The sequence below is a fragment of the Limosilactobacillus walteri genome (assembly GCF_014830205.1).
In the GTDB taxonomy this organism is placed as follows: Bacteria; Bacillota; Bacilli; order Lactobacillales; family Lactobacillaceae; genus Limosilactobacillus; species Limosilactobacillus walteri.
In genome coordinates, this window is sequence record NZ_QORN01000019.1 from 54,860 (window position 1) to 112,530 (window position 57,671).

Sequence of the window (57,671 nt, forward strand, 5' to 3'; positions counted from 1 at the left end):
TTTGCCAAAATGCACGCACCAGTTGGTAATAATGAAGTTGAAAATATAACTAATTATTTCCATATTTTACAATCTGTAGAGCAACAAAAAGGACTGGATGAGGTAGGGCCAAATACCTATGAGTATACTATCTATTCGGATGGTTCTAACTTATCTAAAGGGATTTTTTATTATCGAACTTATGATAATAACCAAATTAATGCTGTTGATATGCATAAAGAAAACCTCGCATCGACAACACTGATTACTTATCCGATTAACGATCAACAAAAGATTGAATATCAAAACTAAAACCAGCACCGCTTATATACATATTTTATGCATATAAGCGGTGTTTTATACGTTATTTAAATAAAATTTGAAAAAATATGCTAAAACTATTGATTTTTATTCATAAAGATCGTATATTTATAAACAATCAATTATACGAATTTTATGGAGGACGAGATTATGACAAAAGAAAAAATTGTTTTAGCTTATTCCGGTGGACTTGATACATCAGTGGCAATCGCTTGGCTTAAAAATAAAGGTTATGATGTAATTGCTTGTTGTATTGATGTTGGTGAAGGTAAAGACCTAGAAGCGATTAAAGAAAAAGGCCTGCAAGTTGGTGCATGGAAATCTGTTGTGATTGATGCTAAACGTGACTTTGCAGAACAATTCGTTTTGCCTGCACTTCAAGCACATGCAATGTATGAACAAAAGTACCCATTAGTATCCGCGCTTTCTCGTCCATTAATTGTCCAAAAATTAGTTGCAGTTGCTAATCAATATGGAGCTACTGCTATTGCTCATGGTTGTACTGGTAAGGGAAATGATCAGGTCCGGTTTGAAGCTGGAATCCATGCATTGGCACCGGATATGAAGATTGAAGATCCAATCCGGGATTGGCACTGGTCACGGGAAGAAGAAATTCAATATGCCAAGGATAATGGGATCCCAGTTCCGATTACTAAAGCTAGTCCTTATTCAATTGATGAAAACTTATGGGGCCGGGCAAATGAATGTGGGATTCTTGAAGATCCATGGGCTGCTGCACCAGCTGATGCATATGACCGGACAGTAGCGATTGAAGATGCACCAGATACACCAACAACAATCGAAATTACCTTTAATGAAGGGGTGCCAACAGCTATTGATGGTGAAGAAATGCCACTAGATCAATTAATTATGAAGCTTGATAAATTAGCAGGCAGTCATGGAATTGGGCGGATTGATCATGTGGAAAACCGGCTTGTTGGAATTAAATCGCGGGAAATTTATGAATGTCCTGCCGCTACCGTTTTGCTTGCTGCTCATAAGGATCTCGAAGACTTAACTCAAGAACGGGAAGTGGCACACTTTAAACCGTTAATTGAACAGAAAATGAGTGAAATTATTTATAACGGTCTTTGGTACTCACCTTTAATGAAGTCATTAGTAGCATTTATTGACGAAGCTCAACAGGTTGTAAATGGTGTAGTTAGGGTTAAGCTCTTTAAGGGGAATGTGATTTGTGAAGGACGGAAGTCACCAAACTCACTATATGACAAGAACCTAGCAACCTATACCTCAGCAGATGAATTTGATCAAGAAGCAGCTACCGGCTTTATCAAATTATGGGAATTACCAGACAAGGTCTATGCTCAAGTACAAAATAAAAAGACAAAGGAGGAAACAAGTAATGCCCATTAAGAGAATGTGGGGTGGTCGGTTTGAAGCAGCTGGTGACCAATTAGTTAACCAGTTTAATGCCTCCATCGGTTTTGATCAGGAGATGGCACAAGAAGATATTGAAGGATCATTAGCGCATGTAAAAATGTTAAAGCAAACTAAAATTTTATCGGCAGCAGATGCAGATAAAATTATTGCTGGATTAAAAAAATTACAGGAACAGTTAACTAATGCGGGTCTTCCATTTTCGATTGAAAACGAAGATATTCATATGAATATTGAAGCGTTATTGACTGACGAAATTGGCCCCGTGGCTGGAAAGCTTCATACAGGTCGGAGCAGAAATGATCAAGTTGCTACTGATCTTCATTTATACGTGAAAAAACGGTTGCCAATTATAATTAAGGAATTACAGGAACTTCAACAAGAATTAGTCAATAAGGCTGAAGAAAACGTTGAAACAATTATGCCTGGTTATACCCATATGCAACATGCCCAGCCGATTTCTTATGCCCACTATTTAATGGCATACTTTCAGATGTTTCAACGTGATGTTGAGCGTTTTGCATTTAACCAGCAACATACTAATTTGTCGCCATTAGGAGCTGCTGCATTAGCAGGGACGACTTTTCCTATTGACCGGCAATTAAGTGCTGAATATTTAGGATTTGATGAGCCGTACCATAATTCGCTGGATGCAGTATCAGATCGTGATTTTGTACTTGAATTTTTGAGCAATGCTAGTATTTTAATGATGCACTTGTCGCGTTTATGTGAAGAGTTAATTTATTGGTGTAGCTATGAGTTTGGATATATCGAATTAGCTGACTCATATTCAACGGGAAGTTCGATTATGCCGCAAAAAAAGAACCCTGATATGGCTGAACTGATTCGGGGGAAAACTGGTCGTGTTTACGGTGATTTAATCGGTTTGCTTACTACGATGAAGGGGCTTCCGTTGGCTTATAATAAAGATATGCAAGAGGATAAGGAAGGCCTTTTTGACGCAGTAAAGACAATTTTGCCTAGCATAAAGATTATGAACGGAATGATTGCAACGCTACAGGTCAAAAAAGATAAAATGGAACATGCTACCCACCATGACTTTTCAAATGCAACTGAACTTGCTGACTATCTTGCAACGAAGGGAATTCCATTTAGAAAAGCCCATGAAATTGTCGGTGAACTAGTGTTAAAGGGGCTAAAAACGGGGACGAACCTTGCTGATATTCCATTAGAAGAGTATCAGCGTATTTCTCCTAAAATTGAAGAAGACGTGTATACCTGCCTTCAGCCGAAAGTTGCTGTTCAACGGCGAAATTCATATGGCGGAACTGGTTTTAAACAAGTACGCCAACAAATTGCTTACGCCAAGAAATTATTAGCTAATTAATAGAAGAGATTAAAGTGTGAAAAGAAAATCATCACATTTTAATTTCTTTTTTGTTTGTCATCATTTGACTTAATGTCATCAAATAATAAGCTATGATATAATTATCGTAAATAAAAATCTGCTAAATTAAAGGAGATTGTTTAGTTGGGAGAACAAAAAAAGACGATTGAACAAACCTTTCAAATTGAAAGTCCAGAAATTGAAGTAGGGTTACTGGGCACCCAAGATAAATTTGTGAGTTTAATTGAGCAAGGGATGAATGTAGAAATTCGTCCCTTTGGCGAGAATTTAAAAGTAACTGGCCAAGAAGAAGATGTTAAATTAACGGTTGATGTTTTTAGAGCGTTGATTGACTTGTTGAATCAAGGAATTCGCATTCATAGTACCGATATTGTTAGTGCGATGAAAATGGCTCATCGCGGTACCCTCGAATACTTTGCGGATCTATATAGTGAGACGATTATTAAAGACCGTCGCGGCCGAGCTATTCGTGTGAAAAATTTTGGTCAGCGACAATATGTTAATGCGATAAAGCATAATGATATTACATTTGGCATTGGTCCAGCCGGTACAGGGAAAACATACTTGGCCGTTGCGATGGCAGTGGCAGCTTTAAAACGTGGCGAAGTAGAACGAATTATTTTAACCCGTCCCGCTGTTGAAGCGGGTGAAAGTCTTGGCTTTTTGCCAGGGGACTTACGGGAAAAAGTTGACCCGTATCTTCGACCAATTTATGATGCCCTTAATGATATTTTTGGTGCTGACCATACGCAGCGTTTAATTGATCGTGGAATTATTGAAATTGCGCCTCTTGCATATATGCGCGGGCGAACGCTTGACGGGGCATTTGTTATTTTAGATGAAGCACAAAATACAACAAATGCGCAAATGAAAATGTTTCTTACCCGGTTAGGATTTGGATCTAAAATGGTGGTAAATGGGGATATTTCACAAATTGATTTACCTCATGGTACTCGTAGCGGTCTTGTTAATGCTGAACGAATTTTGAAAGATATTAAATCTATTAAGTTTGTTCAATTTACTGCAGAAGACGTTGTTCGACATCCTGTTGTTGCCCGTATCATTACGGCATATGAAGACCAAACTGCAAAGCAATTAGCTAAAAAAAGATAAGAAAAAAGAGGAAGAGTAATGGAACTTGAACTTTTTGATCATACAGAAGGCCAAATAACAAGTGCCCAACAAGAATTAGTTAGTAACCTGTTGCAATTTGCTGCCCAAAAGCTTGCTTTAGCCGAAAATACGGAAATGTCGCTAACATTTGTTAATAATCCCGAAATAAAAAAATTAAATGCACAGTATCGAAACATTGATCGGGCAACTGATGTTTTGAGTTTTGCGGCTGAAGAATCAGGGGATGAGTCGCCTATTATTATGGAGCCAGAATTAGCAGCAGAAATCCCGGTTAGCCTAGGCGACCTTTTTATTTCTATTGATAAAGTCAGCGAACAAGCAAAATTTTTAGGCCATTCAGTTGATCGCGAACTAGGATTTTTGGCTGTTCATGGTTTTTTGCATCTGAATGGTTATGATCATGAGGATCCGAATGATGAAAAAAAGATGTTTAGTTTACAGCGGGAGATATTAGATGACTATGGGCTCACGCGATAAGCAACAAACAAGTAAAAACCACCATTTAATTCAAGCAATGGGTCATGCAATTGATGGAATTATTGAAGTCTTAAAAGAAGAGCGAAATATGCGCTACCATGTCTTAGCGGCTATTTTAGCGATTTTGGTGGCATTTTTCTTGCACATTTCTTCAATGGAATGGTTATGGATCTTATTGGCCATTTTTGTTGTGTTTACGGCAGAATTTCTTAACACAGTTACTGAGGCGGTCACAGACTTAATTGTTGATCATCATTTTGAATTGAATGTAAAAAAAGCTAAGGATGTTGCTGCTGGTGGTGTTTTGATTTCAGCGATTTTTGCCGTTATCGTAGGATTGGTTATTTTTGTCCCGCATTTTTTAGCTATTATATAGAATAGGAAGTTTTAATATGGATAATCCAAATTATAAGTCAGGGTTTGTCGCTATTATTGGTCGTCCCAATGTTGGTAAATCAACTCTTTTAAATTATGTGGTTGGTCAAAAAGTTGCGATTATGAGCAATGTTGCTCAAACAACGAGAAATAAAATTCAGGGTATTTATACAAGTCCTGAAGCTCAGATTGTGTTTATTGATACGCCGGGAATCCATAAGCCAGCAACAAAACTTGGTGATTTTATGGAAAAATCAGCACTGTCTGCACTAGATGAGGTAGATGCAGTTTTATTTGTTGTCAGCGCTACTGAGAAGCGTGGTCCTGGAGATAATTTTATTATTGAGCGTTTAAAGAAGGTTAACCAACCAATTTTCCTAGTAGTAAATAAAATTGACCAGGTAAATCCCAATGATCTTCCGCAAATTGTTGACCAGTACAAAGATGCTTTGCCATTTAAGAAGGTTGTTCCAATTTCGGCATTGCAAGGAAATAACGTCAATAATTTAATCAATGACTTAATTAAGATTTTACCTAATGGTCCACAGTATTATCCTGCAGACCAAGTTAGCGATCATCCTGAACGTTTTGTTATTGCCGAAATGATTAGGGAAAAGGTCTTTTTACTTACTCGTCAAGAAGTACCTCATTCAGTAGCTGTTGATGTTACATCGGTAAAACGTGAGGATGAAAATCATATTCATATATCAGCCAATATTATTGTAGAGCGTCCTGGTCAAAAGGGAATAATTATTGGAAAAGGCGGCAAGATGCTTAAAAAGATCGGAACAATGGCCCGTCAAGACATTGAACGTTTACTTGGTGATAAAGTATTCCTCCAATTATGGGTAAAAGTAGTCCCTGATTGGCGTGATAAATCAGCAATGTTAAAGGATTATGGTTACCGTAATAAAGACTATTAAAAGAGGATGGTGGTTACATGGCACGCGTAACCACGCAATTTACGGGGATTATTATGTACCGGCAAGATTATCGGGAACGTGATCTATTAATCAAAATGCTTACCGATAAAATTGGTCCTGCAATGTTTTTTGTTAAAAATGCCAAAAAACGTGGCTTTCGCATGACTGCAGATATTTTGCCCTTTAGTCATGGAACATATATTGGCTCTTTAGATGATAATGGATTAAGTTTTATTAATACTGCTAGTGATGTTACACAATATAAAAACGTGGCCAGTGATATTAATAAAAATGCCTATGTTACTTATATTTTGGCTCTAGTAGATAGTGCATTTAAGGATGGTAAAAGTATTGGGGCATGGTTTAATCAAGTAGCAGCGGCCCTTGATTTGATAGATAAGGGGCGTGATGAACAGGTCGTAACAAATATAATTGAGACTCAACTACTGGTTGCTTTTGGGGTTGCTCCATTATGGGACCAATGCGCGGTTTGCGGGCGGAACGATATTCCCCTTGACTTTTCGGAAAAGTATGGGGGAATGCTCTGTCAGAATCATTGGTATTTAGACGATCATCGAATGTATCTTGATCGTAAGACGGTTTATTATTTGCAACAATTTGCCCGCATTAACTTACAAAAACTTAATTCAATTCGGATCAATGGGCAGACAAAGCAACGTTTACAGTTAGTCCTTGACACGATTTATGATAATCAAGTGGGATTAAACTTGAAATCAAAGCGCTTTATCAAACAAATGCATAAGTGGGAACAAAATATTGGAAAGTTTTCATTGGGTGATTGACATTTAATGAATATTTTTCTATGATAATAGCGTATTTAATTGAATATCGGCAATGACGGAGATTATAAGATAATAGTTAGCAGCGATTGAGGGATAGTGAGAGCCTTAAAAATTTATCTTTCGGCACTCTACCAGCCAACGAAACTAAGCTGTTTTACAGAAATGTAAAAAAGTAGGGTGGAACCGCGAATCACTTCGTCCCTACAGTATCTATGACTATTTTTAGATACTGTAGGGATTTTTCTTTGAAAGGAGAAAGAAATATGACGAAAAAATTAACGGTGCAAGATATTATCTTTACACTGGAACAATATTGGGCTGACCAAGGCTGTATGTTAATGCAGGCATATGATAATGAAAAGGGTGCTGGAACGATGAGTCCTTATACCTTCTTACGGGCAATTGGACCAGAACCGTGGAATGTGGCATATGTTGAACCATCACGACGACCAGCAGATGGCCGTTATGGTGAAAACCCCAATCGTCTTTATCAACATCACCAATTCCAAGTATTGATGAAGCCATCACCAGATAATATCCAAGAATTATACCTTGGTAGCTTAAAAAAACTTGGTATTGATCCTTTAGAACACGATATTCGTTTTGTTGAAGATAACTGGGAAAATCCTTCAATGGGTTGTGCCGGTGTTGGTTGGGAAGTATGGCTTGATGGGATGGAAGTTACCCAGTTTACTTATTTCCAAGTTGTTGGTGAATTACCTATGAGTCCAGTTGCCGCGGAAGTTACCTATGGGTTGGAACGATTAGCTGAATATATCCAAAATGTCGATTCGGTCTATGAGCTTGAATGGGCCGATGGTGTTTTATATGGTGATATCTTCCAAGAACCAGAATATGAACACTCAAAATATGCCTTTGAAGAGAGTAACCAAGATATGCTTCTAGAAGATTTTAATGACTATGAAAAAGAAGCAAAACGGTTAATCAAGTTAGGATTAGTTCACCCAGCATATGATTATGTCCTAAAGTGTAGTCATACCTTTAATTTATTAGATGCACGAGGAGCAGTTTCTGTTACGGAACGGGCAGGCTACCTTCACCGAATTCGTATTATGGCAAAATCGATTGCAAAGGCATTTGTTGAAGAACGACGAAAACGTGGCTTTCCATTGATTCATGATGAAAAAGTCCGTCAAAAGACTGTCGATGAATATACAAAGAAAGCAGAAAAAGCAAAAGAACGAGCAGCTAAACAGGCTGCAAAGAAGGCACAAAAGGAGGACAAATAAGATGGCTAATTCATATTTACTCGAAGTCGGAGTAGAAGAGATGCCAGCCCATGTTGTAACGCCAAGCATTAAACAATTACACGAACGGGTTGCCAAGTACTTAGAAGAACAACGAATTACTTTTGATGAAATTCAAGAGTTTGCTACTCCACGTCGAATGGCACTATTGATTCATGGTTTAAGCGACAAACAGCCTGATATTGATGAATCTGTAAAGGGACCAGCTAAAAAAATTGCTCAAGATGCTGATGGAAATTGGACTAAAGCAGCGATTGGCTTTACCCGTGGGCAGGGTGCCACGGTTGATGATATTGAATTCAAGGATGTTAAGGGTGTTGAATATGTTTTTGTTGAAAAACATATCGCAGGTAAATCAGTAGCGGAGGTTCTTCAAGGGCTTCCAGCAATTATTACTGCAATGACTTTCCCAACCTTAATGAAGTGGGGCTACAATAACTTACAATTCATTCGTCCAATTCGTTGGTTAGTATCATTACTAAATGACGAAGTAGTACCATTTAAGATTCTTGATGTCGAAGCGGGCCGAACTACCCTAGGCCACCGCTTTTTAGGCCATCCAGTAGATATTGCTAGGGCTGATGATTATGAGGATGTTCTTCATGATGATTTTGTTATCGCTGATCAAGCCAAGCGTAAGGACTTAATTAAGGATCAAATTACAAAAATTGTTAATGAAAATGATTGGCAAGTAGACTGGGATGCTGATTTATTAGAAGAAGTTAATAATCTTGTTGAATGGCCAACTGCTTTTGCGGGTAATTTTGATCAAAAGTATTTAGCATTACCTGATCCTGTTTTGATTACTTCCATGAAAGATAATCAACGGTTCTTCTGTGTTCGCGATCAAAACGGCGAACTATTATCACATTTCATTTCAGTTCGGAACGGTAATACTGATTATCTTGATAATGTTATTAAAGGGAATGAACGGGTACTTGTGCCACGGTTAGAAGATGCCCAATTCTTCTATCAAGAAGACCAAAAATTAACCATTAATGAGTACGTTGAGCGTCTTAAGAAAGTTAGTTTCCATGACAAAATTAGTTCAATGTATGACAAGATGCAACGTGTAGCAGTTATTGCCCGTTTACTTGGCCAACAGCTTAATTTCTCAGATGAAGAATTAGCAGACTTAGACCGTGCTGCGCACATTTATAAATTTGATCTTACAACGCAAATGGTTGGAGAGTTTGCGGAGCTTCAAGGTATTATGGGTGAAATTTATGCTAAGTTATTTGGCGAAAAAGACGATGTAGCAACAGCTATTCGTGAGCACTATATGCCGATTTCAGCAGAAGGCGAATTGCCACAAACGAAAATTGGGGCGGCCTTAGCTATTGCTGATAAACTTGATAGTATCTTAAGCTTCTTTGCGGTTGATATGATTCCGAGCGGCTCTAATGACCCATATGCTTTACGGCGCCAAGCTTTTGGAATTGTGCGCATTATTGCAGATCGGGAATGGCATTTACCGTTGCTAAACATCCAATCAGCAGTTATCGCTGCATTAAGTGAGGCGGATGTTAAGGTTAACTTTGATTTGAATAAAAATAGCAACGATGTCCGCTCATTCTTCTTAGACCGGGTTAAACAACTATTCCATGGGCAAAAGATTCGTCATGATATTATTGAAGCAGCTACTGATACTCGTCAAGATGATATTGCTAATATTCTTGAATCAGTTGCGACGATTAATGAACGTAAGGACGATGAAGCCTTCAAGGAAGATATTGAAGCTCTTACGCGGGTATTGCGAATTGCCAAGAAAGCTAAGCAGACAACTGGTGAGATGTCAGTTAATCCATCATTATTTGTAAATCCGTCTGAAAGTAAGATGTATGCTGCTGTTTCTGAACTAGTAGATAAGGCGGCAGAACGTTCTATGCGTGAAAACTTTGCTGCCCTACGTGAATTAACCCCGGTTATTAGCGAATACTTTGATGAAAATATGATTATGGATAAAGATGAAAATATCCGTAACAACCGGTTGACCCAATTAAGTATTTTAGCAAATCAAGCTGCTTTAATCGGGAACTTAGATAACCTAATTGTAAAATAAGTTGTTTTGATTGTTTTACTAAAAACTTGTGGTATTATATATACTAGTGAATTATGGATATATGTAGTGGAGGTCGCATTCCGTTGGGTTGCGACCTTTCGTTGCTGTTCGCTTACCAAGTGAGTGGGGTGGTTCAATGGCGAGGATACCGCGTGACGTTATTGATGAGATACGAAATTCTGTTGATATTGGTGATGTAATTGGCCGCTATGTTCAACTACATCAAGCTGGGAAAAATTTAACGGGATTGTGTCCATTCCATGAAGAAAAGACACCATCATTTTCAGTAAATGAAGAAAAACAATTTTTTTATTGTTTTGGTTGTCACCGGAGTGGAAATGTATTCCAATTTTTAATGGAATTAAAACATATTGATTTTATTGAGGCTGTTAAAGAAGTCGCTGCTGATCGTAATATTGAGATTCCAGAACAGTATATCAATACTCAGCCTAAACAGCCTGTTAATAATGAAATTCGACAACTGCTAACGCTTCATGAAAAAGCCACAAAATTATATCATCATATCTTGTTAAATACACCAGCGGGGCAGCCGGCGCTTAACTATCTTAAAAAACGGGGAATGAGTGAGGAGCTGATTGACCAGTTTAATTTAGGCTATGCACCAGATCAGCGGATATTAAAACCGTTTTTTGAGCAAGAAAAAATAGACTATCAGTTAATGCGTAAAAGCGGCCTTTTTAGTGAAGATCAACAAGGGGCGTTAAACGACCGATTTGTTGACCGGGTTATTTATCCAATTAAAAACGGGCAAGGACAAGTAATTGCTTTCTCTGGGCGGTTATTGGATACTAGTAAGACTGATTTACCTAAATATTTAAATAGTCCTGAAACACCCATCTTTAATAAGCGGCGGACATTGTTTAACTTAGATGTTGCCAAAAAAAGTGCCCGTAAAACTGGCAAATTATATTTATTCGAAGGCTTTATGGATGTAATCTCAGCTTTCGGAGCTGGTGTGACTAATGGAATTGCTTCGATGGGGACGAGTTTTACCGAAGAACAAGTGTCAATTATTGGACGTGCCACCAATCAACTTGATATTTGCTATGATGGTGATGAACCAGGACAAAATGCAATTGATCGGGCCATTAGTTTAGTAAATGATCATCGACCATCGCAGCTTCAGGTAAAGGTTGTCCAGCTTCCAGCAGGTATTGACCCAGACGAATATGTGCAAAAATATGGGGCTGACCGATTTAATAATTACTTGACCAATCAAGAAGAAACTACTACTGATTTTTATTTGCGTTTTTTGAGGAATGGAAAAAATCTTAATAATCAAAATGAACTCATGACGTATTTAAATCAGGCCCTAAAAGTAGTCGCACATGTTCAGTCTCCCCTAGAAGCGGACATGTACCTCCAAAGATTATCAAGTGAGTTTGATTTAGACCGGCAAACCTTAAAAACACAGGTACGGCAGCTTCAACAACAGTTGGGAATTAGTAATCATCAACCGAGCTATCCATCACAAACTCAAAGCAAAGACTACAGCAGGTATCCTACGCCAATTGAAAAACGAAGCGTAGAAAAGATAACCCGAACGGAACTTGCTGAGCAAATTTTATTGCGGTATATGCTTTATGATCGTGAAGTATGGATGCATGTAACAGCTGATCATGCTTTTCACTTTGTTCACGAAAAATACCAAACATTATACTTGTTGGCGGCGAGTTACTTTTCTGAAAACGGCTCATACTCAACGGCGGATTTCTTAGATTACTTGGATAAAAGTGATTTGCAGGCTGCGTTAGGTCAAATTGAACAGCTAAACGTTGATCAACAAGTCGATATGCGCGCAATAGATGATTGCATCCACATTATTACGCAACAAACACCACTGGCTGATCAAATTGCTGACAAACAAGCGCAGCTAAAAGAAGCTAATTCATTACATAATACGGAATTAGCTACCCAACTGACTATAGAGTTGATAAAATTATTAAAACAGCAACAACAGCTCAAAACGGAGGAGACTAATTAATATGGCAAAGAGCAAGAAAAAAGATATTGTTATTTCTAACAGTGCCGACTTCGACCAACAAAAATACGATACCGCAGTTGGTAAGTTAATTCGTACTTACAAGAAGCAAAAGGAAATTGAGTATGATGAATTAACTACTAAGATTGCAAAACCATTTGAATTGAATGCTGATGGTATCGATAACTTACTTCAAAATATTGAAGATGCAGGGATTAGTGTTGTTGATGAAAATGGTGATCCTGATCCACGAGCATTAAAAGCAACTGAAAAATTATCGCAATCAGCAATGAAAGATACATCAGCCCCAACTGGCGTTAAAATTAATGACCCAGTGCGGATGTACTTAAAGGAAATCGGCCGGGTTAACTTGTTGACAGCAGATGAGGAAGTCCAGCTCGCCTTGCGGATTGAAAAAGGGGATGAGGTTGCTAAACAAGAATTAGCAGAAGCCAACCTCCGATTAGTCGTTTCAATCGCAAAGCGCTATGTTGGTCGGGGAATGCAATTCCTTGATTTGATCCAAGAAGGTAACATGGGGTTGATGAAGGCAGTTGAAAAATTTGATTACCGGCGTGGATTTAAATTTTCAACATATGCTACTTGGTGGATTCGGCAAGCCATTACGCGAGCGATTGCAGATCAAGCGCGAACTATTCGGATTCCGGTTCACATGGTTGAAACGATTAACAAACTAATTCGAATTCAGCGTCAGTTACTCCAAGATCTTGGCCGGGAACCGCTCCCAGAAGAAATTGGAGCGGAAATGGATATGCCAACGGAAAAGGTTCGTAATATTCTTAAGATCGCTCAAGAACCGGTTTCTCTTGAAACACCAATCGGCGAAGAAGATGATTCTCATTTGGGAGACTTTATTGAAGATCAAGACGCGACTAGTCCAGCAGATCACGCTGCTTATGAGATGATGAAAAAGCAACTTGAAAATGTTCTAGATACGTTAACAGACCGTGAAGAAAATGTTCTGCGCCTTCGTTTTGGTTTAGATGATGGACGGACACGGACATTGGAAGAAGTTGGAAAAGTATTTGGCGTTACACGTGAACGTATTCGGCAAATTGAAGCAAAAGCATTGCGTAAACTACGCCACCCATCACGCTCAAAGCAATTAAAAGATTTCTTAGAATAGCTCATTCATTAATATAGACGAAGAAATTGGCTTAGGATTAGATTTAATTATCTTAAGTCAATTTTTAATTTTCTTTAATCTAAATTAGAAAAAACTTAATTTTGTGTTGAATTGCACTGATTGTTCGGGTAAAATTTTTATAAAGCGTTTTTGGTAATTAGGAATTATATTAATTGAGGAGAGATCGAACAATGCCAGAATTATCTGCTGATTTATATGGAACTGTGAGTCATAAGTTAGATGCTTTAGCACCATCGGGAATCCGTGAATTCAATAAAGAAGTTTCAAAAATTCCTGGAATTATTAAATTAACATTAGGAGAACCAGATATGGCAACTCCGGAACATGTAAAACAGGCCGCAATCAAAAGCATCGAAGAAGATGACTCGCACTATGCCCCACAAATGGGTAAGCCAGAATTACTTAAGGCAATTAGTGATTATATTCAAAAAACACGGGATGTATATTATGACCCACAAAGCGAAATTATCGCTACAGTCGGCGCAACCGAAGCTTTGGACGCAACTTTGTTTTCTTTGCTGAATACAGGCGATAAGGTTGTTGTCCCAACACCAGTCTTTTCACTATACTTCCCGTTGATTGCAATGACGGGGGCGACTGTAATTCAAGTTGACACATCAGCAGATAATTTTGTCTTAACTCCAGAACGACTAGAAAAAGTTCTGGAAAAAGAAGGTAAAGGAGTAAAGGCAGTAATCCTTAACTATCCAAGTAATCCGACTGGTCGTGAATATCCCAAAGCAGTTTTAGAAGGATTAGCTAACGTAATTAAAGAACATCACCTATATGCAATCGCTGACGAAATTTATAGCGAGCTAGTATATGGAGTTGAACACTATTCAATTGCTACTATGATTCCTGAACGGACAATTTTTATTTCTGGGCTCTCAAAGTCCCATGCAATGACGGGATACCGGCTAGGATATGTTGCTGCGCCTGCAAAAATCATGACTAACATTTCTAAGATGCACGCATTTCTTGTCACAACAGTAACTAATAATGTTCAAGCAGCAGCCGCTGAAGCGTTGACTAATGGTTTGGATGATCCAGTGGAATTCCGTAAGATTTACCAACACCGCCGGGATTTACTTGTTGATGGATTAAAGGATCTTGGCTTTGAAATGTTAACTCCAGAAGGGGCATTTTATCTTTTTGCCAAAATTCCAGCACAGTTTGGTAAAGATGATGTTACTTTTGCCAAGCAGTTAGCAGTACAAGCAAAGGTTGGTGTAACACCAGGAAGTGCTTTCGGCAAGGGGGGCGATGGTTACGTTCGCCTATCATATGCATCATCTGACGAGAACTTAAAAGAAGCTCTAAAACGAATTGGTGAATTTTTAGAGGACTTATCATAATTTAAAAATTCGACTGAAGAAATTTAGTCCTTTACCCTAGGAGAAGATGAACTGGCATGCTAGTTCTGTCTTACTCCTATTTTTGTTATAATTAAGACATTTAGTGAAATAAAGGAATGATTTTTTGTGGATGAAAAACATTTATCAGCAAGATTAGCCAGTGTGGCTTCGTTAGTTCCGCTTAATGCACGGATTGCTGATATCGGTTCTGACCATGCATACTTACCAGCAGCGTTAGTTTTGGATGGTAAAATTAAGTTTGCAATTGCAGGAGAAGTAGTAAAGGGTCCGTTTGAAAACGCGGTTCATGAAATTCAAGCCCATCAGCTTGAGGAAAATATTATTCCACGATTAGCAGATGGATTGGCAGCAATTAAAGATAAAGATAATATTGATACTATTACGATCGCTGGGATGGGCGGAAGTTTAATTGCTTCCATTTTAGAACGGGGTAAGGATAAACTTGAAGGTGTAAAGCGGTTAATTCTCCAGCCTAATGTTGGTGAAAGTAGCTTGCGCGAATGGCTGATGAATAATCGTTATCAGATTACGACCGAGAAAATAATTGAAGAAGACGGACATATTTATGAAATTATTGTCGCTGAGCCATCAATTGTTCCCTTCCGCTATAGTCAATATGAACTCGATTTTGGTCCATTCTTATTAGAAAATAAGGGACCGATTTTTGTCAAAAAATGGCGTGAGTATCTTCAGCGAGAAGGTCAAGTCATTAATCAAATGAAGCAAGCCAAAAAAATCCCTGTTGACAAGATTGATCAATTACAAAGACGCTTAGAAATAGTTAAAGAGGCGATTAAAGATGACAACTGGAACGGAATTAATTAAACGATTTGAGAATTTTGCTGATCCCCGGTTAGCTGAAAAATGGGATCATGTTGGTTTACAGGTAGGTAATCCGAATCAGCCCATTAATCGATTAATGACAACTCTTGATGTTCGTCCTGAAACGGTGGATGAGGCAATTGCGAAGAAAGTTGATTTTATTTTTGCTCATCACCCGATCATGTTTCATCCTGCTAAAGACCTTGATACGAGAAATCCGCAAAATCAAATGTATGCAAAACTATTAGCCAATAATATTACGGTATATGCTGCCCACACTAATTTAGATACGGCTAATGGGGGAATGAACGATTGGCTAGCGGCTGCACTCCGCCTTAGGCAGACAATTCCATTGGTTCCGGCCGGTAAAGATCCGTTGAGTAATAAACCTGTTGGAATGGGGCGGGTCGGTGAACTTGCCGAAGAAATGGCAGTACAAGAGTTTGCTGATTACTGTATGAACATTTTTCAAATCAAAGGGTTACGACTAATAGTGAATCCACTGGATAAAAGCAAAAAAATTAAACGGGTAGCAATTCTCGGCGGATCTGGACAAGAATTTTACCAACAGGCGCTTGAAAATGGGGCCGACGCCTATATAACTGGTGATGTTAGTTATCATTTTGCTCACGATATGATTGCGAGCCATTTAGTAGTAATTGATCCAGGCCATCATATTGAGGTTATTGCAGCGCATGAACTTGCAAAGTTGATCTCACGGTGGCAAGATGAAAATAATTGGCAGTTTGCAGTAATGGAAAGCCAAGTCAATACAGAACCGTTTACTTTTGTAGTTAAATAAGGAGTGCTGATTTATGGTTGAAGAAAAATATGAAGGTTTACTACCACGATTTTTGAAATATGTAAAGACTGAGACAAGATCTAATCCTGATTCAGATACAATTCCATCTGATCCTAAAGAAACGGCTTTTTTGAATGAATTAAAAGATGAACTAATTGCTTTAGGATTAAGTGATGTTCATTTGAATGCGCAAAGCTCCTATTTGATGGCTACCATCCCTAGCAACATTGATAAAAAAGTACCAACAGTTGGGTTTATTGCGCACATTGATACGGCTGATTTTAATGCCCATAACGTTAATCCGCAAATTGTTGAAAATTATGATGGGACGTCTAATATTAAGCTTGATAATGATGGAAAGTATGTCTTGACAACTGCTGAATTCCCATCGTTAAAGAAATATCAAGGTAATACGTTAATTACTACCGATGGTTCAACACTCCTTGGGGCGGATGATAAATCTGGGGTTGCAGAAATTATTACGATGGCAGCCTATTTGATGAAACATCCAGAGATTAAACATGGTCCAATTAAAATTGGCTTAGGCCCTGATGAAGAAATTGGAACCGGTGCCGATCACTTTGATGTTGCTGATTTTGGAGCTGATTTTGCATATACGGTAGATGGCGGACCGCTTGGTGAACTGGAATATGAAACATTTAATGCGGCTCAGGCAGAAATTGAAATTCAAGGGAAAGATGTCCACACTGGGGTTGCTAAGGGAACAATGATTAATGCAATCCAAGTAGCAATTGACCTGCAAAATAGTTTGCCGGCACATGACCGTGCAGAAAGAACCGATGGGCGTCAAGGCTTTTATCATTTATATAAATTTGATGGAACAGTCGACCATGCTGCGATGACCTATTTAATTCGGGATCATGATAAGCAGATCTTTGAAGAACGAAAACACTTACTTGAGAGAATTGTTGCGGGCTTAAACGATGAACTTGGTGCAAATTTGATTACGATGAAGCTATATGATCAATATTATAATTTGAAAGACGCCTTAAAGGACCATATGGATGTTATCGAAATTGCAAAAGAGGCCATGGAAAACTTAAATATTAAGCCAGACATTTATCCCGTTCGTGGTGGTACAGATGGTTCAACTATTTCATATAAGGGCTTACCAACACCGAACTTATTTGCTGGAGGAGAAAATATGCATTCCCGTTTTGAGTATGTATCCTTGCAAACAATGGAACGGGCATTGGACACCCTACTTGAGATTGTGCGGCTGACGGCGGAAAAAGGTGAATAAAATAAAAAAGGATCGAGTTTTAAAAATAGAGAACTCAATCCTTTTTTAGATGTTAATCATGCTTTTCGCTGGGATTTGCATCTGCGGTAATCTTATCAACGCAATTAATGACGATCAATCCCATAATAACAGAACACCAGCCGACTGCAGTATAATCTGGTGACATTGATTCTAGTTGACTTGTAATGTAAGCTAGGACCTCACCTAGAATAAGTGCCCAAATACCGGCAACGATATTCTTTGATAGAAAATTCATATTGGTCATCCCCTTTGAAGTCATAACATATTCTAGCATATTTTTTAATGATTATAAAAGGGACAGATCAATTTATCTATTTGAAAAGTGGTTTGGTATAATGCTATAGAGAGGTGAATAGAAGTGGATTTTGCGCCATTAGATGTAAAGAGTAGTTACAGTTTATTAAAAAGCCCTACCCGTATTTCTGATCTTGTAACCGCCGCTAAAGCACGGGGATATAAGTCATTAGCCTTAACTGATGAGAATGTGCTATACGGAGCAGTTGAGTTTTATAATCTGGCTCGGCAAGCAGGAATAAAACCAATTATTGGCCTTCAAGCAGTAGTTTCCTTTAATAACCTTGATGGAACTAAGTTAAATTTAATTTTTTTAGCTAAAAACCAACGTGGCTATCAGCACCTAATGGATTTATCAACGCTTCACCAAACGAAAGCAAAAAGTAGCTTGCCGTTAACGTTATCAGAGATCAGTTCACTGCTTAACGACTTATTTATAATTATTCCGCCGCAAAGTGCTGTTTTTAGTATTATTGCGCAATCGCATGCGTTATTAACTGAATTACGTCAACTTGTTGATGAAGATAGCTTATTACTGGGAGTGAATCCCCAGCTTGACAAGGTTCAGCTTACAACGATTCAACAGTACGCACAGCAGTCTGGTCTGGCACTAGTTGCTGTTTCGCCAGTTGAATACATCGATGCGGAAGATCTCTTTGCCAGTCGGGTGATCCAAGCAATTGGCGCAGGGGCAGAGCTAAAAGATCCAATGATTGAAGCTAAACGGCTGGGAGAAAATTACCTAGATACAAAAGACCAGCTTATTCAAAAATACAAAGAAGCAGGGATCATGGAGGCAGCAGAAAAAACAGTTAAAATTGCTGCTGAATGTAATGTGCAACTCCAATTTAGACCACCAATGCTACCTCATTATCCAATTCCTAATAAATTATCAACGCAACAATATTTACGCTCCCTCTGTATAGCAGGGTTGAAAAAAAGACGGGTAGCACCAGGGAAGACGCTTCGGCAATATCAAGAGCGGCTTGCTATGGAGTTAAAAGTGATCCATGAAATGGGTTTTGATGATTACTTTTTAATTGTTTGGGATGTGATGAACTTTGCTCACAAGCAAAAGATTACAACAGATCCTGGACGGGGCTCAGCTGCTGGGTCGTTAGTTGCTTATGCATTGGCCATTACCGAAGTTGACCCGCTACAATATAATTTATTGTTTGAACGTTTTTTAAATCCTGAACGAGCTCAGATGCCGGATATCGATTTAGATATTCCTGATAACCGTCGTGATGAGGTGTTAAATTATGTCCATCAAAAGTATGGTCATGAACGGGTTGCACAGATTATTACTTTTGGAACATTGGCGGCTAAGCAGGTTGTACGTGATGTGAGTCGGGTATTTGCCTTACCACGTTACGATACCGAGCGATTAGTGGATGCCTTGCCACGGGGGCTTCATACAACCTTAAAACAGGCGCTTGTTGAATCGCAACGGTTAAAAAATTTACTGGATGACAATCCGAAGATGCGGCTGCTTATTAAGGTGGCTCAGCAATTAGAGGGGTTGCCACGTCACTATTCAATTCATGCTGCTGGAGTTGTCCTAGCTGAACAGCCGCTTCATCAACTAGTTCCGTTGCAAGAAGGAAGCGAGGGCTTATTAATGACCCAGTTTCCGAAAGATACGGTTGAAGCGCTAGGACTTTTAAAGATGGACTTTTTAGGACTTAAAAATTTGTCGATCATGGACAATGCGATGAAAATCGTGCGCCAAAAAGATCCCGATTTTGATTTGCAAAACATAAGCCTTAATGATCCCCTCACGCTTCAGTTGTTTCAGCAAGGGAAAACTGGGGGGATTTTTCAGTTTGAATCGAGTGGAATTAGGAATGTGCTGACAAGCTTGCAGCCAACCGATTTTGAAGACATTGTCGCGGTTAATGCCTTATATAGACCAGGACCGATGGAGAATATCCCTCACTTTATCGCTCGAAAAAAAGGCCAAGAACAAGTAACTATTCCTGATTCATCATTAAATAGTATTCTAGGGCCAACGTATGGAATCCTAGTATACCAAGAACAAGTAATGCAAGTTGCATCGGTAATGGCTGGTTTTTCTCTTGGCGAGGCTGATTTATTGCGGCGCGCAATGAGTAAGAAAAAGAAGCAAACAATGGAAGATATGCGAGCAAAGTTTTTGGCCGGCGCTGAAAAGCATGGCTATTCTTCCCAAGTTGCAACGCAAGTATTTGATTATATTGATCAATTTGCAAACTATGGATTTAATCGGTCTCATGCTGTCGCGTATTCAAAAATGGCTTTTGAAATGGCTTATTTAAAGGGCCACTATCCAACAGCATTCTTTACGGCATTGATGAATGCTGAAACAAATGTTGAAAAACTTAAACGACATGTTGCAGATGCTAAACAATTCGGAGTTAGCATAAGCGGACCGCGGATTAATGTAAGTACCAATGATTTTTTAATGTATAATGAAAAAATTTATTTTGGCTTTTCTGCAGTTAAGGGGTTGCGGCATGATTTTATCTCTGCAATTGTTGAGGAACGACAAAATAATGGCGATTATTCAAGTTTACGTAACTTTATTGCTCGGATTCCTGTACGGTGGCAGAAACCAGAGCTGATAGCGCCGTTAATTTATAGTGGAGCATTTGATAATCTAGGCTATAACCGCGCGGAAATGATTGATGCATTACCCAAACTTATTTCCGGGATTGAGTTATTTGGTAGTCTACCATCTTTTGAAGATGATCCAGCATTGCAAACTGCAATCCCTTCGCGTAATGAATTTTCATTATTGACACGACTAAACAAAGAAAACGAGTATTTAGGAGTTTACCTTTCAGGACATCCTGTTACCCAGTATTACCAACTAAGCCAGCAGTTAAAGGCTGCTAAAATTAGTAATTTATTTCCGCACGCAGAAGTAACATTAATTGTCTTAACAAATCATGTCAAAACTATCCATACAAAACGTGATCATCGTGAAATGGCTTTTGTTAACGCTACTGATGAAACAGGAGCAGTTGATATTACTGTTTTTCCCAAACAATACCAACGGTTTAGAGATTTAATAGCACCTAATAAGGTGTTAGTGATTCGGGGACAGGTAGAAAATCGCGAAGGCCGAGGGCTACAAGTAATTGCTAATCAGATTGAAGAAGCAAGAAAACTTAAGCAGCAACGCCAGCCACGTAAAAGATGGGTGTTGAGAATACCAGAAAAGCTAAATACAGCTTTAACACATCAGCAGTTATATCAAATATCCAATCAACATCATGGTAATATTCCTGTTATCTTGTTCTATCCCGCAACTGATAAAAAGATCATTCTTTCCCAACACCAATGGTTAAAAGATTCTCAGGAAACAAAGAAAATGTTAGGCAAGCTCTTAGGGCAAGAAAATGTTGTGTTACAGGACTTGAATAAAACTAATTGATAATTTTAAAATTAAATAACGATTAGAGAAAAAGATTAATTTTAAAATGATAGCGCTTTTTTGTGAACTTTTATGCAAAAAATAAAGACACGTAATTTGAAAAGTGCTATCATAACAGTGTGCAAATGAGGTATGCAATTGTAAATTACAATTGTTGCTATAGATGCAAAAGGAGAGATTCATTTATGAAGAAAACCAAGATTGTAAGTACACTTGGTCCTGCAAGTACTGATGTTGATACGATCGTTAAGTTGATCAATGCGGGAGCTAATATTTTCCGTTTCAACTTCTCACACGGTGACCATCCAGAACACTTGGGTCGGATGGAAAACGTACACAAGGCCGAAGAAATTACTGGTAAGCACGTTGGTATCATGCTTGATACTAAAGGTGCTGAAATTCGGACTACTGTTCAAAAAGAAGGTAAGATTAACTTCGAAATTGGCGACAAGGTTCGCATTTCAATGGATCCTTCAATCGAAGGTACCCATGACAAGATTGCTGTTACCTACCCAGGTTTATACGATGATACTCATGTTGGTGGCCACGTTCTTTTTGATGATGGTTTAATTGACATGGTTATCGATGAAAAAGATGACGCAAACAAAGAACTTGTTTGTCACGTCTTAAACCATGGTGTTCTTGGTTCTCGTAAGGGTGTTAACGCTCCTGGTGTGTCAATTAATTTACCAGGTATTACTGAAAAGGATAGCAGTGATATTCGTTTCGGTTTGGAAAACAAGATTAACTACATCTCAGCTTCATTCGTTCGGAAGGCTCAAGATGTTCTTGATATTCGTGAACTCCTTAAGGAAAAGAACATGGAAGACGTTCAAATTTTCCCTAAGATTGAATCTCAAGAAGGTATCGACAACTTTGAAGAAATCATCGAAGTATCTGATGGTTTAATGGTACCTCGTGGTGACATGGGTGTTGAAATTCCAGCAGAAAATGTGCCAATCGTTCAAAAGCACATGATCAAGCGTTGTAACGAATTAGGTAAGCCAGTTATTACTGCTACTCAAATGCTTGATTCAATGCAAGAAAACCCACGTCCAACTCGTGCTGAAGTATCAGACGTTGCTAACGCTGTTTTTGATGGTACCGATGCAACTATGCTTTCTGGTGAAAGTGCAAACGGTGATTACCCAGTAGAATCTGTTGCAATGATGAATGCAATCGACATCAAGGCTGAAAACCACCTTTGGGAATTCGGCACTGAAAAGTTTGATTGGGATAAGTCAGATGTAACTGAAACTATCGGCTCAGCAGTTGCTAATGCTGCAAAGGACTTAGATATTCACACAATTGTAGCTTACACTGCTTCAGGATACACTGCTAAGATGATTTCTAAGTACCGTCCTAACGCTGATATCGTTGCCCTTACTCCAAATGAACGTGTAGAACGCGGTCTTATGATTAACTGGGGTGTTCAACCATACGTTGTTGACGAAATGAAGAACACTGATAAGATGTTTGACTTAGCTGCTAAGAAGGCTGTTGAACTTGGCTTTGCTAAGAAGGGTGACAAGATTATCATTGTTGCAGGTGTTCCTTTGGGTGTACCAGGTGCAACTAACATGATGCGTGTTAAGACTATTGACTAGTATTTAACGTTTATATCCCCCTAAGATCGGCTTAAACGCCGGTCTTTTTTATTTCCCAGCTATAGTAAATAAAACAATCTTACTAGCAAAAAAAGATACCACCGTGTAAAATCGATATAGAATAAAAAAGATAAGTGGTGTAATAAAAATATGAATTCAGCATTAGGAAAAGTTGTCAACGCTGTTATGATCGATGAAAATGATAAAGACTACTTTGTTCAACCAGATCGTAACGGACAAACATACCGACTACCCAAGGAAGAAAGTCCTCAGGTCCTTCATATTGGTGGACAAGTCCGCGGATTTGTCTATGAAAATGAAGATCATCAATTACAAATGACGTGTGCGCATATTCCTACAGTACAGGTTGATCATTATGATTATGGAACCGTTGTTAATGTGCGCCGGGATCTGGGAGTTTTTGTTGATATTGGTCTCCCCAATAAAGATATTGTTGTCTCTTTAGATGATTTGCCAAGTTTGAAACATCTTTGGCCACAACCTGGTGACCGTCTATTGATGTCATTAAGAGTAGATGAAAAAGATCGGTTGTGGGGGAAATTAGCAGATGATCAGATTTATCAGACGATTTCAGCTGCTCCCAATAAGCGGCTTCTCAATCATGATACCTATGCAACGGTTTATCGTTTAAAAATGAGCGGAACCTTTGTAATTACTGATAATTATCAGCTTGGCTTTATCCATCCCAGTGAACGCGATCAAGAACCACGGTTAGGTCAAAGAGTAAAAGCCCGTGTTATTGGGATTTCGTCTCATGGGAGTCTGAACCTATCCCTTAAGCCGCGTGCTTATCAAGCAATTGGAGAAGATGCTCAAATGATTTTAACAATGCTTGAACACGATATTAATCATCGGTTACCTTATACCGATAAGACGGATCCAACAATTATTCGTGACGTTTTTGGAATTAGTAAGGGACAATTTAAACGGGCGATTGGTCATTTACTGAAAGAAAAATTAGTAAAGCAGCAGGATGGTCAATTAATTTTAGTAAAAGAGAATTAAGCGTAATGGAGAAAGAAGTTGCTGAATTTTTAAACTTTCTGGCAAATGACCGTCACCTTAGTGATAATACGATTATGAGTTATCGCCGAGACCTTAACCAAACGATGACGTACTTAACGAGCCAAGGGATATCTCGCTGGCAACAAGTGGACCAATATATGCTTTTGGGGGCATTAAATGCTTTTCGTCAACAACATAAGGCAAATTCGACAATCAACAGGGTAATTTCCAGCTTACGTCAATTCTATAAGTACATGGTTCGTCACCACTATTTAACAGCAAATCCGATGGACATGATTGACCATCAATATAACCTTAATCAGCCAACAACCCCGGTGATTCTATCAGAAGAAGAAATTGAACAATTACTACAGGTTCCTGATACGTCGACACCAATCGGTATTCGTGATCGGGCTTTATTAGAAATAATGGATGCAACGGGGATGAGGGTTAGTGAAGCGATTACCCTAGAACTTGCTTCCTTGCACCTGGACATAAAACTATTACGGCTTATAGGAAAAAACGGGCGTGAACGAATTATCCCATTAAGCCAGCCGGCAGTAACTTGGCTAGCGAAATACCTAAAAAACAGCCGACCACAATTAGTAAAAGATGATAAAATCATGACTGTGTTTGTGAATGCTCACGGTCGGCCGTTGACCAGACAAGGTATTTGGAAAAAGATGAAAGAATGGGTCGGTAAGGCAAAGATTACAAAAGAAGTAACGCCACAGACGATTCGTTATTCTTTTGCTGTCCACTTGATTGAAAATGGCGCAGACGTTCAGTTGCTTCAAGAGATTTTAGGCTATAATGCAATGAAAGCACTCCAGCCTTACTTGAAGGTAACCCCACAAGAGCTTACTGCCAGCTACTTGAAATACCATCCTCGTGCGTAGAAAGGAAAAATATCATGTTAGTGCGTTACCGTAAAGACTACCAAAAGATAGCATTAGGTTTGTTATCGTTAGTAGCAGACTTGCGTAGAAATAATCGTTTTATGGAAGAACTGGACTGGGCAACAGCTAATGATTGGCCAATCTTTTTATGGAAAGATATGGATGATAGTCATTTTATTGGGATTATAATTCTGGAGATTGGGGACTACTATGTTTTAATTCGCCGATTGTCCTTTACCCCCAGTGAACGGTCCGGACATAATATTTTTTCTCTACTAAACGCTGTTCACGACCAGTATTCCGGTAAACGATTATTAGGGACCCTAGCAACCCAACCAATAATAAGTATGTGGGAGAGAAACAATGAGTGAGCAGGTACAACCGCAAAAGCCATTTCAACCAACGATTAAGGTTCATGATTTTGAAGGACCGTTAGATTTGTTATTACATTTGATTAAGCAGTCTGAAATGGATATTTATGATATAGAAATCTCACAGATTACAAGTCAGTACTTGGATTATTTACACCAAATGCAAAGTCATCAATTAGAAGTGGCGGGAGAATATTTTGTAATGGCAGCCACCCTAATGAATATAAAAAGCCAGATGCTATTACCAACACCGCCAGTAATGGAAGACGAACCAGAAATTGCAGAGCTTGATCCGCGGCAAGAACTGGTTGACCAGTTACTTGAGTATCAACGTTATAAAAAAGCGGCTGACCACTTAAAAGTTAAAGAAAACTTACGGCAGCAGGAATACACGAGACCAGCGATGAGGGTTCCTGAAGAGCTAATAAAAACAAGCGTTGAGCCTGGAATCAGCTTAGAAGATTTACAGGCAGCATTTACTAACGTTTTACGCCGCCAACAACTGGCTGCACCAATAGTTGAAACCGTAGCAGCAGAAAAGGTGAGTGTTAGTCATCAAATGCAGCGGGTATTTACAACCATTCGGCAAGGACCAGCCCGTTTTGAGGACCTTTTTGCGGATTTGCATTCTCGTGATGGATTAGTCACAACTTTTTTAGCAATTCTTGAATTAGCAAAGCATCAAGCAATTTTTATTAACCAGAGCGGGTTATTTGATCCAATAATACTAGTGGAGGGACCGAAGAGTGACGAATACGAAGCTAACCAATCAGGCACAAATTGAAGGATTATTATTTATCAGTGGAGATGAAGGAATTACGCTTGGTGACCTAGCTAAAGTTTCAGGATTTATGAAACCGGCAATCTTATCAATCTTGCAAGATTTGAAGAATAAATATGAAAATGATCCTTCATCCGCATTTGTTCTTTTGGAAAGCGATCAGACATATCGTTTAGCAACTAAGCACCAGCTAGCAGGAGTAATTAAACACTATTTCGAAGTTCCGCTCACTGTTCCATTGACCAAAGCATTACTAGAAGTGTTAGCAATTGTTGCATATCGTCAACCGATTACTCGACTTGAGATTGATGATATTCGGGGAGTTCAAAGTTCTGGATCACTTCAGAAATTGATGGTTCGAGGGTTGGTTGATACTCACGGACGTCTAGATGCTCCTGGTCGCCCATTTTTATACGCAACAACCCCTGCATTTTTGGATTATTTTGGATTAAGTAATCTAAAGGAGCTACCTCCGTTGCCAGATCAAGATGAACTAGATCTTAGCGATATGAATGGAGATATATTCCTTGAGGCATTACAAACGCGTGAAGGACGAAAGGACGACGATTGATGGAACGTTTACAAAAAGCGATGGCAGAGGCAGGAGTTGCTTCTCGCCGTGCATCTGAAAAATTAATATTAGCGGGGAAAGTAGCCGTTAACGGAAAAAAAGTAACTGAATTAGGGACCAAAGTAGGGGTCCATGATGAGATTGTGGTAAATGGAGTACCGATTCAGCGTGAGCAGCATGTGTACTATTTATTGAATAAGCCCCGAGGGGTCATTTCAAGTGCTCATGACGAAAAAGGTCGGCGGACAGTTATTGACATTGTTCACGATGAAGATATCGATGAACGAGTTTATCCTGTTGGTCGCTTAGATTATGATACAACAGGAATTATCCTGTTAACTAATGATGGTGCTTTAGCTAATAAGTTAATGCATCCGAAATATGAAGTAGAAAAAACTTATATCGCGAAAGTTAATGGCATTATCAAAAATGATGAATTAAAGCAATTACGATTAGGAGTTGTGATTGACGGGCGCAAGACAAAATCTGCTAAAACTAAGCTAATTAATATCGACCGCAATAAAAAAACTAGCTTAGTCCAGTTAACGATTCATGAAGGACGGAATCATCAAGTAAAAAACATGTTTAAAGCCGTCGGTCATCCCGTTATTAAATTGCACCGTGAAACGTATGGACCGCTTAATTTATACGGCTTACAGCCAGGCGAGTTTCGGGCGTTAAAACCTGATGAAGTGCAGATGTTGAAAAAGTAATAGATTAAAGTTTGCAATAAAACGGTCACTATTTATTCACTAACTAATAGTAAATAGTTGTTCTGATGAAGAAATAGTGTTAAACTATACTTGTAAAAAATTAAATATTTATTAAACGTTTGTCTTCAAGGCGTGGTGAAATTCCCGACCGGCGGTGACAGCCCGCAACCTGCTGCTTTTATGCAGTGGCTGACCTAGTGTAATTCTAGGGCCGACAGTATAGTCTGGTATAAAGAAGATTTCTGTATTGAATAACTTTAAAAAGTTTATTGCGTTGCTGGCAAACTCATAATTGTCAGTAACGCTTTTTTAATACAGGATGCCAAATGGAGGCAATCTCAAATGGAGGTTGTTATTAATGACAGTGACGCATCAACGTATTCAACGCTTGGTTGGGATGGCATGTTTAAGTGCCTTAGCATTTATTTTAATGTTTTTTGAATTTCCAATTTTGCCAATGGCACCTTATCTAAAGTTGGACTTTTCTGACGTCCCAGTATTGCTTGGTGGGTATATTTATGGCCCTGTGGGAGGGATTATCATTGCATTGTTAAAATGCTTGATTCATGGAATGGTTCATGGATTTTCACCTGCAGAATTAATTGGTATTTTTAGTGATTTTCTATCGGCATTAGCGATGCTTTTACCGTTCTGCTGGGTATGGCAGCATCATGACTGGAGTAAAAAGAAACAGGCTGTTATGGGAATTATTTCTGGAACGATAACGCTGACAGTTGTGATGTCATTATTAAATTTGTGGGTTCTTACACCATTATATATGGCAGTTTGGAACTGGAAATCGACCTTGCCAGTATCCCAGCTCGTGGCGATTGGGGTGCTTCCATTTAATATAATTAAAGGACTAGTAGTTACCATAGTGTATGTAATTATTGCTAATCGATTACAAGCATGGTTAGATCATCATCGGACACTTTAAAATCAATCAATAGGACTGAGGGAAGACTTTTGCTTTTTCCTCAGTTTTTTCAGTTATAAAGTTATAATAAAGGCTAATCGTGAGAAATAACTGTCTTGGTGGGAAGATTACTTTAGAAAAAATTACAATCTGTGCTAGTATTTTTAAATAAAATACGTATATAGATATATAGGGGGGAAAGATGACAGAATTATTACGTTTTTTTAGCTATCATCAGCCACGACGAATTAGGGTGATTGAAAATACGCTTCGTAGCCGGCGAACAGTGGCAACGTTATTTTGGGCTCAGCAATATGGAATTTTGAAATGGCTAGGGGCGTATCGTTCGCTAACTAGGCCTGACTTTGACCATCTTATTAAGAAACTAGTTAGCCAAAAATTGTTGATATTGGACGAGCAGGCACAAGCAAGACTAACAGAAGAAGGGGCAGCTCTTTTGAAAAAAGAAGAAACAAGTCGCTATGACCCCGCTTTTTTTGACTGGTATTGGTTGGCAAATACTCATCGAGTAATGCAGCGGTTATTGTTGGCGGTTCAGGTTGCATCAGAATACTCTTATCATCAAAATAAATATGCTCCGCTTACTATCCCGTATGAAGAGATGTTGGCAGTCAAAAAGTGGTTTCGCAATAATTATCAGCATGATTTTACTAATCGGCTTTATTTAGATTTACAACGATTTGGCACAGCAATTGCGAGTGAAGATCTGCGACTAGCAAAAGATTTTTTTAACCTATTAATTGGCCATCAAAAGGCGGGGTGGACACCTAATCAAGCAGCAGTTGCTTTAAATTTGTCAGTAGAAGATATTTCTTTTTTAAGGCATGATGAAATGCTGGCGATAAGTGCTTATGCTCGCAATTTTCCTGGTCCCCTGCAACAATTGTTAACCCCGATTTTACGGACGAGTCCGTTAAACCAAAGTGCTGAAGTAACCTATAATTTTTATGCTCAAGGGCAGGAAATTCCAACGATTGCCCAAGAACGACACTTAAAAGAGAGTACCATCAAAGAACACTTGTTAGAGGCAGCCATCTTAATGCCCGATAAAATGGATTGGGATCGTTTTCTGCCAACGAATAAGAGAGCTGTTCTTGCAAAGGCTTATAATGGTTCACCAGTTACTTGGCAATTTAATGATGATATTTCAAGCTTCTATGAATATCGCCTATATCAAATATATCAGGGAGTAATAAATGAAAACTGAACAAGAACTTTTGCGGGTCTTAAAAAATCGTTTTGGTTTTGACAATTTTCGTCCGGGTCAAGAAAGAACAATTAAGACACTATTAACAGGTGAAGATGTACTGACGGTTTTGCCGACAGGAGCAGGAAAGTCGCTACTATACCAACTTCCTGCATATTTATTAACGGGAACAGTTATAATTGTTTCTCCCTTAATTTCTCTCATGCAAGATCAAGTTGACCGTTTGCGGCGTCAAGGTGAAAAGAGGGTAATAATGTTAAATGGTCAGCTCGTTGGGCACGAAAGAGCGACTGTGCTAAGGAACCTGCAATCATTTAAATTTGTTTTTACCTCTCCAGAAATGCTTGATAATAAAAATGTTTTAGCTGCTTTTAGTCAGGTTGATGTAGCTATGCTTGTGGTTGATGAAGCTCATTGTATTTCACAATGGGGGCCTGATTTTCGTCCAGAATATCTATTATTAAAAAATGTTCGTCAGCAATTAGGCAACCCGACTACACTAATGTTAACGGCAACTGCTACTCCGCAAATTCGCCAGGATATCCAAACAAAAATGGGAATAAAAAAAGCACAGCAGGTAGTTAAATCTGTTGATCGACCAAATATTTTTCTCACAGTGCAAAAGGAATACCAGCAACAGGAAAAAGACGAAGAATTATTACGTTTAGTGCAAAAGTTTAAGGGCCCGGGGATAGTATATTTTGCCAGCCGGAAAATTGCTTCACAAATGGCGGAATGGCTTACGCAACATACCGACTTGAATGTTGCTGCCTATCATGCGGGGATTGCACCAATCGAACGCTTTCAAATACAACGGCAATTCATGGAGAATGAGTTACAAGTTATTTGTGCAACAAGTGCATTTGGGATGGGAGTTGATAAAAACGATGTGCGCTTTGTTATCCATTACCATTTACCGCATAATTTAGAAAGCTATTTACAAGAAATTGGTCGGGCAGGACGAGACGGGAAGCAGAGCTTAGCTGTTTTATTATATGCAGACGGGGATGAAATGATTCAACGGCAATTAACGAGCATTGATGTTCCTTCAGTTGAATTATTAAAACAGATCGAAGAACATAATATACCATCGACAATTCTTGGCGAACAGGCTGAACTTTTTAATTTTTATTTAACTCACCATTCATCTCCTGAGCAGATTGTTAACACATTTAAGCACCGTCAATATCAAATGGAACACGAACTGCAGGAAATGCTTGGGTATATAAATAATGAAGGATGCCGTCGTGAGTATCTATTAGCTTATTTTGGCGAAAAACTATTAACAGCCAAGAGTAATTGTTGTGACCACGATAAAGAGAACTGGCAAGCAGAGATTAATCTTCCTGTTAGTAAAACGATGACACAACCAAAGAAAATGGATTGGCAGAGACAATTAAAGCAGTTGCTAAATATTGATGAAAATTAAAGTTTAATGTTGTTGCTAGACAATTGTTAAAAGTTTGCGATACAATCAGATTGTTAAATTCAAAAATAAGGAGGCATGATTACCTTGAGTGAAGGACGGAAAGAAAGTCGACGGGCAAATGATGAATTATGGGATAAAAAATTTACTGATAATGAAGATTTTGATAGTGATGGTCATCTTTCACGAACAGAACACCGAAAGCAACGGTCTCATAATTCAATGATTACAACTATTTTGATTGTCCTCATTATTGTTCTTGCCGCGGCTCCGCTTATTTACTGGATTAATAATAAGCAGTCATTTAATCATCCAGTAAGGACCGAACAAGTGGCGTCTGATTCTGACAATAGTAAAAAAAAAGTATCTCACAGCTCGAATACCTCTAGCAAAGAATCTAAGCATGAAAAAGATAGCAGCGAGTTAAGCAGCAGTTCTTCTTCAGCTGTCACGACTAGTTCAAGTCAGGTAAGTCAGAGCAGCACTTACTCTCAAAGTAGTAGCTATTATCGCTATAGTAGTAGTTACCGTTATAATAACGGCTATCAAAACCGCAATGCCAATCGCTATAGTAATAGTTACTATCAGCAAACTCCGCGTCGCTATAATAATAACCAGACCTATAATCACTACAGTAATACAGAAAATACCAATCGTTATAATTATCGTTAATTATTTAAACAATAATGGTTGGTTTTCTGGTAAAGTAGAATACTGGATAAAAAAGAGGAGTGAAGACTGATAATGAGCAAAGGTTTACAAGTTGCTATTGATGGACCAGCGTCAGCAGGTAAGAGTACAGTGGCGAAGTTAGTTGCTAAAAGATTTAATTATATTTATTGTGATACAGGAGCAATGTATCGAGCTGTAACTTTAGCCGTATTAAATCAAGGGATTGATCTTAACGATGATGCTAAAATAGCGGAGGTGGCTCGTCAAATAAAGATTAATTTTAAACCTGGCGAAACAGAACAACGAGTATTTTTAAATGGGCAGGAAGTAACCCACGATATTCGCCTGCCTAAGGTAGCAAGAAACGTATCTGCAATTGCAGCAATTCCTGCTGTTCGGGAAGAAATGACACAACAGCAACGAAAAATTGCGGCCGATGGTGGTATCGTGATGGACGGTCGTGATATCGGAACGACTGTTTTGCCGGATGCGCCAGTTAAAATCTTTATGGTAGCAAGTGCCCATGAACGAGCTCGTCGTCGCTATGTTGAAAATAAGGCAAAAGGGATTAATACTACTTCACTTGAAGAGCTACAACAGGCGATTGAACTACGAGATAAGAAGGATTCAACAAGAAAAATATCGCCACTTACTCAAGCACATGACGCAATAAAATTAGATACCACAAATTTGACGATTGATGAAGTAGTAGACGCGATTAGTAAAATAATAAAAAAACACGAGATGAATTAGTCTAAATACTGGAAATGTAAAACAATTTTTAGTAAAATATCATTTAGAGTTGATTGTTGCAAGGAGGATTTTTTTTAATGGCTGAAAACAACGAAAATAAAAACGATATGTTAGAAGCGCTTGATAGCATTGAACAAGTAAAGGTGGGCGATGTTGTCAAGGGTGAAGTTTTGGCAATCGATGACGATCGTCAAGCTATCGTTGGTATTAAAGATGCAGGGGTTGAAGGTGTCGTCCCTGCTAAGGAATTATCAACCAAGCCAGTTGAAGACATCAATGATGCTGTAAAAGTAGGTGACGAATTAGACTTAGTTGTCATTTCTAAGATTGGTAATGATAAGGAAAATGGTAGCTACTTACTTTCTCACCGTCGTCTTGAAGCCCGTAAGGTATGGGATGACATTCAAAAGAAATTTGATGAAGGTGAACATATCACCGCAAAAGTTACCCAAGCTGTTAAGGGTGGATTAGTCGTTGATGCTGGAGTTCGTGGCTTCGTCCCTGCTTCAATGATTACGGATCACTATGTTGAAGACTTGAACCAATTTAAGGGTCAAGAACTTGAATTTAAGATTGTTGAAATTGAACCAAGCGAAAACCGTTTGATTCTTTCTCACAAGGAAATTATTCAAGCTCAACACGAAAAGGCTGCTGAAAAGGTATTTGCTGAATTACAACCGGGTGATGTTGTCGAAGGTAAGGTTGCTCGTATGACAAACTTTGGAGCATTCATCGACCTTGGCGGTGTTGATGGTTTAGTTCACGTTTCCGAAATTTCATACGACCATGTTGATAAGCCTTCAGATGTTTTAAGTGCAGGTCAAGATGTTAAGGTTAAGGTCTTAAGTGTTGATCCTGAACGTGAACGGATTTCATTATCTATCAAGCAAACATTGCCTGGCCCATGGGATGACATCGAAGAAAAGGCCCCAGTTGATAGTGTATTGACTGGTACTGTAAAGCGTTTGACTAGCTTTGGTGCTTTTGTTGAAGTATTCCCTGGTGTTGAAGGTTTAGTTCACATTTCACAAATTTCACACAAGCACATTGCTACACCTGCTGATGTTCTTAAGCCTGGTCAAGAAGTTAAAGTTAAGGTTATTAATGTTGACCCTGAACACCAACGTCTTGGTTTATCAATGAAAGCTCTTGAAGAACGTCCAAAGGAAGATGAGAACAACAATAACAACGGTGAAAACTACCGTGGTCGTCGTCGTTCACGTCGAAACAATAACAATCGGAGCAACTTTATGAATAATGCTCCAGAAGAAGAAAGTGGCTTCTCAATGGGTGACTTAATTGGTGACAAGCTTAAGGACCTACGGAACTAGCTTCTTAAATTAATTATCTTTTAAGGGGGAAGTGACAATATTGTTGCTTCCTCTTTAATCATTTTTAAAATAAAACGAAAGAAGGTGGAAAGATTGGCTAATCCAATCGTCGCAGTAGTTGGTCGACCAAATGTTGGTAAATCAACACTCTTTAATCGTATTGCAGGAGAAAGAATTTCAATTGTTGAAAATACTCCTGGGGTTACTCGTGACCGAATTTATGCCCATGCGGAATGGTTAGGCAAACATTTTAGTATGATCGATACAGGGGGAATTGAGATCTCAGATCAACCCCTCTTAACTCAAATTCGTCAACAAGCAGAAATTGCAATTGATGAGGCTGACGTGATTATTTTTGTAGTAGACGTGGAAAATGGTGTTACTGATGCTGATGAACAGGTAGCACGTATCTTATATCGGTCAAATAAACCAGTAGTTCTTGCTGTTAATAAGGTTGATAATCCAGAAAGACGTAGTGATATTTATGATTATTATTCACTTGGATTAGGTGAGCCATATGCTGTTTCCAGTGTTCATGGAATCGGGATGGGTGACCTATTAGATGCTGTCATTAAACGTTTTCCAGATAATGCAGCAAATGAGGACGATAATAGTATTCACTTTAGTTTTATCGGTCGCCCCAATGTTGGAAAGTCATCGCTTGTAAATGCTATTTTGGGTGAAAATCGGGTCATTGTTTCTAATGTGGCCGGAACAACCCGTGATGCGATTAATACTAAATTTAAGACAAATGACGGTCAAGAATTTACAATGGTTGACACTGCTGGTATCCGCAAAAAAGGAAAGATATATGAAAATACTGAACGTTACTCATTAATGCGCTCAATGAGAGCTATTGATGACAGTGATGTAGTTTTGGTTGTCTTAAATGCAGAAGAGGGCATTCGTGAACTTGATAAGCATATTGCGGGATATGCGCATGAAGCTGGTTGTGGCGTTATCATCGTTGTTAATAAGTGGGATACACTTAAAGAAAAAGACCACCGTACAATGACTGACTTTACAAATTTAATTAGACAAGAATTCCAATATCTTAGTTATGCGCCGATAATTTTTGTTTCGGCTAAAACCAAGCAACGATTAAATCAATTACCAGCGTTAATTGAAGAAGTGTATGACCATCATCGTCAGCGGATTCAATCTTCAGTCTTAAATGATGTCTTAATGGATGCAATTGCGGCTAACCCAACGCCAACGCAAAATGGACGCCGGTTGCGTGTATATTACGGAACACAAGTAGCAACTGAACCACCAACATTTGTTATCTTTGTAAACGATCCTGAATTAATGCATTTTTCTTATGAGCGTTATTTAGAAAATCAGATTAGAAAGGCATTCGACTTTTCAGGAACGCCAATTCACTTGATTAAGCGTCAACGGCAATAAAATGTTAGAGAAATTCCAATAAAATGAAAAAACATTAAAAATGCGGGTAGAAGTTAAGAAAACCGCTTGCCAGCAGGCTTTCTCTATGCTAATCTTAACAATGAAATGATACGAACTTCTCGTAATTATTTCGTTAATTTTGGACCACTCAAAATTAACATTCACTGACGTGAGTTTGAGGCTCTCGTTAATTGTGGGAGGTGAAACAACATGGCAAACAAAGCAGAATTAGTAAGCAATGTTGCTACTGCAACTGGCTTAACCAAGAAGGATGCTACTGCAGCTGTAGATGCTGTTTTCAGTTCAATTCAAGCATCTTTAGCTAAGGGTGAAAAGGTTCAATTGATTGGCTTCGGTAACTTCGAAGTACGTCAACGTGCTGCACGTAAGGGCCGCAACCCACAAACTGGAGAAGAAATCAACATTCCTGCAAGCAAGGTACCAGCATTCAAGCCTGGTAAAGCTTTAAAGGATGCTGTTAAATAATTTAACAGTTAAATATAAAAAAGATCATAGTAAAGTTACTATGGTCTTTTTTCTTTTAAAACCAAGTTCAATGCTTAAACTAGAAGACTGTGATATATTTAAAATGACAATAAAAGGAGGGCAAAAAAATGACCTACTCAGAACAAATGATTGATCAATTAGAAGCAGGTAAATTAAAAGAAGCCCAAAATTCATTCAAGCTGGCACTAATAAATGATGATGATGATATGTTATTTAGTCTGGCGGAAGAGTTGTACGCATTGGGCTTTTTGCAACAAGCACGAACAATTTATTTGAAATTATTGGAGCGTTATCCTGATGAAGATGAGCTCAAGACTAATTTGGCAACAATTGCAATCGATGAGGGGCATAATGATGAAGCTTTGTCTTATTTAGCACAAATTAAGCCTAATTCGCCAGCATACGTGCAGGCGTTGCTTGTAGCAGCGGACTTGTACCAAACAGAAGAAGAATTTGAAGTTACTGAGGAAAAACTTAAAGAAGCATATGCATTAGCACCGGATGAGCCGGCAGTTGAATTTGCACTGGGAGAGTTCTATTTCATGGTTGGGCAATTTGCCGATGCAATTCAGTATTATTTCCAATTAATTAAAAACGGGTACACGGATTTTGCAAAAGTAGATATTGCTGGGCGCCTTGGTATTTGTTATGCCCAAAGTGGTCAGTTTAAAAAGGCACTCGGTTATTTCAAACAAGTAAAGCCTGAATATCAGACTAGTGACGTTCGCTTTCAAAAAGGGCTTACCTTATTACAGCTGGGTGAGACCGAGGAGGCAATTAAGACCTTAGAAGACCTAATAAATGATGATGACCAATATGCTTCTGCCTATCCTGAATTAGCGCGAGCGTACGAAAAAGAAAATAAATACCAGCAAGCGTTACGGGTGGTTCAAGAAGGATTAGGCGTTGATCAATATAATGAATATTTATATTCATTAGCTGCCGAAATTGTTAGTCATCTAGGAAACCATAAGTTAATGCATAAATACCTTACAAAAGCCCATGAATTAGCGCCGGAAAATATGACAATTACGCTTCAATATAGCAACTTTTTACTTCATCAACATGATGATAAGACTAATATTGAATTATTAAGCCCATTGGTAAAAGAAGACGAGATTGATCCACAGGTATATTGGAATCTGGCACAATCGTATCAACGAACTGATCAACTTGAGCTTGCCGGAAAGTACTATGAGGCTGCCTTACCAGCATATAGTGAAAATCCAACTTTCTTAAAGGATTTGATTAATTATTATCGTGAAACTGGCGAGACTGATAAACTCATGGATGAATTGGAACACTATTTGCGATTAGTACCAACTGATACGGAAATGCAAGACTTATATGATCAGTACGAAGATTATAAATAATTTATATCTTTAATTGGGACAGGAGAAATCAAAGGTTGATAAAAAATGTCATCTCTTTTGAGCTCACTGTCTCTTTTTAGTGTTAATTTTATTTGCTATAATCTATTTTGATTATCGAAATGGGGACCTGATTAAATGAAAATAAAACAATTACCAGCTATTTTTGAGCCAGCACGGCCAGTTTTACAAAAAATTGAAGCGGCTGGATATGAAGCATACTTTGTTGGCGGTTGTGTTCGTGACACTATCTTACATGATGATATTCATGACATTGACATTGCAACAAGTGCTTATCCAAGTGAGATTAAGGCAATCTTCAACCATACTGTTGATACAGGAATTGAACATGGCACAGTGATGATTTTAGACCATGGTACTGGCTATGAGACCACAACATTTAGGACCGAATCAGGCTATCAAGATTATCGACGCCCTGATAAGGTTACTTTTGTCCGCTCCCTTAGCGAAGATCTTAAACGACGGGATTTCACTATTAATGCGTTAGCGCTCCGTGAAGACGGAGAAGTTATCGATTTATTTAATGGATTGACTGACCTGCAAAAACACCTTATTCGTGCTGTTGGTGACCCTAATGAACGTTTTCATGAAGATGCATTACGAATGATGCGCGCTGTCCGTTTTGCAAGTAAACTCAATTTTGTTATTGACGGCCCTACCCTAACCGGAATTAAAGAAAATGCCCCGCTTTTAGCTAAAATTGCAGTTGAGCGAATTCGGGTTGAGTTTGAAAAGCTAATGTTAGGACAAAAACCAGTTGCCGGACTGCAAGACTTTATTTCGACTGGGCTGTATCAATATTGTCCTGGACTTGCTGATGCAAAAGATGTTCTTTCGGCACTATTGTTATTAAATCACTGGGAGTTAGAAAATGAAGCACAATTATGGGCGGTTATATGTATTCAGCTTCAACTAGATCAAGGCGAAATTAATAAGTTCTTGAAAAAGTGGAAGACAGCTAATGATTTAATATCACAAGTGAAGAAAATAGTTCCGGCAGTAACAGCGATTCGCCAAAGGAGTCTAATGCCAGTCACGATCTTTAAGACTGGGGCGGCAGCATTGCACGATGCTAATCAGGTTGCCAAATTATATGGGTGGGCAATTCCGGATAAAGATTTACAAGCAGCATATCAGCAATTGCCAATTAAGAATAGTAAAGAGCTAGCGGTTGACGGAAAGATGTTGATCACCAAAGCAGGAATAAAACCTGGCCCTTTGATGGGAAAAATTATCCAACAACTAACGACAACAGTTATAAATGGTAAGATTACCAATGATCCAGTAGCTTTATTAAATGAAGCACAAAAGATAATGAAAGAGGGATAGTATGCAGACGATGCGCGCTGAAGGCCTTACGAGTACGTATGGCGAAAAAACATTATTTGATAATATTTCGTTTATTATTAACGAGAATGACCGAATTGGGTTGATTGGGGTTAATGGGAGCGGCAAAACCAGTCTCTTAAATGTGATTAGTGGTGAAGTAAAGCCTGAGGGAGGCGGGCAGATCACGATGCCCAATGACTACACAATTGGTTATTTAAGACAGCAACCAGAACTTGATGAAGAAAAAACAATTATGGAAGCTGTTTTTGACGGTCGACAACCGGTTTTTGAGACGATTCGCCAGTATGAAGTAGCGTTAGATCGTTTTACAAAACATCCGGAAGACGCTCAGGCAATGGATTACTATACCAAAATGCAAGCGAAAATGGATCAAGAGGATGCGTGGGAGGCAGATAGTCGCGTAAAAACGATTTTAACCCAACTTAAAATTAATGATGTAAGTCAACATATTTCGGAGCTTTCTGGTGGTCAGAAAAAGCGGGTTGGCTTAGCGCAAGTCTTAATTCAGCACCCCGACTTATTATTGTTAGATGAGCCGACTAACCACCTTGATCTTGATTCGGTTGTGTGGCTCCAAGATTTCTTAAATAGCTATAAAGGAGCGGTGCTTGTTGTAACGCATGACCGTTATTTTCTCGACCAAATCACCAACCATATTTGGGAACTTTCTTTTGGTAACCTGTATCACTATGAGGGAAATTACCAAGCCTTTGTCGAAAAAAAGGCAGAACGAGTTGAATTAGCGAAGGACACTGAACGCAAAAACCAGCAGTTATATAAAAAAGAGTTGGCGTGGATGAGAACTGGTGCCAAAGCTCGCTCAACCAAGCAAAAGGGACGAATTAATCGTTTCCACGAACTTGAGAACAAAATCGGCAAGCTTAAAACTGATGAAGACATTGCAATTAACCTTGGCTCACAGCGGTTAGGGAAAGATGTTATTCAATTTAAGGATGCTAATTTAAGTTTTGGTAACCACCAAATTTTGCAGGACTTTAACTGGTTAGTACAAGCTGGTGACCGGATTGGAATTACGGGCGAAAATGGTGCTGGGAAAACTAGTTTATTAAACGTGATTGCACAACGAGTACCTTTAGATGATGGGGTTATTAAAATTGGCGAAACCGTTAAACTTGGTTACTATACCCAGCAAACTGAGGGAATTGATGATAGTAAGCGCATGATTAGTTTCTTGTCTGAAATCGCCGAAAACGTGACAGATAAAGATGGTAATAAGTTAAGTGTTACGCAACTTTTAGAACGCTTTTTATTCCCTCGTTTCATGCATGGAACTTTAATTCGTAAGCTTTCCGGTGGAGAAAAGCGGCGCCTATATCTTTTGAAGATTTTAATGCAGCAACCGAATGTGCTATTGTTAGACGAACCGACAAATGATTTAGATATTGGAACATTAACTGTTTTAGAGGATTATCTAGATAACTTTGCTGGGACGGTAATTACAGTTTCTCATGATCGATACTTTTTAGATAAGGTTGCTGATGACCTATTAATCTTCCGTGGGAATGGTGATATTCAGCGTTATACGGGACGGTTTACTGATTATTTAGCTACTGAAAAAGCACAAATTGAAAAGAAAAAAGAGAGCAGTAATAAAAATGTGGATATAAAGAAGCCGCAAAAAGAAACGCCGCCCAAAAAAGAAAAAACAAAGCTGACTTATGCTGAACAATTGGAATGGGATCACATTGATGAAGAATTAGATGAGCTTGATCAACAGCATCAACAATTAGAAAATCAGATGGCCGAGGCAGCAAGTGATTATAATAAATTAGCAAAATTACAAAAGCAGTTAAATGACGTTCAAGCAGAAATTGATAAAAAGACGGCACGGTGGGAGTATTTGAGTACGTATGTCGATGAATAATAATTAAGAGGAGAAAGTGGCATGACAGTAAATTTAAATGAAGAACAATATTTAAACCTTCTGCGCTATGTTTTAGCAAATGGCCATCAAAAGGATGACCGGACTGGGACGGGGACTAAATCGGTTTTTGGTTACCAGATGCGTTTTGACTTAAATAAAGGTTTTCCAATCTTGACAACCAAAAAAGTACCATTTGGGTTAATAAAAAGTGAATTACTATGGTTTTTACGTGGTGATACTAATATTCGCTTTCTTCTTCAACATAAAAACCATATTTGGGATGAATGGGCATTTAAAAAATGGGTTGAAAGTTCCGACTACCATGGCCCTGATATGACAGACTTTGGGCATCGTTGGCTAAAAGATCCTGAATTTAAAAAAGTTTATCTTCAAGAAAAAAAGGCCTTTTGTGATCGTGTTTTGACTGATGATGAATTTGCAAAGAAATATGGCGACCTAGGATTAGTTTATGGTAGTCAGTGGCGGAAATGGCAAACTAGCCAAGGTGAGACAATCGATCAAATTGCAAATGTAATCCAGCAAATTAAAACAACACCAGATTCTCGGCGAATGATTGTCTCTGCTTGGAATCCAGAAGATGTTCCTTCGATGGCTCTTCCACCATGCCATACGATGTTTCAATTTTATGTCAATGATGGGAAATTAAGCTGCCAATTGTATCAGCGTAGTGCAGATATTTTTCTTGGGGTTCCATTTAATATTGCTAGTTATGCCTTATTAACACATATGATTGCTCATCAATGCGGTTTGGGGGTTGGTGATTTTGTTCATACACTTGGTGATGCTCATATTTATTTAAATCATCTTGAGCAGGTAAAAGAACAGTTAGAGCGAACTCCTCATCCAGCTCCGCAGTTAATCCTTCCAGCGGAACCAAAGCCAATTGATCAGTACGAAATGGCTGACATTAAATTAGAAGGATATACTTCTGAACCAGCAATAAAGGCTCCGGTAGCTGTTTAGGAGGGCTGGCTATGAGTGAAGTAAGTTTAATATGGGCAGAAGACTTGGGAGGATGGATTGGCAAAGAAAATGCTATCCCATGGCATGTTTCCGCAGATATGAAGCATTTTCGCCGTCAAACTTTAGGACATCCAATTATTATGGGACGAAAGACCTTGGAATCCCTCGGCAATAAACCACTGCCTAAACGAGAAAATATTGTTTTAACTAACCGCCAACTTAATACTTCCGAACTAATCGTTATGCATTCTTTGTGTGATTTAACAAAGTATCTGCAAGAACATGATGCTGAATATTATGTAATTGGCGGAGCGACTATTTATAAACAATTGCTCCCGCTTGCAACAAAATTATATCGAACTGTTATCAATAGAAAGATTAATGGGGATACAAAAATGCCAACGATCGATTATGATCGTTGGCACCTAGTTAAACAAACAGATTATAATGAGGCTGGTCAGCTAGTTTGTCGCTTTGAGGAGTGGCAATTAAACGTATAGTAAAATCGAAAAGTACATTAAAATTGTTCCGATTAAAACAAAAATATGCCAAATGAAGTGTGTATATGGAGTTGGCCGACTATAAAAGAGGGCACCAATTGTAAACGCAAGGCCTCCAAGTAACAATAGACCAAAGCCGATTGGCCCTAATGCGCGCCATAATGGCATAAAAGCAACTAAACAAAGCCAACCCATTAGAATATAGATAATGGTAGAGTATTTGCTTTTATGCTTGAGCCAAATGCATTTATAAACTATTCCAATAACAGAAAGTCCCCAAATAACACCGAAAATAGTCCAACCGAGCCAGCCACCGATACTAACAAGACAATAGGGAGTGTAAGTGGCTGCTATCAGGACAAAGATCATTGAGTGATCTAAAATTTGAAATACTCGCTTGGCACGAGTAAAAATAAGCGCGTGGAACAAGGTTGATGAGAGGTAGAAAAGGATTAGCGCACTACCGTAAATGGTAAATGTTACTATTCTCATAGGGCTGCCGGTATGAACTGCTCGAATGATTAATAAAATCAAACCGGCAATTGATAGACTGGCGCCAATTCCATGCGTAACAGCATTACCTATTTCGATTAAAAGGGTATTGCGATTCCTAGTATTATTTTCTGTATTCATCAAAAGACCCCTTTCTAAAGACCAATGAATTCTCAAATTATTTTTGGTATACTATATGAATAGTAATTAGTCTTACAAAATTAGATAGAATTGAGTATAATAGTATTTGAAATTGATTATCTAGTTTTGATTACTAGATAATTATAGCACAAATTGTTCAGGAAGAGTGGTAAGTTTCATGGCAAAGATAAAAATTGTTTGTGACTCATCGGCTGGATTAACTGATGAAGAAATAAAAAAGTATGACATTACAATTATACCATTAAGTGTAATGATTGATGGGACGGTATATGTTGAACGTGAAACGATAACAAATGATCAGTTCCCTGCAATGATGCAAAATGCTAAGGCATTACCTAAGACATCTCAACCACCAATTGGTAAATTTGTTGATGCATTCGATAAATTAGGTGAAGATGGCAGCGAAGTATTATGTGTTACCATGATGGAATCAATTAGTGGAACAGTTCACGCAGCAGAACAAGCTGCGGGGATGACGAAGACAAAGGTTACTGTTTATGATTCTCAGACAACAGATCAAGGGATGGCTTTTCAAATTGTGGAAGCTGCTGAAGTGATTGAAAACGGGGGCAGTGTTGATGATGCTATTGCAAAGATGCGAGAAGTTCTTAATAAATCTAAACTCTATCTTGCAATTGATAACCTTGATAATTTAGTTGCTGGAGGACGAATTAGCAAGTTTGCTGGAGCTGTTTCAAATCTTCTTAACATTAAAGTTATGCTTCAAGTATATGGTGGTCAAATTCATATCGAGTCTAAGGGGCGCGGCTTAAAATCTATTCATAAAGAATGGGGCAAAATTCTTGATGAAATGGTGAGAGGGCCTAAAGTTAAGAAAATTGGTATATCCCATGTAGATGCTGGTAAAGAAGTAGAACGATTACTAGCAAACTTAAAAGAACTTTACCCTCATATTGACGTCATAGTTAGAGAAACAGTGCCAATTATTGCAACTCATACGGGAATGGGAGCTTGTTGTCTCCTATACTATACTGAATAATATAATAGCTAAGATAACTATCATAGTAGTTGTAGGACATAAGCTAGCTTATTGCGTTATTTCTAAATTAATCGTAAAACTAGCGAGGCTGAGAAAAAGCAGAGGTTTTTTCTCAGCCTTTATTTCTTAAAATAATGAGGTACAGTAGATGAAAAAGTGGAAACAATTATTATTGGTTGGATTGATCATGGTTGGGATTATTGGTGGAGGATGGTACGTCTATAATCATTCAACTAAGACGATGACTAATAACATTAAGTCGGTTGCACCAAAATATGTTGAGAAAAAAAACGTCAAGTTAGTTGCGCTTGGAGATTCTCTTACTCACGGCCAAGGAGATGAGGATAACAATGGTGGCTATGTTGGAATAATTAAGAATAAAATAGAACACCGTTATAAGCGGACCAACGTTACCACCGTCAACTATGGAGTGACTGGTGATCGGTCGGATCAGATTCTTGACCGGGTGAACCAGCAATCGCAATTACAAAAAGATTTGCAAACTGCTGACGTGATTACAATTACAGTTGGTGGAAATGACTTAATGCAAATCCTTGAGAAGAACGTTATGGACTCTGAAGCTCAGGTTACCGATAGTGTTCATAAGGGTGAAAAAACGTATCAGCAAAAGCTAACGAAATTATTTAATGCCGTTCGAAAAGAAAATCCCAATGCCCCGATTTTTGTAATGAGTATCTATAATCCTTTTTATACCTATTTTCCAGATGTAACGATAATTAATCAGTCTATTAGTGACTGGAATCAAGTAACTAAAGATACAATGGGGAATTATCGTCATATGTACTTCGTTGATATTAATAAGGTGATGTCTTATGGTCAATACCAGACAAAGAGTCAACGCCAGGAACTATTAAAGGAAGAAAAAAAGGCGAACCAAGGAAAAGTAAGTCAAAAGCGGGTAATCGAAATTATGAATCATAAGGATCAAAACTTGAATAGGTATATTTCAACTGAAGATAATTTTCATCCCAATCATGCTGGATACAATCAAATAGCCACTTATTTGTTTAAATCAATGGAAAAACACGACAGTTGGGAATTTACGAGGAGGTAAAGATGAATAAGACTGAAGTGAAAAATATTAATTGGTGGAAATGGGCTTTTTTCTGTCTAGTTGCAGTAATCCTTATTGGCTGTGGAATAGTGATAAATAAAGCTACAGCACCTTCTCCTAATATTACAGTTACTAAACCGGTTAAACCAAGCGATTCATCAGTTACGGTTGAATTAAATAAAAAACAGGTAAATGCATTAGCAGCAAACTACTTGAATGAATTTTTAAAGGGACAAAAAGTTCGTTATGATTTTATTGTTGGTGATAAATATGCTACTCTGACAGGGAATACCAAATTTTTAGGAGCTAATGTTCGTTTTGCAATTAACTTCATTCCAGAAAGATTGCGTGATGGGAATGTTTTATTACGAGCAAAAGGATTAACCGTTGGACGGTTAAATATTCCGATTAAATTTGTAATGGGCTATATTGCTAAGAACTATGACATTCCTAAATGGGTGACAATTAATCCATCGAAAAAAACAGTTTTATTAGACCTTAATCGGTATAGTAAACATCGTTCCTTAAAATATTCTGCTCAAGAGATAAATATGGCAGCAGGTCAATTTAAATTCCTCATTACGGTACCAACAAATAATCATTAGGATAGGGGGAACACCAAAGTGCGAATGAGTTTTTATCAATTTTTAATGACACAGAGAAATCCTAATAGTGCAGATGAAGTTCAACAATTTGCCAATAACGCATTTTTTGACTCAGCATTTCCCAAACAATCGACCGATTTTGAAGAAATATCTAAATATCTAGAAGAAAATGCAGATTATCTACCGTCGATGACAATTTTTGATGAGGCATGGCAACGTTATATTGATGCAATGAATTAAGGAGGAGAGAAAAATGGCAACAATCCAGTGGTTTCCTGGGCATATGGCAAAAGCATTGCGACAGATTCGCGAGCAGATGACACTGGTAGATATTTTATTTGAATTAGTTGATGCCCGAGTTCCATATTCGTCACAAAATCCAGAAGTGGCATTAGCAGCGGGAGATAAACCTAAACTATTAATTATGACAAAAACAGATCTTGCTGATCGTCAAAGACTAAATGAATGGCTGACTTATTTTAAAGATCAGGGGCAACCAGTTTTGGCCCTTGATTCACGGCAAAATAATGTTGCAAAAATTGTTACTGCTAAAAGTAAGGAAATTCTTCATGACAAGCTTGCCGATGAGCAAGCAAAAGGAATGAAGAAGAGACCAATAAGAGCCATGTGTGTAGGAGTCCCTAACGTCGGTAAATCAACGTTATTGAATCACCTTGTAAAGAAAAATGTTGCCGCTACTGGCAATCGGCCTGGAGTAACTACCGGCCAGCAATGGTTGCGATCGTCTGCTGAATTGGAGCTTTTAGATACTCCAGGAGTGTTATGGCATAAGTTTGCAACTCCTAAGCAGGGAATAATGTTAGCACTATCGGGGGCGATTAAAGATAGTTTGTATGCCAAAGATGATGTGGCTATATTTGCTCTTGAATACTTACGTCAACACCAGCTGGAAAAATTAAAAGAGCGTTATCGCTTAACTGATGCAGATTTAGACGAAAGTGTTACCAATCCTGATTTGTTATTAACCATTACAGCTAAGATGGGACTTCGTGATGATTATGATCGTGCGAGTGAGCGATTGATATTTGATTTGCGAAAAGGAAAATTGGGACCAATTACTCTTGAAGTTCCTGGTGATTTAAATGAGGATGGCCTAAATGAGTAAAGAAACGATCAGCCAGATAAAGGCGCACCTTCAGACAATAAAAAATCTTGATGATCCTTATCTCCAATTGCTAGTTAATGATTCGCGCAAAGGCGTTCAAACAGCAATTGACCAATTAAAACGACGCTTAGCCCGTCAGCAGGAAGCCTATGCAGCCTTTAAGAAAAGATTTAAATATGAAGAGTACTACTGGCAAAATGGTTGTCAATATGTTGCGGGGATGGATGAAGTTGGCCGAGGACCTTTAGCAGGACCAGTTGTTACATGCGCAGTCATTTTAAATGCAGATTTTGACTTAATAGGTGTAACTGATTCAAAGCAATTGAGCCGAAATGAACGTGAAAAACTCTATTTAAAGATTATTAACGAGGCTGTTGAAGTAAGTATTGCAGTGAATGATCGGGCAGCAATTGATAAATTGAATATTTATGCCGCAACACAGGATGCTATGATTCGCGCTGTTAACCAGCTTCACCATCGACCAGATCACCTGATTGTTGATGCTGTTCCTTTAGCACTTGATATTCCGCAAACTACTTTGATTAAAGGAGATCAAAAAAGTATTAGTGTCGCAGCTGCTAGTATTGTTGCTAAAGAATACCGGGATCATTTAATGCGCGATTACGATTACGTCTATCCTGGATATGGTTTTGCCCAAAATATGGGATATGGGACGAAGGAGCATTTAGCAGGCCTTGAAAAATTAGGTGCTTGTCCGATTCATCGTCATTCATTTAGTCCCGTTCAAAAATATTTAAATTAAAAAGTGCATTTTTAAAAAGTTTTCGTATATATATCTATGAGGATATGTTTATGGAGGCTTTTTTATGTTACAAGTAAATACTTTTTTATTACGCTTGAGTTTATGCCGTGGAATCAGCTTAGTATCAAAATACCGTTTATGGGAGTGTGCGCAGCGAACGCGCTGCTTTAATAATCTCAATTTTTTAATTGAGCATTCCAACATCAGTTTGCGAAGTGCAACCGCATTTAAAAATAACTGGACTAGTACGGCTTTAGATGAGGCGATGAAACTGAATGAACAGGAACAATTTATCACAATTGCTGACCCACTGTATCCACTAACCCTAAAAGAAACCTATTGTCCGCCATTAGTCCTTTTTTACCGCGGAAATTTGAGCTTGCTTCATCAATCGTCAATCGGTGTCGTTGGTACTCGTCAAATTACGGCCTATGGTCAGAGCGCGCTAAGAGGGTTGTTACCACCCCTGATAAAAAGACAGGTGGTTGTAGTTAGTGGTCTTGCACAAGGAGTTGATGGCTTTAGTCATGAGCTGACGTTAAAGTATGACGGACAAACGATTGGGGTAATTGGTTGCGGATTAGATCAGGCATATCCGCACAGCCATCAGCAGTTACAAGACAATGTGGCTAGTCGCGGATTATTGATTTCTGAATATGGACGAGGGGAACCGCCACTCGCTTATCATTTTCCCGAGCGAAATCGAATTATTGCAGGGTTAAGTGAAGTTGTTTTAGTAGTAGAAGCAAAAAAGCGTAGCGGGAGTTTGATTACGGCTAATATTGCGCTTGATGAAAATCGAACGGTTTGTGCTGTACCAGGACGAATAGATGCACCGCTGTCAGTTGGTTGCAATAGTCTGATTGCTGCTGGGGCTAAACCGATTTTGAAGGCGCAAGACCTTCTTGATGAATTTCGCTTAAATTAATAAGACTTGATTTATCGGCTGTTTTTGATTAAAATATTTTTTTCAGTTAGAGATTATATTTGACATATGATGGTCAAATGGATTAATAATATTATTGAATGAAATATTAATAAATGTTAGGAGCCTACCAAAATGGCAACCAAAGCAACCAAAACGGCGACTAAAAAGACAACGCGTCGCCGCTCAAAAATTAAAAAGAATTTGGTGATTGTGGAATCACCATCAAAAGCGAAGACAATTGGGAAATTCCTTGGCCGATCTTATAAGGTCGTTGCAAGTTTAGGGCATGTACGGGACTTGCCAAAGAGTCGGATGGGGGTCGATATCGAACATGACTATACACCAGACTATATCTCGATTCGTGGTAAGGGCGATGTAATTAAAGAATTACGAAAAGATGCTAAAAACGCTAAAGCAGTCTATTTAGCTTCTGATCCAGATCGGGAAGGGGAAGCGATTGCTTGGCATGTTTCCAATATTCTTAAGCTTGATGATGACCAAAAAAATCGGGTTACTTTTAATGAAATTACTAAAGATGCAGTTAAAGAAGCATTCAAAGAACCGCGGACAATCAATATGGATTTGGTAGATGCCCAGCAAGCACGACGGGTATTAGACCGATTAGTTGGTTATTCAATTAGTCCGATTCTTTGGAAAAAGGTGAAAAAAGGCTTGAGTGCTGGTCGTGTGCAGTCAGTTGCGCTTTATCTGATAATTCAGCGGGAAAATGAGATTAAGAATTTTAAGCCCGAGGAATATTGGACAATTGATGCCGATTTTAAGAAAGACAAAGATGAATTTAAGGCTAGTTTTTATGGTGAAAATGGTAAAAAAGTTGCCTTGAAAAATAATGATGATGTTCAAAAGGTCCTTGCTAAGATTGATAAGAAAAAAGATTTTGAAGTTACAAAAGTTACTAAACGGGAGCGGCGGCGGCAACCGCAACCGCCATATACCACGTCAACAATGCAGCAGGATGCTAACCGGCGCTTGAATTTCCGAACGCGAAAAACAATGATGGCCGCGCAAATGTTGTATGAGGGAATTGATATTAAAGAAGGAGCACCAGTGGGGTTAATCACCTATATGCGGACGGACTCTACCCGAATTGCATCAGTGGCAAAGCATGAAGCATCAAATTATATTCATGAAAATTATGGGAGCGAATATGCAGCTATTAAGCCGGTGAAGGGAAAATTACCTGAAGGAGCTCAAGATGCTCACGAAGCAATTCGACCAACTTCTGTGTATCGGACGCCGGCTAAAATGAAGCAGTACTTAACGAATGACCAATACAAACTGTATAGCTTAATTTGGTCGCGATTTGTTGCTAGCCAAATGACAGCAGAAGTAATTGATACTATGAGCGTAAATTTACAGCAGAATGGTGTTGACTTCCGTGCAAATGGGTCTAAGGTTAAATTTCCTGGTTTTACTAAAGTTTATAAGCGTGGTAACGAAAAAGATAACGTATTGCCAGAATTGACAGAAGGCGATCATGCACAGATGATTAAGGATGATCCGGCACAGCACTTCACACAACCACCTGCTCGGTATACAGAAGCGGCACTGATTAAAACCTTGGAAGAAAATGGTGTTGGACGACCGTCAACTTATGCTCCAACTCTGGATACGATTCAGCGGCGTTATTATGTCCGGTTAGTATCGCGACATTTTGAACCTACCGAACTTGGTGAAATTGTAAATACAATTATTGAAAAGCAGTTCCCAGATATTGTAAATGTTCAATTTACCGCAGACATTGAAGGTAAACTTGATGAGATTGAAGAAGGAAAGCAAAATTGGATTAAAGTAGTCGATAAGTTCTACCAACCATTTTCTAAAGAGGTCGATGCAGCTGAAGAAGAAGTTGACAAAATTGAGATGAAAGATGAATTGGCTGGTACTGACTGTGAAATTTGTGGCGCCCCCATGGTAATTAAAATGGGACGCTATGGTAAGTTTTACGCTTGTTCACGGTTCCCTAACTGTCGTAATACTAAGGCAATTGTAAAGGATATTGGAATTGCTTGTCCTAAATGTAAAGTAGGAACTGTTGTTGAGCGGAAGTCAAAGAAAAATCGAACTTTCTATGGTTGTTCCCGTTATCCTGATTGTGACTTTGTTTCATGGGATAAACCGATTGGCCGAAATTGTCCGAAAGATGGTCATTTTCTTGTTGAAAAAAAGGTCAAGGGAGGTAAGCAAGTTATTTGCCCTAACGGTGACTACGAAGAAGAAATTCAAAAGTAAAAATCTTTTGGCAATTTTACTTAATTTTACTAGTAAAAGCTATTGAAAGAGCTTCCAAAATCTGCTATTGTGCGTTTGGAAGCTTTTTTGTATACTTAATGTTAAACGCTTATCATTTGAAGGGATCGATAACATATGATTACTTTACAGAACCAACAATTAACTATTCAAATTAACGAATTAGGTGCCCAGTTACATAGTATTAAGCGTCTGGACAATCAGATTGAATACTTATGGCAGGGTGACCCCGCTTCATGGAAACGGCAAGCGCCCATCCTTTTTCCTTTTGTTGGGCGTCTAAAGAATGATCAATATAGCTATGCCGGAAAAACTTATCATCAGACTCAACACGGCTTTGCTCGAGATCGGCAATTCAATGTTATCGAACAAACGCCGACAATGGTAATAATGGAACAACATGATGATGATAAAACCTTGCAGGTATTTCCGTTTTCCTTTAACCTTCAAGTAAAGTATGAATTACAGAATAATAAGTTGGCGGTTAGCTATCGGGTAATAAATCCAAGTGCGGATAAAACTTTAATTTATGCAATTGGGGCCCATCCGGGATTCAATATGCCATTAACGAAGGCGGGAGTTTTTAACCGTACAAAGTTAAGCGTTTGGCCAGCGGAAGAGTATTCACGGGTACTTTTGGAGGGACCTTATAATGACTTAGAGCATCCGCAACTAATTGACATGAAAGAAGCACGAATGCTTGATCATGATGATTTTAATCACGATGCCATCATTTTTAAGACAGATGGCGGTCACTTTACAGCAAAATTGACGGACACGGTGGTTAATCATGGAGTAACTGTTGATACTTTTGATACTGAATATGTTGGCATTTGGTCCCAATATCCAGCGACGGCACCATTTGTGTGTGTTGAACCTTGGTGGGGAATTGCTGATAATATAAATGCTGATGGTACTTTATTGCATAAACAAGGAATGCACCGCTTAGCACCAGCAGAAGAAGATAATTATAAGTTTAGTATTGAACCATTTTAAAAATAAAAATGAGAGGCAACAAAAAATGCTGTCCTCTCATTTTTATTTTTGCTTTTTTTGCCGTAGATAATAACCTAAGCCAAACTTAACCATTGACTCTTTTCCTGACAAAATTCGATGAATATTTGATATGTGCCGATAGACGACAATTGCTGTTAATATTCCGGCGACAATTGCTAATATCCAATCGCGGGTAAAAAGGGCGATGATAAAAATTGCAGATATGCCGACCATACTTGCCATACTAACCATGCTGGTTAGGCAAAGAACGGCAATGAAGATTAAGCAGGCAATTAAGAAAAGAAGCGGGTTGTAAGCCAGCAAAATACCAGCGCTGGTTGCAACGGCTTTACCACCTTGAAAGTTATCGAAAATTGAGGCTGTGTGTCCCAAACTGGCAAACAAACCAATCAATAACGGATTGACTGTTCCAGAAACACCTAAAAAGTATGGTTGACTGGCAGCAAGGGTCCCCTTTAGCACGTCAATAATAAGGACGACAACACCAGCTTTGAAGCCAAGAGTTCGAAAGGTGTTGGTAGTCCCGATATTGCCGCTACCAAGTTTACGAATATCCTTATGGTAAATATATTTTCCAATCCATAGACCAGTGGGAATTGAGCCGAGTAAATAGGCGATGATAATCATCCCGAGAATTTTAAAAATCATTATAAATAGCTCCTTAATAATAGCTTCCACAGCTTTTAAGCATAGCATGAATAAAGACTTTTCACCACTGGTAACCTAAGATTTATAAAATGAATTTGCTAAAGCGCGAACTTTTGAGTATCATTCAATATGGATTGAATTTGTTTAGTTTTTATCTTTACAATCAATAAACGTAAATGGTACAATAATTTTTCGAACATACGTTTAGATATTAAATTGGCAATGGGAGGTCATTTTGTGGCCAAAAAAGAAGTAACATATGATGCCTCATCGATTCAAGTATTAAAGGGTCTTGAGGCAGTACGAAAACGTCCGGGAATGTATATTGGATCAACAGATTCACGAGGATTACATCACTTAGTATACGAAATTGTGGATAATGCCGTTGATGAAGCATTATCAGGGTATGGTGATGAGATTAATGTCACAATTGAAGCAGACAATTCAATAACGGTTCAAGACCATGGTCGGGGGATGCCAGTAGGTATGCATGCGTCAGGTAAACCAACACCTGAGGTTATTATGACCGTATTACATGCAGGTGGAAAATTTGGACAATCTGACGGTTATAAGACATCAGGGGGGCTTCACGGGGTAGGAGCTTCTGTAGTTAATGCTTTATCGACTCACTTAACCTTAACAATCGTTCGTGATCATGTACGCTATCAAGAAATTTTTAAGAATGGTGGTCAACCAGTAGGTAGCTTAAAGAAGCTTGGTAAAACCAAAGCTGGCAATGGTACTACAGTTTCTTTTAAACCAGATCCGAAAATTTTTTCAACAACTGTTTATGATTACAACACTTTGGCTAACCGACTACGTGAATCGGCATTCTTGCTTAAAGGGATAAAGATTACCCTTACTGATAAACGTGCAGGGCAAGAAAAACAAGAAGTATTTCAGTTTAATGATGGAATCCAAGAGTTCGTCTCCTATCTCAATGAAGGTAAAGATATTTTGGGCAAGACCCTTTATTTTGATGGTAAACAGGATGGTGTAGAAGTAGAAGTAGCGGCACAATATAACGATGGATATTCAGAGAGCCTCTTATCTTTTGTTAATAATGTTCGGACTCCCGATGGCGGAACTCATGAAGCGGGATTTCGCAGTGCCTGGACAAAGACGTTTAACGAATATGCTAAAAAAGTTGGCTTACTAAAGGCTACTGATAAAAATTTGGAAGGTAGCGATGTTCGCGAAGGTCTTACTGCAGTAATTTCGGTACGAATTCCAGAACGATTACTTCAATTTGAAGGGCAAACAAAGGATAAGCTTGGAACACCAGAAGCACGTAAAATTGTGGATGCCATTGTAAGTGAACAACTTGGCTATGCGTTAATGGAAAATGGCGACTTTGCACAAATGCTGATTCGGAAAGCATTAAAAGCACGGGAAGCACGGGAAGCTGCCCGAAAAGCACGTAATCAAGCCCGTGGTGGAAAACGCAAGAGCAAAAAGGAACGTAACCTTTCCGGAAAGCTAACACCGGCTCAATCTAAGAACGCAAAGAAAAATGAACTTTTCTTAGTCGAGGGTGATTCGGCGGGAGGATCTGCAAAACAAGGCCGTGATCGAAAGTTTCAGGCAATCTTACCATTACGAGGAAAAGTTCTTAACACGGAGAAGGCTAAACTTGATGATGTTCTTAAAAATGAAGAATTAAATACAATTATCTATACCGTTGGTGCTGGTGCCGGGTCAGAGTTTAATGTTGACGATGCAAATTATGACAAGATTATTATCATGACTGATGCCGATGATGATGGTGCTCATATTCAGATTTTACTTCTGACTTTCTTTTACAAGTATATGCGTCCGATGATTGAAGCAGGGAAGATCTATATCGCATTGCCTCCGCTTTACCGCATTCAGCGCGGACGGGGGGCAAAGACACAGATTACATATGCGTGGACAAATGATGAATTAGCTAAAATGTCCAAAGAAATGGGTAAAGGCGCTCAACTGCAACGATTCAAGGGTCTTGGCGAAATGAACGCCGATCAATTATGGGAAACAACTATGAATCCTGAAACACGAACCTTGATTCAAGTACGGATTGAGGATGCAGAATTAGCGGAACGACGGGTTACAACGTTGATGGGGAATAAAGTCGAACCACGGCGTGAATGGATTGAAGAAAATGTTCAGTTTACATTAAGTGACGATCAAGAGTCCGATAAACTTGTTGAGAATAAAGGTCAATTGCCTCCTTCAAAGGAACCGACAATCAACACATGGAATTAAAGAGAAGGGAATAAAGCTTTGTGAGAAACGGTAAAATTGAAAGCATGACGCTGGAACAGATTATGGGTGATCGTTTCGGACGTTATTCAAAATCAATCATTCAAGAGCGAGCATTGCCAGATATTCGTGATGGTTTAAAACCGGTTCAACGGCGAATTTTATTTGCCATGAATAAAGACGGCAACACATACGATAAAGGATTTCGTAAGTCTGCTAAGTCTGTTGGTAATGTCATGGGTAATTTTCACCCGCACGGAGATAGTTCAATTTATGAGGCATTAGTGCGGATGAGTCAGGACTGGAAACTCCGTGAACCATTAGTTGAAATGCATGGTAATAATGGTTCAATGGACGGGGACCCGCCTGCTGCTATGCGTTATACTGAGGCACGTTTGAGCAAGATAGCGGGCTTGATGCTTCAAGATATTGATAAAGATACGGTCGAAATGACCTTAAATTTTGATGATACGGAAAAAGAACCGACCGTTTTACCCGCCCGTATTCCTAATTTGTTGGTAAATGGTGCCACCGGGATATCAGCTGGTTATGCTACTGAAATTCCAACGCATAATCTCAGCGAGGTACTAGATGCCTTAATCTATTTAATCAAACATCCAACGGCTTCTCTTGATAAATTAATGGAATTTATTCCAGGACCTGATTTTCCAACAGGAGGAATTATCCAAGGAATTGATGGAATACGAAAAGCTTATCAAACGGGCCGGGGCCGCGTGGTTGTTCGCGCTAAAACGGAAATTGAAACTTTGCGGGGCGGACGTCAACAAATCAATGTGACTGAGATTCCCTATGAAGTAAATAAGGCACAATTAGTTAAGCGGATTAATGATTTACGGTTAGCTAAAAAGGTCGAAGGAATTGCAGAAGCGCGGGATGAGACTGATCGAAGCGGTCTGCGGATTGCTATTGAGTTGAAGCGGGGCGCTAATGCAAATGGTATTCTTAATTACTTGCTAAAAAATACTGATTTGCAAATTAACTATAACTTCAATATGGTAGCGATTGATGATCAGCGTCCGATGCGGGTCGGCTTAAAACGTATCCTAACTTCATATTTAGCATTTCAAAAGCAAATTATCCGTCGGCGGACTCAGTTTAACCTTAATAAGGCTCAACGTCGTCTTCATATTGTTGAAGGATTGATTAAGGCATTATCAATTCTTGATCAGGTTATTAGAACCATTCGGGCCAGTAAAAATCGTAAAGATGCTAAATTAAATTTAGTAAACGAATACGATTTTACGTCTGAACAAGCAGAAGCAATTGTTACTTTGCAATTGTACCGGCTAACTAATACTGATGTAACTGAATTAAAAGATGAACAAAAACAGCTTAACGCCAAGATTAAGGAATATCAGTTGATTCTGACTAATGATGATGAGCTAGCAAAGGTCCTTACTAAAGAGATTAGGACGATAAAAAAGCAATTTGGTAATCCTCGACGGACAAAGATTGAAAATCATGTTGAGAAACTTAAGATTGACACTAAAGTTACCGTTGCTAATGAAGATGTAGTTGTCCTAGTGTCACATGCAGGCTATATCAAACGGAGTAGCATTAGGTCATTTAAGGCATCCGAGGCCAATGAGAACGGCTTACGTGAAGACGATTATCCATTACTTATTCAACAAACTAACACGCTTTCACATCTCTTTATGTTTACTAACCTGGGACACGTTATTTACCGGCCAATTCATGAAATAAGTGATGTACGGTGGAAAGATACAGGAGAGCATATTTCTCAAACGATTGGCTTAGCCGATAACGAAGAGATTATTAAGGCAATGATTTTTGATAAATTAGATCAGCCGGGCACATTCGTTATGGGAACCAGTGACGGACAAGTAAAGCAAACTGCTGTCAGTGAATATAAGCCTGGATCACGTTATAAGAGCCATGCTAGTGTTGCAATCAAGCTAAAAGATGATAATGCTCGTGTAGTTAGTGTTGATTACTATGAACCGACAAACGAAAATCAATCATTACTGACGATTAGCCGGCAAGGATATGCAGTTCGCTATGATGTTGCAGATGTACCAGTGACTGGTATTCGGACAGCTGGTGTTCGAGCGATTAACTTAAAAGATGATGATCGAGTAATGGATCAAGTGTTAGTTAAGGATGGACAAAATATTGCGGTGATCACACAACGGGGAGCCTTTAAGGAAATGCCAGTTGATGATATTGATGTGGGGGCACGTGCTCGACGCGGTGAGTTAGTTTTGCGCCGTCTAAAGTCTAATCCTCATGAGATAGCAGATTTTGTTGCATATAATCATGATTATGAAGGGGCCTTTGAGATTATTACAGATCGTCCAGCTTTTCAGGATGTAATGGTTGCTGACCATCATTTAGGATCAATAAAATCTAACGGAACTTTTGTTATTGATACAGATACGCAAGGCGAACCTGTCAAATTGCGATTGAAACAAGTCAATATCCTAGAGGAGGAACCAGTGGCACAAGACTAAAGTTAAGGGAGGTAGCGAAAATGGCGTATATTAAAGAAATTAGGGGCTTAGTTGGGCATCGTCCACTAATTATGACAAGTGCATCTGGGGCACTATTAAATAATCAAAATGCGGTCTTGCTTCAAGAGCGTGCAGATACAGGTGATTGGGGATTTCCTGGCGGTTATATGGAATATGGCGAGTCGTTCGGCATGACAGTTAAACGTGAATTTAAAGAAGATGCCGGAATCGAAGTAGCTCCTATAAAACAATTAGCGATTTTAGACCAAAATTTCTATACGTATCCTAATGGTGATCGTGTCCAGCCTGTTAATGTTTTTTACTTAGTTAAAGCAGTTAACACCAAAGCTTATAAACCAAAAGTGGATGAAACAAGGACAATTCGTTACTTCTCATTAGCAAAACAGCCACCACGATTTTTTAATGATCAACATCAACAAATGTGGGAAATTTTAAAACATTTCGTTCAAAAATAAGTAAGATATTTAATAATTATTCTTTAATCTGCTAACTTCCATGATAGAATAAGACATGTAGATTGTTTCACGTACTAGCATAATCTAGTAATAAAGTAGTGAACAAACAGGAGGAATTTATATGAGCAAAGAATTAGTATTTGGACACCAAAAGCCTGATACAGATGCGATTACTGCTGCAATGGCATTTTCATATTTCCAAAATCAATTAGGATATGAAACAGAAGCGGTGGCCCTTGGCGAACCAAATGATGAAACCAAATTTGCATTAAAGACATTTGGTATGGAAGCACCACGGGTAATTAAGACTGCTGCCAATGAAGTAGATAAAGTAATGCTTGTTGACCATAATGAACCACAACAAAGTGTCAGTGATATTGATAAGGTGACTGTAACCCACTTGGTTGACCACCATCGGATTGCAGGCTTTGAAACTGCACAACCACTTTGGGCAACAGTTCGTCCTTACGGGTGTGTAAGTACAATTATTACTGAATTATTCCAAGAAAAGCACATTAATATTCCAGCCAACTTAGCTGGAATGATGCTTTCTGCAATTATTTCGGATACTCTACTCTTAAAGTCACCAACGACAACCGATCATGATCGTGAAGCTGTTAAGTACTTGGCAAAAATCGCTGGGGTTGAAGACTATGAGAAATACGGTATCGAAATGCTTAAGGCTGGTACAAACTTGGGTGCTAAGTCTGATGCAGATATTGTTGATGGAGATGCTAAAACCTTTGAACTTGGCGGCAAAAAGGTTCGTATTGGTCAAGTA

At 38.6% G+C, this 57,671-nt stretch carries 53 protein-coding genes and 1 riboswitch (2 of these 54 running past the window's edge); of the genes, 50 read left to right on the forward strand and 3 right to left on the reverse strand.

Annotated elements, in window-relative coordinates; genetic code table 11:
* The 16 genes from bsh to pepT form a co-directional block, all read left to right on the forward strand.
* Positions 1-291: the 3' end of a choloylglycine hydrolase gene (gene bsh, locus DTK66_RS05540; protein WP_191668024.1), read on the forward strand. It extends 687 nt beyond the left edge of the window; only the last 291 of its 978 coding nucleotides appear in the window; its start codon lies beyond the left edge, outside the window; its stop codon occupies positions 289-291.
* A gap of 159 nt (positions 292-450) precedes the next feature.
* A complete protein-coding gene (locus tag DTK66_RS05545; protein ID WP_153931276.1) occupies positions 451-1,674 on the forward strand; it encodes an argininosuccinate synthase in 1,224 nt (407 codons plus the stop codon).
* On the forward strand, positions 1,664-3,046 hold the full coding sequence (gene argH, locus DTK66_RS05550) for an argininosuccinate lyase (protein WP_191668025.1): 1,383 nt from the start codon (positions 1,664-1,666) through the stop codon (positions 3,044-3,046). Before DTK66_RS05545 ends, argH begins: the two co-directional genes overlap by 11 nt.
* A 144-nt stretch (positions 3,047-3,190) precedes the next feature.
* Positions 3,191-4,180, forward strand: coding sequence for a PhoH family protein (locus tag DTK66_RS05555; protein ID WP_191668026.1), 990 nt, complete (start codon positions 3,191-3,193; stop codon positions 4,178-4,180).
* An 18-nt stretch (positions 4,181-4,198) separates the two neighbouring features.
* Positions 4,199-4,678, forward strand: a complete 480-nt coding sequence (gene ybeY, locus DTK66_RS05560; RefSeq protein ID WP_153931279.1) for an rRNA maturation RNase YbeY — start codon at positions 4,199-4,201, stop codon at positions 4,676-4,678.
* The gene (locus DTK66_RS05565) at positions 4,662-5,054 is read left to right on the forward strand and encodes a diacylglycerol kinase family protein (RefSeq protein ID WP_191668072.1); all 393 of its coding nucleotides are present in this window, start codon (positions 4,662-4,664) and stop codon (positions 5,052-5,054) included. The genes ybeY and DTK66_RS05565 overlap by 17 nt, the downstream gene beginning before the upstream one ends.
* Positions 5,055-5,070: 16 nt before the next feature.
* A complete protein-coding gene (gene era, locus DTK66_RS05570) occupies positions 5,071-5,976 on the forward strand; it encodes a GTPase Era (RefSeq protein ID WP_153931280.1) in 906 nt (301 codons plus the stop codon).
* A gap of 17 nt (positions 5,977-5,993) precedes the next feature.
* Positions 5,994-6,779, forward strand: coding sequence for a DNA repair protein RecO (recO, locus tag DTK66_RS05575; protein ID WP_191668027.1), 786 nt, complete (start codon positions 5,994-5,996; stop codon positions 6,777-6,779).
* Between the two features lie 263 nt (positions 6,780-7,042).
* Positions 7,043-8,029: a glycine--tRNA ligase subunit alpha gene (gene glyQ, locus DTK66_RS05580; protein ID WP_153931282.1), complete on the forward strand. Its 987-nt coding sequence runs from the start codon at positions 7,043-7,045 to the stop codon at positions 8,027-8,029.
* Position 8,030: 1 nt separating this feature from the next.
* Positions 8,031-10,109 carry a glycine--tRNA ligase subunit beta gene (gene glyS, locus DTK66_RS05585; protein ID WP_191668028.1) on the forward strand — a complete coding sequence of 693 codons (2,079 nt, stop codon included), beginning with the start codon at positions 8,031-8,033 and terminating at the stop codon, positions 10,107-10,109.
* Between the two features lie 136 nt (positions 10,110-10,245).
* Complete coding sequence (dnaG, locus tag DTK66_RS05590) at positions 10,246-12,114, forward strand: DNA primase (protein ID WP_191668029.1); 1,869 nt, start codon at positions 10,246-10,248, stop codon at positions 12,112-12,114.
* A 1-nt stretch (position 12,115) separates the two neighbouring features.
* Positions 12,116-13,258: an RNA polymerase sigma factor RpoD gene (gene rpoD, locus DTK66_RS05595; RefSeq protein WP_153931285.1), complete on the forward strand. Its 1,143-nt coding sequence runs from the start codon at positions 12,116-12,118 to the stop codon at positions 13,256-13,258.
* Positions 13,259-13,449: 191 nt separating this feature from the next.
* Positions 13,450-14,634, forward strand: coding sequence for an aminotransferase class I/II-fold pyridoxal phosphate-dependent enzyme (locus tag DTK66_RS05600; protein WP_191668030.1), 1,185 nt, complete (start codon positions 13,450-13,452; stop codon positions 14,632-14,634).
* Between the two features lie 126 nt (positions 14,635-14,760).
* Complete coding sequence (locus DTK66_RS05605; RefSeq protein WP_191668031.1) at positions 14,761-15,480, forward strand: tRNA (adenine(22)-N(1))-methyltransferase; 720 nt, start codon at positions 14,761-14,763, stop codon at positions 15,478-15,480.
* Positions 15,455-16,279 (forward strand): Nif3-like dinuclear metal center hexameric protein, encoded by an 825-nt coding sequence (locus DTK66_RS05610; RefSeq protein ID WP_191668032.1) that lies wholly within the window; start codon positions 15,455-15,457, stop codon positions 16,277-16,279. Before DTK66_RS05605 ends, DTK66_RS05610 begins: the two co-directional genes overlap by 26 nt.
* 13 nt (positions 16,280-16,292) lie before the next feature.
* The gene (gene pepT, locus DTK66_RS05615) at positions 16,293-17,543 is read left to right on the forward strand and encodes a peptidase T (RefSeq protein ID WP_191668033.1); all 1,251 of its coding nucleotides are present in this window, start codon (positions 16,293-16,295) and stop codon (positions 17,541-17,543) included.
* Between the two features lie 52 nt (positions 17,544-17,595).
* Here the strand turns inward: pepT and DTK66_RS05620 are convergent, their stop codons facing one another.
* Positions 17,596-17,838 (reverse strand): YjzD family protein, encoded by a 243-nt coding sequence (locus tag DTK66_RS05620; RefSeq protein ID WP_153930686.1) that lies wholly within the window; start codon positions 17,836-17,838, stop codon positions 17,596-17,598.
* 84 nt (positions 17,839-17,922) lie between these two features.
* Between DTK66_RS05620 and dnaE the strand changes: the two genes are divergently transcribed.
* The 21 genes from dnaE to DTK66_RS05725 all read left to right on the forward strand — a co-directional run bounded on the left by dnaE (position 17,923) and on the right by DTK66_RS05725 (position 41,594).
* Positions 17,923-21,276, forward strand: a complete 3,354-nt coding sequence (dnaE, locus tag DTK66_RS05625; protein ID WP_191668034.1) for a DNA polymerase III subunit alpha — start codon at positions 17,923-17,925, stop codon at positions 21,274-21,276.
* A 185-nt stretch (positions 21,277-21,461) separates the two neighbouring features.
* Complete coding sequence (gene pyk / locus DTK66_RS05630; protein WP_153930687.1) at positions 21,462-22,883, forward strand: pyruvate kinase; 1,422 nt, start codon at positions 21,462-21,464, stop codon at positions 22,881-22,883.
* A 150-nt stretch (positions 22,884-23,033) separates the two neighbouring features.
* On the forward strand, positions 23,034-23,909 hold the full coding sequence (locus DTK66_RS05635; protein WP_153930688.1) for a CvfB family protein: 876 nt from the start codon (positions 23,034-23,036) through the stop codon (positions 23,907-23,909).
* 5 nt (positions 23,910-23,914) lie between these two features.
* Positions 23,915-24,808: a tyrosine-type recombinase/integrase gene (locus tag DTK66_RS05640; protein WP_191668035.1), complete on the forward strand. Its 894-nt coding sequence runs from the start codon at positions 23,915-23,917 to the stop codon at positions 24,806-24,808.
* 14 nt (positions 24,809-24,822) lie between these two features.
* Positions 24,823-25,179 carry a reductase gene (locus DTK66_RS05645; protein WP_153930690.1) on the forward strand — a complete coding sequence of 119 codons (357 nt, stop codon included), beginning with the start codon at positions 24,823-24,825 and terminating at the stop codon, positions 25,177-25,179.
* The gene (locus tag DTK66_RS05650; RefSeq protein WP_191668036.1) at positions 25,172-25,963 is read left to right on the forward strand and encodes a segregation and condensation protein A; all 792 of its coding nucleotides are present in this window, start codon (positions 25,172-25,174) and stop codon (positions 25,961-25,963) included. Before DTK66_RS05645 ends, DTK66_RS05650 begins: the two co-directional genes overlap by 8 nt.
* A complete protein-coding gene (gene scpB / locus DTK66_RS05655; protein ID WP_191668037.1) occupies positions 25,926-26,531 on the forward strand; it encodes an SMC-Scp complex subunit ScpB in 606 nt (201 codons plus the stop codon). The genes DTK66_RS05650 and scpB overlap by 38 nt, the downstream gene beginning before the upstream one ends.
* Entirely contained in the window at positions 26,531-27,244 is a 714-nt protein-coding gene (locus tag DTK66_RS05660) for a pseudouridine synthase (protein WP_191668038.1), read from the forward strand. Before scpB ends, DTK66_RS05660 begins: the two co-directional genes overlap by 1 nt.
* A gap of 117 nt (positions 27,245-27,361) precedes the next feature.
* Positions 27,362-27,488: riboswitch (FMN riboswitch) on the forward strand.
* A gap of 114 nt (positions 27,489-27,602) precedes the next feature.
* Positions 27,603-28,181, forward strand: coding sequence for an ECF transporter S component (locus DTK66_RS05665; protein ID WP_225209008.1), 579 nt, complete (start codon positions 27,603-27,605; stop codon positions 28,179-28,181).
* A gap of 181 nt (positions 28,182-28,362) precedes the next feature.
* Entirely contained in the window at positions 28,363-29,388 is a 1,026-nt protein-coding gene (locus DTK66_RS05670) for a helix-turn-helix domain-containing protein (protein ID WP_191668040.1), read from the forward strand.
* Positions 29,378-30,817, forward strand: a complete 1,440-nt coding sequence (locus tag DTK66_RS05675; protein ID WP_191668041.1) for a RecQ family ATP-dependent DNA helicase — start codon at positions 29,378-29,380, stop codon at positions 30,815-30,817. Before DTK66_RS05670 ends, DTK66_RS05675 begins: the two co-directional genes overlap by 11 nt.
* A gap of 84 nt (positions 30,818-30,901) precedes the next feature.
* The gene (locus DTK66_RS05680; RefSeq protein WP_153930714.1) at positions 30,902-31,486 is read left to right on the forward strand and encodes a LysM domain-containing protein; all 585 of its coding nucleotides are present in this window, start codon (positions 30,902-30,904) and stop codon (positions 31,484-31,486) included.
* A gap of 72 nt (positions 31,487-31,558) precedes the next feature.
* Entirely contained in the window at positions 31,559-32,239 is a 681-nt protein-coding gene (gene cmk / locus DTK66_RS05685) for a (d)CMP kinase (protein WP_153930696.1), read from the forward strand.
* Between the two features lie 77 nt (positions 32,240-32,316).
* Complete coding sequence (gene rpsA, locus DTK66_RS05690) at positions 32,317-33,570, forward strand: 30S ribosomal protein S1 (RefSeq protein WP_153930697.1); 1,254 nt, start codon at positions 32,317-32,319, stop codon at positions 33,568-33,570.
* Between the two features lie 93 nt (positions 33,571-33,663).
* The gene (gene der, locus DTK66_RS05695; protein WP_191668042.1) at positions 33,664-34,977 is read left to right on the forward strand and encodes a ribosome biogenesis GTPase Der; all 1,314 of its coding nucleotides are present in this window, start codon (positions 33,664-33,666) and stop codon (positions 34,975-34,977) included.
* Positions 34,978-35,187: 210 nt separating this feature from the next.
* Entirely contained in the window at positions 35,188-35,463 is a 276-nt protein-coding gene (locus DTK66_RS05700) for an HU family DNA-binding protein (RefSeq protein WP_003666054.1), read from the forward strand.
* Positions 35,464-35,591: 128 nt separating this feature from the next.
* Positions 35,592-36,857 (forward strand): tetratricopeptide repeat protein, encoded by a 1,266-nt coding sequence (locus DTK66_RS05705; protein ID WP_191668043.1) that lies wholly within the window; start codon positions 35,592-35,594, stop codon positions 36,855-36,857.
* A gap of 135 nt (positions 36,858-36,992) precedes the next feature.
* Positions 36,993-38,204, forward strand: coding sequence for a CCA tRNA nucleotidyltransferase (locus tag DTK66_RS05710; protein ID WP_191668044.1), 1,212 nt, complete (start codon positions 36,993-36,995; stop codon positions 38,202-38,204).
* Position 38,205: 1 nt separating this feature from the next.
* The gene (locus DTK66_RS05715; protein WP_191668045.1) at positions 38,206-40,110 is read left to right on the forward strand and encodes an ABC-F family ATP-binding cassette domain-containing protein; all 1,905 of its coding nucleotides are present in this window, start codon (positions 38,206-38,208) and stop codon (positions 40,108-40,110) included.
* 21 nt (positions 40,111-40,131) lie between these two features.
* Positions 40,132-41,094 (forward strand): thymidylate synthase, encoded by a 963-nt coding sequence (locus tag DTK66_RS05720; RefSeq protein ID WP_191668046.1) that lies wholly within the window; start codon positions 40,132-40,134, stop codon positions 41,092-41,094.
* An 11-nt stretch (positions 41,095-41,105) separates the two neighbouring features.
* Positions 41,106-41,594, forward strand: coding sequence for a dihydrofolate reductase (locus tag DTK66_RS05725; RefSeq protein ID WP_191668047.1), 489 nt, complete (start codon positions 41,106-41,108; stop codon positions 41,592-41,594).
* On the opposite strand, the gene trhA is transcribed toward DTK66_RS05725, so the two are convergent.
* Positions 41,583-42,227, reverse strand: coding sequence for a PAQR family membrane homeostasis protein TrhA (gene trhA, locus DTK66_RS05730; RefSeq protein ID WP_153930704.1), 645 nt, complete (start codon positions 42,225-42,227; stop codon positions 41,583-41,585). The two genes, DTK66_RS05725 and trhA, sit on opposite strands and share 12 nt — an antisense overlap.
* A 178-nt stretch (positions 42,228-42,405) precedes the next feature.
* Here trhA and DTK66_RS05735 point away from each other — a divergent pair, with 178 nt between their 5' ends.
* From DTK66_RS05735 to DTK66_RS05775, 9 genes are all read left to right on the forward strand, one after another.
* The gene (locus tag DTK66_RS05735; RefSeq protein ID WP_191668048.1) at positions 42,406-43,248 is read left to right on the forward strand and encodes a DegV family protein; all 843 of its coding nucleotides are present in this window, start codon (positions 42,406-42,408) and stop codon (positions 43,246-43,248) included.
* A 148-nt stretch (positions 43,249-43,396) separates the two neighbouring features.
* Positions 43,397-44,323 carry an SGNH/GDSL hydrolase family protein gene (locus DTK66_RS05740; protein ID WP_191668049.1) on the forward strand — a complete coding sequence of 309 codons (927 nt, stop codon included), beginning with the start codon at positions 43,397-43,399 and terminating at the stop codon, positions 44,321-44,323.
* Between the two features lie 2 nt (positions 44,324-44,325).
* Positions 44,326-44,928 carry a YpmS family protein gene (locus DTK66_RS05745; RefSeq protein ID WP_191668050.1) on the forward strand — a complete coding sequence of 201 codons (603 nt, stop codon included), beginning with the start codon at positions 44,326-44,328 and terminating at the stop codon, positions 44,926-44,928.
* An 18-nt stretch (positions 44,929-44,946) separates the two neighbouring features.
* Positions 44,947-45,168, forward strand: a complete 222-nt coding sequence (locus DTK66_RS05750; RefSeq protein WP_172971284.1) for a YozE family protein — start codon at positions 44,947-44,949, stop codon at positions 45,166-45,168.
* Positions 45,169-45,181: 13 nt separating this feature from the next.
* A complete protein-coding gene (gene ylqF / locus DTK66_RS05755) occupies positions 45,182-46,054 on the forward strand; it encodes a ribosome biogenesis GTPase YlqF (protein WP_191668051.1) in 873 nt (290 codons plus the stop codon).
* The gene (gene rnhB, locus DTK66_RS05760; RefSeq protein ID WP_191668052.1) at positions 46,047-46,817 is read left to right on the forward strand and encodes a ribonuclease HII; all 771 of its coding nucleotides are present in this window, start codon (positions 46,047-46,049) and stop codon (positions 46,815-46,817) included. Before ylqF ends, rnhB begins: the two co-directional genes overlap by 8 nt.
* Before the next feature lie 64 nt (positions 46,818-46,881).
* Entirely contained in the window at positions 46,882-47,745 is an 864-nt protein-coding gene (dprA, locus tag DTK66_RS05765) for a DNA-processing protein DprA (RefSeq protein WP_191668053.1), read from the forward strand.
* A gap of 132 nt (positions 47,746-47,877) precedes the next feature.
* Entirely contained in the window at positions 47,878-49,998 is a 2,121-nt protein-coding gene (topA, locus tag DTK66_RS05770) for a type I DNA topoisomerase (protein ID WP_153930711.1), read from the forward strand.
* A 135-nt stretch (positions 49,999-50,133) separates the two neighbouring features.
* The gene (locus DTK66_RS05775) at positions 50,134-51,012 is read left to right on the forward strand and encodes an aldose 1-epimerase family protein (RefSeq protein ID WP_191668054.1); all 879 of its coding nucleotides are present in this window, start codon (positions 50,134-50,136) and stop codon (positions 51,010-51,012) included.
* Between the two features lie 42 nt (positions 51,013-51,054).
* Here the strand turns inward: DTK66_RS05775 and plsY are convergent, their stop codons facing one another.
* Positions 51,055-51,681, reverse strand: coding sequence for a glycerol-3-phosphate 1-O-acyltransferase PlsY (gene plsY, locus DTK66_RS05780; RefSeq protein ID WP_191668055.1), 627 nt, complete (start codon positions 51,679-51,681; stop codon positions 51,055-51,057).
* A gap of 222 nt (positions 51,682-51,903) precedes the next feature.
* On the opposite strand from plsY, the gene parE reads away from it, so the two are divergent.
* The 4 genes from parE to DTK66_RS05800 form a co-directional block, all read left to right on the forward strand.
* Positions 51,904-53,925, forward strand: coding sequence for a DNA topoisomerase IV subunit B (gene parE / locus DTK66_RS05785; protein WP_225209012.1), 2,022 nt, complete (start codon positions 51,904-51,906; stop codon positions 53,923-53,925).
* A 20-nt stretch (positions 53,926-53,945) separates the two neighbouring features.
* Positions 53,946-56,414: a DNA topoisomerase IV subunit A gene (gene parC / locus DTK66_RS05790; RefSeq protein WP_191668057.1), complete on the forward strand. Its 2,469-nt coding sequence runs from the start codon at positions 53,946-53,948 to the stop codon at positions 56,412-56,414.
* Between the two features lie 20 nt (positions 56,415-56,434).
* Positions 56,435-56,890, forward strand: a complete 456-nt coding sequence (locus DTK66_RS05795; RefSeq protein ID WP_191668058.1) for an NUDIX hydrolase — start codon at positions 56,435-56,437, stop codon at positions 56,888-56,890.
* A gap of 121 nt (positions 56,891-57,011) precedes the next feature.
* Positions 57,012-57,671: the 5' portion of a manganese-dependent inorganic pyrophosphatase gene (locus DTK66_RS05800; protein WP_153931038.1), read on the forward strand. Its footprint extends 276 nt past the window's final position; 660 of the gene's 936 nt are visible here — the first part of the coding sequence; its start codon is at positions 57,012-57,014; the stop codon falls past the right edge of the window.

Excerpts from the sequence above, each read along its gene's own strand:
- DTK66_RS05545 (WP_153931276.1), top strand. The coding sequence starts at position 451 with ATGACAAAAGAAAAAATTGTTTTAGCTTATTCCGGTGGACTTGATACA.
- argH (WP_191668025.1), top strand. The coding sequence starts at position 1,664 with ATGCCCATTAAGAGAATGTGGGGTGGTCGGTTTGAAGCAGCTGGTGAC.
- ybeY (WP_153931279.1), top strand. The coding sequence starts at position 4,199 with ATGGAACTTGAACTTTTTGATCATACAGAAGGCCAAATAACAAGTGCC.
- DTK66_RS05565 (WP_191668072.1), top strand. The coding sequence starts at position 4,662 with ATGGGCTCACGCGATAAGCAACAAACAAGTAAAAACCACCATTTAATT.
- era (WP_153931280.1), top strand. The coding sequence starts at position 5,071 with ATGGATAATCCAAATTATAAGTCAGGGTTTGTCGCTATTATTGGTCGT.
- recO (WP_191668027.1), top strand. The coding sequence starts at position 5,994 with ATGGCACGCGTAACCACGCAATTTACGGGGATTATTATGTACCGGCAA.
- glyQ (WP_153931282.1), top strand. The coding sequence starts at position 7,043 with ATGACGAAAAAATTAACGGTGCAAGATATTATCTTTACACTGGAACAA.
- glyS (WP_191668028.1), top strand. The coding sequence starts at position 8,031 with ATGGCTAATTCATATTTACTCGAAGTCGGAGTAGAAGAGATGCCAGCC.
- dnaG (WP_191668029.1), top strand. The coding sequence starts at position 10,246 with ATGGCGAGGATACCGCGTGACGTTATTGATGAGATACGAAATTCTGTT.
- rpoD (WP_153931285.1), top strand. The coding sequence starts at position 12,116 with ATGGCAAAGAGCAAGAAAAAAGATATTGTTATTTCTAACAGTGCCGAC.
- DTK66_RS05600 (WP_191668030.1), top strand. The coding sequence starts at position 13,450 with ATGCCAGAATTATCTGCTGATTTATATGGAACTGTGAGTCATAAGTTA.
- DTK66_RS05610 (WP_191668032.1), top strand. The coding sequence starts at position 15,455 with ATGACAACTGGAACGGAATTAATTAAACGATTTGAGAATTTTGCTGAT.
- pepT (WP_191668033.1), top strand. The coding sequence starts at position 16,293 with ATGGTTGAAGAAAAATATGAAGGTTTACTACCACGATTTTTGAAATAT.
- DTK66_RS05620 (WP_153930686.1), bottom strand. The coding sequence starts at position 17,838 with ATGCTAGAATATGTTATGACTTCAAAGGGGATGACCAATATGAATTTT.
- pyk (WP_153930687.1), top strand. The coding sequence starts at position 21,462 with ATGAAGAAAACCAAGATTGTAAGTACACTTGGTCCTGCAAGTACTGAT.
- DTK66_RS05635 (WP_153930688.1), top strand. The coding sequence starts at position 23,034 with ATGAATTCAGCATTAGGAAAAGTTGTCAACGCTGTTATGATCGATGAA.
- DTK66_RS05640 (WP_191668035.1), top strand. The coding sequence starts at position 23,915 with ATGGAGAAAGAAGTTGCTGAATTTTTAAACTTTCTGGCAAATGACCGT.
- DTK66_RS05645 (WP_153930690.1), top strand. The coding sequence starts at position 24,823 with ATGTTAGTGCGTTACCGTAAAGACTACCAAAAGATAGCATTAGGTTTG.
- DTK66_RS05650 (WP_191668036.1), top strand. The coding sequence starts at position 25,172 with ATGAGTGAGCAGGTACAACCGCAAAAGCCATTTCAACCAACGATTAAG.
- DTK66_RS05660 (WP_191668038.1), top strand. The coding sequence starts at position 26,531 with ATGGAACGTTTACAAAAAGCGATGGCAGAGGCAGGAGTTGCTTCTCGC.
- DTK66_RS05665 (WP_225209008.1), top strand. The coding sequence starts at position 27,603 with ATGACAGTGACGCATCAACGTATTCAACGCTTGGTTGGGATGGCATGT.
- DTK66_RS05670 (WP_191668040.1), top strand. The coding sequence starts at position 28,363 with ATGACAGAATTATTACGTTTTTTTAGCTATCATCAGCCACGACGAATT.
- DTK66_RS05675 (WP_191668041.1), top strand. The coding sequence starts at position 29,378 with ATGAAAACTGAACAAGAACTTTTGCGGGTCTTAAAAAATCGTTTTGGT.
- cmk (WP_153930696.1), top strand. The coding sequence starts at position 31,559 with ATGAGCAAAGGTTTACAAGTTGCTATTGATGGACCAGCGTCAGCAGGT.
- rpsA (WP_153930697.1), top strand. The coding sequence starts at position 32,317 with ATGGCTGAAAACAACGAAAATAAAAACGATATGTTAGAAGCGCTTGAT.
- DTK66_RS05700 (WP_003666054.1), top strand. The coding sequence starts at position 35,188 with ATGGCAAACAAAGCAGAATTAGTAAGCAATGTTGCTACTGCAACTGGC.
- DTK66_RS05705 (WP_191668043.1), top strand. The coding sequence starts at position 35,592 with ATGACCTACTCAGAACAAATGATTGATCAATTAGAAGCAGGTAAATTA.
- DTK66_RS05710 (WP_191668044.1), top strand. The coding sequence starts at position 36,993 with ATGAAAATAAAACAATTACCAGCTATTTTTGAGCCAGCACGGCCAGTT.
- DTK66_RS05715 (WP_191668045.1), top strand. The coding sequence starts at position 38,206 with ATGCAGACGATGCGCGCTGAAGGCCTTACGAGTACGTATGGCGAAAAA.
- DTK66_RS05720 (WP_191668046.1), top strand. The coding sequence starts at position 40,132 with ATGACAGTAAATTTAAATGAAGAACAATATTTAAACCTTCTGCGCTAT.
- DTK66_RS05725 (WP_191668047.1), top strand. The coding sequence starts at position 41,106 with ATGAGTGAAGTAAGTTTAATATGGGCAGAAGACTTGGGAGGATGGATT.
- trhA (WP_153930704.1), bottom strand. The coding sequence starts at position 42,227 with ATGAATACAGAAAATAATACTAGGAATCGCAATACCCTTTTAATCGAA.
- DTK66_RS05735 (WP_191668048.1), top strand. The coding sequence starts at position 42,406 with ATGGCAAAGATAAAAATTGTTTGTGACTCATCGGCTGGATTAACTGAT.
- DTK66_RS05740 (WP_191668049.1), top strand. The coding sequence starts at position 43,397 with ATGAAAAAGTGGAAACAATTATTATTGGTTGGATTGATCATGGTTGGG.
- DTK66_RS05745 (WP_191668050.1), top strand. The coding sequence starts at position 44,326 with ATGAATAAGACTGAAGTGAAAAATATTAATTGGTGGAAATGGGCTTTT.
- ylqF (WP_191668051.1), top strand. The coding sequence starts at position 45,182 with ATGGCAACAATCCAGTGGTTTCCTGGGCATATGGCAAAAGCATTGCGA.
- rnhB (WP_191668052.1), top strand. The coding sequence starts at position 46,047 with ATGAGTAAAGAAACGATCAGCCAGATAAAGGCGCACCTTCAGACAATA.
- dprA (WP_191668053.1), top strand. The coding sequence starts at position 46,882 with ATGTTACAAGTAAATACTTTTTTATTACGCTTGAGTTTATGCCGTGGA.
- topA (WP_153930711.1), top strand. The coding sequence starts at position 47,878 with ATGGCAACCAAAGCAACCAAAACGGCGACTAAAAAGACAACGCGTCGC.
- DTK66_RS05775 (WP_191668054.1), top strand. The coding sequence starts at position 50,134 with ATGATTACTTTACAGAACCAACAATTAACTATTCAAATTAACGAATTA.
- plsY (WP_191668055.1), bottom strand. The coding sequence starts at position 51,681 with ATGATTTTTAAAATTCTCGGGATGATTATCATCGCCTATTTACTCGGC.
- parE (WP_225209012.1), top strand. The coding sequence starts at position 51,904 with ATGGGAGGTCATTTTGTGGCCAAAAAAGAAGTAACATATGATGCCTCA.
- DTK66_RS05795 (WP_191668058.1), top strand. The coding sequence starts at position 56,435 with ATGGCGTATATTAAAGAAATTAGGGGCTTAGTTGGGCATCGTCCACTA.